This is a genomic window from Acinetobacter sp. FB, assembly GCF_056033405.1.
Genome location: NZ_CM148502.1, coordinates 1,557,132 through 1,613,947 on the forward strand (window position 1 = coordinate 1,557,132; position 56,816 = coordinate 1,613,947).

65 protein-coding genes and 1 pseudogene (2 of these 66 cut by a window edge) are annotated in these 56,816 nt (G+C 36.9%); 47 read left to right on the top strand and 19 right to left on the bottom strand.

Features of this window, described 5'->3' with window-relative positions; all coding sequences use genetic code 11:
- From rhlB to AC0JIQ_RS07170, 3 genes are all read left to right on the top strand, one after another.
- Positions 1-810: the 3' portion of an ATP-dependent RNA helicase RhlB gene (gene rhlB / locus AC0JIQ_RS07160; protein ID WP_004662412.1), read on the top strand. Its footprint begins 342 nt before the window's first position; the window shows 810 of its 1,152 coding nt (coding positions 343-1,152); the start codon falls outside the window, past its left edge; its stop codon occupies positions 808-810.
- A gap of 199 nt (positions 811-1,009) precedes the next feature.
- On the top strand, positions 1,010-2,047 hold the full coding sequence (fba, locus tag AC0JIQ_RS07165) for a class II fructose-bisphosphate aldolase (protein ID WP_004662410.1): 1,038 nt from the start codon (positions 1,010-1,012) through the stop codon (positions 2,045-2,047).
- A 359-nt stretch (positions 2,048-2,406) separates the two neighbouring features.
- A complete protein-coding gene (locus AC0JIQ_RS07170) occupies positions 2,407-2,706 on the top strand; it encodes a hypothetical protein (RefSeq protein ID WP_474203108.1) in 300 nt (99 codons plus the stop codon).
- A 143-nt stretch (positions 2,707-2,849) separates the two neighbouring features.
- Here AC0JIQ_RS07170 and AC0JIQ_RS07175 read toward each other — a convergent pair whose 3' ends face one another.
- Positions 2,850-4,163, bottom strand: a complete 1,314-nt coding sequence (locus AC0JIQ_RS07175; RefSeq protein WP_474203109.1) for a peptidylprolyl isomerase — start codon at positions 4,161-4,163, stop codon at positions 2,850-2,852.
- Entirely contained in the window at positions 4,163-6,628 is a 2,466-nt protein-coding gene (locus AC0JIQ_RS07180; protein WP_474203110.1) for an LPS-assembly protein LptD, read from the bottom strand. Before AC0JIQ_RS07180 ends, AC0JIQ_RS07175 begins: the two co-directional genes overlap by 1 nt.
- Before the next feature lie 118 nt (positions 6,629-6,746).
- Between AC0JIQ_RS07180 and AC0JIQ_RS07185 the strand changes: the two genes are divergently transcribed.
- The 27 genes from AC0JIQ_RS07185 (at position 6,747) to AC0JIQ_RS07315 (ending at position 28,139) form a co-directional block, all read left to right on the top strand.
- The gene (locus tag AC0JIQ_RS07185) at positions 6,747-7,760 is read left to right on the top strand and encodes an aminoglycoside phosphotransferase family protein (protein WP_474203111.1); all 1,014 of its coding nucleotides are present in this window, start codon (positions 6,747-6,749) and stop codon (positions 7,758-7,760) included.
- On the top strand, positions 7,760-8,449 hold the full coding sequence (murU, locus tag AC0JIQ_RS07190; RefSeq protein ID WP_474203112.1) for an N-acetylmuramate alpha-1-phosphate uridylyltransferase MurU: 690 nt from the start codon (positions 7,760-7,762) through the stop codon (positions 8,447-8,449). The genes AC0JIQ_RS07185 and murU overlap by 1 nt, the downstream gene beginning before the upstream one ends.
- 176 nt (positions 8,450-8,625) lie before the next feature.
- Positions 8,626-9,261: a 16S rRNA (guanine(527)-N(7))-methyltransferase RsmG gene (gene rsmG, locus AC0JIQ_RS07195; protein ID WP_005216480.1), complete on the top strand. Its 636-nt coding sequence runs from the start codon at positions 8,626-8,628 to the stop codon at positions 9,259-9,261.
- Between the two features lie 17 nt (positions 9,262-9,278).
- Positions 9,279-10,061, top strand: coding sequence for a ParA family protein (locus tag AC0JIQ_RS07200; RefSeq protein ID WP_005216479.1), 783 nt, complete (start codon positions 9,279-9,281; stop codon positions 10,059-10,061).
- Positions 10,058-10,945 (top strand): ParB/RepB/Spo0J family partition protein, encoded by an 888-nt coding sequence (locus tag AC0JIQ_RS07205; RefSeq protein WP_474203113.1) that lies wholly within the window; start codon positions 10,058-10,060, stop codon positions 10,943-10,945. Before AC0JIQ_RS07200 ends, AC0JIQ_RS07205 begins: the two co-directional genes overlap by 4 nt.
- Positions 10,946-10,992: 47 nt before the next feature.
- On the top strand, positions 10,993-11,622 hold the full coding sequence (locus AC0JIQ_RS07210; protein ID WP_474203114.1) for a MotA/TolQ/ExbB proton channel family protein: 630 nt from the start codon (positions 10,993-10,995) through the stop codon (positions 11,620-11,622).
- A 14-nt stretch (positions 11,623-11,636) separates the two neighbouring features.
- A complete protein-coding gene (locus AC0JIQ_RS07215) occupies positions 11,637-12,065 on the top strand; it encodes an ExbD/TolR family protein (RefSeq protein WP_474203115.1) in 429 nt (142 codons plus the stop codon).
- Entirely contained in the window at positions 12,062-13,789 is a 1,728-nt protein-coding gene (gene msbA / locus AC0JIQ_RS07220) for a lipid A export permease/ATP-binding protein MsbA (RefSeq protein WP_474203116.1), read from the top strand. Before AC0JIQ_RS07215 ends, msbA begins: the two co-directional genes overlap by 4 nt.
- A 2-nt stretch (positions 13,790-13,791) precedes the next feature.
- A complete protein-coding gene (lpxK, locus tag AC0JIQ_RS07225) occupies positions 13,792-14,799 on the top strand; it encodes a tetraacyldisaccharide 4'-kinase (protein WP_474203117.1) in 1,008 nt (335 codons plus the stop codon).
- Positions 14,800-14,808: 9 nt separating this feature from the next.
- Positions 14,809-15,570: a 3-deoxy-manno-octulosonate cytidylyltransferase gene (gene kdsB / locus AC0JIQ_RS07230; protein WP_269239544.1), complete on the top strand. Its 762-nt coding sequence runs from the start codon at positions 14,809-14,811 to the stop codon at positions 15,568-15,570.
- 2 nt (positions 15,571-15,572) lie between these two features.
- On the top strand, positions 15,573-16,556 hold the full coding sequence (locus AC0JIQ_RS07235) for a DNA polymerase III subunit delta' (protein WP_269239545.1): 984 nt from the start codon (positions 15,573-15,575) through the stop codon (positions 16,554-16,556).
- Between the two features lie 338 nt (positions 16,557-16,894).
- Positions 16,895-17,239 carry a PilZ domain-containing protein gene (locus AC0JIQ_RS07240; protein ID WP_004662384.1) on the top strand — a complete coding sequence of 115 codons (345 nt, stop codon included), beginning with the start codon at positions 16,895-16,897 and terminating at the stop codon, positions 17,237-17,239.
- 16 nt (positions 17,240-17,255) lie between these two features.
- Positions 17,256-18,029 carry a TatD family hydrolase gene (locus tag AC0JIQ_RS07245; protein WP_004662382.1) on the top strand — a complete coding sequence of 258 codons (774 nt, stop codon included), beginning with the start codon at positions 17,256-17,258 and terminating at the stop codon, positions 18,027-18,029.
- Positions 18,030-18,069: 40 nt separating this feature from the next.
- On the top strand, positions 18,070-18,681 hold the full coding sequence (locus tag AC0JIQ_RS07250) for a TetR/AcrR family transcriptional regulator (protein ID WP_474203235.1): 612 nt from the start codon (positions 18,070-18,072) through the stop codon (positions 18,679-18,681).
- Between the two features lie 8 nt (positions 18,682-18,689).
- Positions 18,690-19,241 (top strand): prepilin-type N-terminal cleavage/methylation domain-containing protein, encoded by a 552-nt coding sequence (locus AC0JIQ_RS07255; protein ID WP_005159908.1) that lies wholly within the window; start codon positions 18,690-18,692, stop codon positions 19,239-19,241.
- Positions 19,228-19,614: a type II secretion system minor pseudopilin GspI gene (gspI, locus tag AC0JIQ_RS07260; protein ID WP_004662377.1), complete on the top strand. Its 387-nt coding sequence runs from the start codon at positions 19,228-19,230 to the stop codon at positions 19,612-19,614. The genes AC0JIQ_RS07255 and gspI overlap by 14 nt, the downstream gene beginning before the upstream one ends.
- Complete coding sequence (gene gspJ, locus AC0JIQ_RS07265; protein WP_420002310.1) at positions 19,614-20,243, top strand: type II secretion system minor pseudopilin GspJ; 630 nt, start codon at positions 19,614-19,616, stop codon at positions 20,241-20,243. Before gspI ends, gspJ begins: the two co-directional genes overlap by 1 nt.
- Positions 20,240-21,196, top strand: coding sequence for a type II secretion system minor pseudopilin GspK (gene gspK / locus AC0JIQ_RS07270; RefSeq protein WP_474203118.1), 957 nt, complete (start codon positions 20,240-20,242; stop codon positions 21,194-21,196). Before gspJ ends, gspK begins: the two co-directional genes overlap by 4 nt.
- 110 nt (positions 21,197-21,306) lie before the next feature.
- Entirely contained in the window at positions 21,307-21,903 is a 597-nt protein-coding gene (locus AC0JIQ_RS07275) for a 6-pyruvoyl trahydropterin synthase family protein (RefSeq protein ID WP_004662372.1), read from the top strand.
- Between the two features lie 45 nt (positions 21,904-21,948).
- The gene (gene ung / locus AC0JIQ_RS07280) at positions 21,949-22,662 is read left to right on the top strand and encodes a uracil-DNA glycosylase (protein ID WP_050040245.1); all 714 of its coding nucleotides are present in this window, start codon (positions 21,949-21,951) and stop codon (positions 22,660-22,662) included.
- Positions 22,659-23,783, top strand: a complete 1,125-nt coding sequence (locus AC0JIQ_RS07285; protein ID WP_171066588.1) for an enoyl-CoA hydratase/isomerase family protein — start codon at positions 22,659-22,661, stop codon at positions 23,781-23,783. Before ung ends, AC0JIQ_RS07285 begins: the two co-directional genes overlap by 4 nt.
- A 5-nt stretch (positions 23,784-23,788) precedes the next feature.
- Positions 23,789-24,313 carry a tRNA adenosine(34) deaminase TadA gene (gene tadA, locus AC0JIQ_RS07290; protein ID WP_474203119.1) on the top strand — a complete coding sequence of 175 codons (525 nt, stop codon included), beginning with the start codon at positions 23,789-23,791 and terminating at the stop codon, positions 24,311-24,313.
- 66 nt (positions 24,314-24,379) lie between these two features.
- On the top strand, positions 24,380-24,820 hold the full coding sequence (locus AC0JIQ_RS07295; RefSeq protein WP_050039967.1) for an SRPBCC family protein: 441 nt from the start codon (positions 24,380-24,382) through the stop codon (positions 24,818-24,820).
- 9 nt (positions 24,821-24,829) lie between these two features.
- Positions 24,830-25,510: a (d)CMP kinase gene (gene cmk / locus AC0JIQ_RS07300; protein WP_474203120.1), complete on the top strand. Its 681-nt coding sequence runs from the start codon at positions 24,830-24,832 to the stop codon at positions 25,508-25,510.
- Positions 25,511-25,625: 115 nt separating this feature from the next.
- Positions 25,626-27,308 (top strand): 30S ribosomal protein S1, encoded by a 1,683-nt coding sequence (rpsA, locus tag AC0JIQ_RS07305; protein ID WP_005159935.1) that lies wholly within the window; start codon positions 25,626-25,628, stop codon positions 27,306-27,308.
- 156 nt (positions 27,309-27,464) lie between these two features.
- Positions 27,465-27,767 (top strand): integration host factor subunit beta, encoded by a 303-nt coding sequence (locus tag AC0JIQ_RS07310; RefSeq protein WP_005216452.1) that lies wholly within the window; start codon positions 27,465-27,467, stop codon positions 27,765-27,767.
- Between the two features lie 18 nt (positions 27,768-27,785).
- Positions 27,786-28,139, top strand: a complete 354-nt coding sequence (locus AC0JIQ_RS07315; protein ID WP_004662356.1) for a lipopolysaccharide assembly protein LapA domain-containing protein — start codon at positions 27,786-27,788, stop codon at positions 28,137-28,139.
- Between the two features lie 78 nt (positions 28,140-28,217).
- Here AC0JIQ_RS07315 and AC0JIQ_RS07320 read toward each other — a convergent pair whose 3' ends face one another.
- Positions 28,218-28,898: a hypothetical protein gene (locus AC0JIQ_RS07320; protein ID WP_474203121.1), complete on the bottom strand. Its 681-nt coding sequence runs from the start codon at positions 28,896-28,898 to the stop codon at positions 28,218-28,220.
- 185 nt (positions 28,899-29,083) lie between these two features.
- Here AC0JIQ_RS07320 and pyrF point away from each other — a divergent pair, with 185 nt between their 5' ends.
- Positions 29,084-29,764: an orotidine-5'-phosphate decarboxylase gene (pyrF, locus tag AC0JIQ_RS07325; protein ID WP_005159948.1), complete on the top strand. Its 681-nt coding sequence runs from the start codon at positions 29,084-29,086 to the stop codon at positions 29,762-29,764.
- 22 nt (positions 29,765-29,786) lie between these two features.
- Here the strand turns inward: pyrF and AC0JIQ_RS07330 are convergent, their stop codons facing one another.
- Positions 29,787-30,704, bottom strand: a complete 918-nt coding sequence (locus AC0JIQ_RS07330) for a LysO family transporter (protein ID WP_474203122.1) — start codon at positions 30,702-30,704, stop codon at positions 29,787-29,789.
- 47 nt (positions 30,705-30,751) lie between these two features.
- Entirely contained in the window at positions 30,752-32,266 is a 1,515-nt protein-coding gene (locus AC0JIQ_RS07335; protein ID WP_474203123.1) for a flavin-containing monooxygenase, read from the bottom strand.
- Positions 32,267-32,421: 155 nt separating this feature from the next.
- Here AC0JIQ_RS07335 and AC0JIQ_RS07340 point away from each other — a divergent pair, with 155 nt between their 5' ends.
- From AC0JIQ_RS07340 to AC0JIQ_RS07360, 5 genes are all read left to right on the top strand, one after another.
- A complete protein-coding gene (locus AC0JIQ_RS07340; protein ID WP_474203124.1) occupies positions 32,422-33,441 on the top strand; it encodes a helix-turn-helix domain-containing protein in 1,020 nt (339 codons plus the stop codon).
- A 120-nt stretch (positions 33,442-33,561) separates the two neighbouring features.
- Entirely contained in the window at positions 33,562-34,707 is a 1,146-nt protein-coding gene (gene zapE, locus AC0JIQ_RS07345) for a cell division protein ZapE (RefSeq protein ID WP_346509248.1), read from the top strand.
- Positions 34,708-34,992: 285 nt separating this feature from the next.
- Entirely contained in the window at positions 34,993-37,155 is a 2,163-nt protein-coding gene (locus AC0JIQ_RS07350; RefSeq protein WP_474203125.1) for a malate synthase G, read from the top strand.
- Positions 37,156-37,312: 157 nt separating this feature from the next.
- On the top strand, positions 37,313-37,933 hold the full coding sequence (locus AC0JIQ_RS07355; protein ID WP_474203126.1) for a 2OG-Fe(II) oxygenase: 621 nt from the start codon (positions 37,313-37,315) through the stop codon (positions 37,931-37,933).
- A gap of 74 nt (positions 37,934-38,007) precedes the next feature.
- Positions 38,008-38,676: an SOS response-associated peptidase family protein gene (locus AC0JIQ_RS07360; RefSeq protein WP_474203127.1), complete on the top strand. Its 669-nt coding sequence runs from the start codon at positions 38,008-38,010 to the stop codon at positions 38,674-38,676.
- Between the two features lie 45 nt (positions 38,677-38,721).
- Here AC0JIQ_RS07360 and AC0JIQ_RS07365 read toward each other — a convergent pair whose 3' ends face one another.
- Both AC0JIQ_RS07365 and AC0JIQ_RS07370 read right to left on the bottom strand, forming a co-directional pair.
- Positions 38,722-39,186 (bottom strand): MarR family winged helix-turn-helix transcriptional regulator, encoded by a 465-nt coding sequence (locus AC0JIQ_RS07365; protein WP_004662340.1) that lies wholly within the window; start codon positions 39,184-39,186, stop codon positions 38,722-38,724.
- A 700-nt stretch (positions 39,187-39,886) separates the two neighbouring features.
- Positions 39,887-40,744, bottom strand: coding sequence for an alpha/beta hydrolase family protein (locus AC0JIQ_RS07370; protein WP_474203128.1), 858 nt, complete (start codon positions 40,742-40,744; stop codon positions 39,887-39,889).
- 133 nt (positions 40,745-40,877) lie between these two features.
- On the opposite strand from AC0JIQ_RS07370, the gene AC0JIQ_RS07375 reads away from it, so the two are divergent.
- On the top strand, positions 40,878-41,333 hold the full coding sequence (locus AC0JIQ_RS07375) for a hypothetical protein (RefSeq protein ID WP_474203129.1): 456 nt from the start codon (positions 40,878-40,880) through the stop codon (positions 41,331-41,333).
- A gap of 32 nt (positions 41,334-41,365) precedes the next feature.
- On the opposite strand, the gene AC0JIQ_RS07380 is transcribed toward AC0JIQ_RS07375, so the two are convergent.
- A complete protein-coding gene (locus AC0JIQ_RS07380) occupies positions 41,366-41,608 on the bottom strand; it encodes a hypothetical protein (protein ID WP_005216429.1) in 243 nt (80 codons plus the stop codon).
- Positions 41,609-42,011: 403 nt separating this feature from the next.
- Positions 42,012-43,322 (bottom strand): branched-chain amino acid transport system II carrier protein, encoded by a 1,311-nt coding sequence (gene brnQ, locus AC0JIQ_RS07385; RefSeq protein ID WP_474203130.1) that lies wholly within the window; start codon positions 43,320-43,322, stop codon positions 42,012-42,014.
- 351 nt (positions 43,323-43,673) lie between these two features.
- Here brnQ and map point away from each other — a divergent pair, with 351 nt between their 5' ends.
- Entirely contained in the window at positions 43,674-44,468 is a 795-nt protein-coding gene (gene map, locus AC0JIQ_RS07390; protein ID WP_005216427.1) for a type I methionyl aminopeptidase, read from the top strand.
- 26 nt (positions 44,469-44,494) lie between these two features.
- Here the strand turns inward: map and AC0JIQ_RS07395 are convergent, their stop codons facing one another.
- Both AC0JIQ_RS07395 and AC0JIQ_RS07400 read right to left on the bottom strand, forming a co-directional pair.
- Positions 44,495-45,412, bottom strand: a complete 918-nt coding sequence (locus tag AC0JIQ_RS07395) for a LysR family transcriptional regulator (RefSeq protein WP_474203131.1) — start codon at positions 45,410-45,412, stop codon at positions 44,495-44,497.
- 54 nt (positions 45,413-45,466) lie between these two features.
- Positions 45,467-45,895: a guanosine-3',5'-bis(diphosphate) 3'-pyrophosphohydrolase gene (locus AC0JIQ_RS07400; protein WP_474203132.1), complete on the bottom strand. Its 429-nt coding sequence runs from the start codon at positions 45,893-45,895 to the stop codon at positions 45,467-45,469.
- Between the two features lie 80 nt (positions 45,896-45,975).
- On the opposite strand from AC0JIQ_RS07400, the gene AC0JIQ_RS07405 reads away from it, so the two are divergent.
- Positions 45,976-46,299, top strand: coding sequence for a hypothetical protein (locus AC0JIQ_RS07405; protein ID WP_288402059.1), 324 nt, complete (start codon positions 45,976-45,978; stop codon positions 46,297-46,299).
- Positions 46,300-46,350: 51 nt separating this feature from the next.
- Here the strand turns inward: AC0JIQ_RS07405 and grxD are convergent, their stop codons facing one another.
- Entirely contained in the window at positions 46,351-46,692 is a 342-nt protein-coding gene (gene grxD, locus AC0JIQ_RS07410) for a Grx4 family monothiol glutaredoxin (RefSeq protein ID WP_004662328.1), read from the bottom strand.
- Between the two features lie 163 nt (positions 46,693-46,855).
- Between grxD and AC0JIQ_RS07415 the strand changes: the two genes are divergently transcribed.
- A complete protein-coding gene (locus AC0JIQ_RS07415; RefSeq protein WP_474203133.1) occupies positions 46,856-48,070 on the top strand; it encodes an acetylornithine/succinylornithine family transaminase in 1,215 nt (404 codons plus the stop codon).
- Positions 48,071-48,128: 58 nt separating this feature from the next.
- Here AC0JIQ_RS07415 and AC0JIQ_RS07420 read toward each other — a convergent pair whose 3' ends face one another.
- From AC0JIQ_RS07420 to AC0JIQ_RS07430, 3 genes are all read right to left on the bottom strand, one after another.
- On the bottom strand, positions 48,129-48,560 hold the full coding sequence (locus tag AC0JIQ_RS07420; protein ID WP_004662324.1) for a CBS domain-containing protein: 432 nt from the start codon (positions 48,558-48,560) through the stop codon (positions 48,129-48,131).
- A gap of 139 nt (positions 48,561-48,699) precedes the next feature.
- Positions 48,700-49,071 (bottom strand): DUF2750 domain-containing protein, encoded by a 372-nt coding sequence (locus AC0JIQ_RS07425; RefSeq protein WP_474203134.1) that lies wholly within the window; start codon positions 49,069-49,071, stop codon positions 48,700-48,702.
- A gap of 310 nt (positions 49,072-49,381) precedes the next feature.
- The gene (locus tag AC0JIQ_RS07430; protein WP_004662320.1) at positions 49,382-49,615 is read right to left on the bottom strand and encodes an SEL1-like repeat protein; all 234 of its coding nucleotides are present in this window, start codon (positions 49,613-49,615) and stop codon (positions 49,382-49,384) included.
- A 233-nt stretch (positions 49,616-49,848) separates the two neighbouring features.
- Between AC0JIQ_RS07430 and AC0JIQ_RS07435 the strand changes: the two genes are divergently transcribed.
- The 7 genes and pseudogenes from AC0JIQ_RS07435 (at position 49,849) to AC0JIQ_RS07465 (ending at position 54,552) form a co-directional block, all read left to right on the top strand.
- Positions 49,849-50,208, top strand: a complete 360-nt coding sequence (locus AC0JIQ_RS07435) for a hypothetical protein (protein ID WP_004662318.1) — start codon at positions 49,849-49,851, stop codon at positions 50,206-50,208.
- A gap of 107 nt (positions 50,209-50,315) precedes the next feature.
- Entirely contained in the window at positions 50,316-50,645 is a 330-nt protein-coding gene (locus AC0JIQ_RS07440) for a hypothetical protein (RefSeq protein ID WP_474203135.1), read from the top strand.
- A gap of 120 nt (positions 50,646-50,765) precedes the next feature.
- The gene (gene ftsY / locus AC0JIQ_RS07445) at positions 50,766-51,884 is read left to right on the top strand and encodes a signal recognition particle-docking protein FtsY (RefSeq protein WP_474203136.1); all 1,119 of its coding nucleotides are present in this window, start codon (positions 50,766-50,768) and stop codon (positions 51,882-51,884) included.
- A gap of 175 nt (positions 51,885-52,059) precedes the next feature.
- Positions 52,060-52,656: a nitroreductase family protein gene (locus AC0JIQ_RS07450; RefSeq protein ID WP_004662314.1), complete on the top strand. Its 597-nt coding sequence runs from the start codon at positions 52,060-52,062 to the stop codon at positions 52,654-52,656.
- 223 nt (positions 52,657-52,879) lie between these two features.
- On the top strand, positions 52,880-53,557 hold the full coding sequence (locus AC0JIQ_RS07455) for a YccT family protein (RefSeq protein WP_474203137.1): 678 nt from the start codon (positions 52,880-52,882) through the stop codon (positions 53,555-53,557).
- 61 nt (positions 53,558-53,618) lie between these two features.
- Positions 53,619-54,131 (top strand): annotated as a pseudogene (locus AC0JIQ_RS07460) (GNAT family N-acetyltransferase).
- Positions 54,132-54,135: 4 nt separating this feature from the next.
- Positions 54,136-54,552 (top strand): hypothetical protein, encoded by a 417-nt coding sequence (locus AC0JIQ_RS07465; protein ID WP_474203138.1) that lies wholly within the window; start codon positions 54,136-54,138, stop codon positions 54,550-54,552.
- A gap of 127 nt (positions 54,553-54,679) precedes the next feature.
- Here the strand turns inward: AC0JIQ_RS07465 and AC0JIQ_RS07470 are convergent, their stop codons facing one another.
- The 4 genes in view from AC0JIQ_RS07470 to AC0JIQ_RS07485 are tightly spaced (at most 14 nt apart) and all read right to left on the bottom strand, a layout consistent with a single transcriptional unit that may run on beyond the window.
- Positions 54,680-54,976, bottom strand: coding sequence for a cyd operon YbgE family protein (locus tag AC0JIQ_RS07470; protein ID WP_005160016.1), 297 nt, complete (start codon positions 54,974-54,976; stop codon positions 54,680-54,682).
- 4 nt (positions 54,977-54,980) lie between these two features.
- Positions 54,981-55,082: a cytochrome bd-I oxidase subunit CydX gene (cydX, locus tag AC0JIQ_RS07475; RefSeq protein WP_002120988.1), complete on the bottom strand. Its 102-nt coding sequence runs from the start codon at positions 55,080-55,082 to the stop codon at positions 54,981-54,983.
- Between the two features lie 14 nt (positions 55,083-55,096).
- Positions 55,097-56,242 (bottom strand): cytochrome d ubiquinol oxidase subunit II, encoded by a 1,146-nt coding sequence (gene cydB / locus AC0JIQ_RS07480; RefSeq protein ID WP_004662310.1) that lies wholly within the window; start codon positions 56,240-56,242, stop codon positions 55,097-55,099.
- Positions 56,239-56,816 carry the 3' end of a cytochrome ubiquinol oxidase subunit I gene (locus AC0JIQ_RS07485; protein WP_004662309.1) on the bottom strand. Its footprint extends 1,000 nt past the window's final position, so 578 of the gene's 1,578 nt are visible here — the last part of the coding sequence; its start codon lies beyond the right edge, outside the window; its stop codon occupies positions 56,239-56,241. Before AC0JIQ_RS07485 ends, cydB begins: the two co-directional genes overlap by 4 nt.

Below are 56,816 nucleotides of genomic sequence, written 5' to 3' on the forward strand. Positions count from 1 at the left end.
GGTGTAGATTTTGATAAGCAAAAGAAAATGTTGGATAGTAATTTTGTTGATATTATCGTTGCAACGCCCGGTCGTTTAATTGATTTTGTTGAGCAAAAAGAAGTTTGGTTGGATAAGATTGAATTCCTTGTAATTGATGAAGCCGATCGTTTATTAGATATGGGTTTTATTCCATCGGTAAAACGGATTGTGCGTTATTCACCCTTCAAAGAACAACGTCAAACTTTAATGTTTTCTGCAACTTTTAGCTATGATGTACTTAATCTTGCTCGTCAATGGCTATTTGAACCTGTAACGGTTGAGATTGAGCCTGAGCAAAAAACCAATAATGATGTGGAGCAGCGCGTTTATGTGGTTGCGAAACAAGATAAGTATAAATTATTGCAAGAAATTTTGCGTGATGAACCAATTGATAAAGTTATGATTTTCGCAAATCGTCGAGATCAGGTTCGTCGTTTATATGATCACTTAAAGCGTGATGGTTATAAAGTCGGTATGTTATCTGGTGAAATCGCTCAGGATAAACGCCTGAAGATGCTCGACCAGTTCAAACAAGGTAAGCATAATATTATGATCGCAACAGACGTTGCTGGTCGTGGCATTCATGTTGATGGCGTATCGCACGTGGTGAATTTTACTTTGCCAGAGCAGTCTGATGATTATGTACATCGCATTGGTCGTACAGGTCGTGCTGGTGCTCAAGGTGTTAGTATCAGTTTCTTATCAGAAGATGATGCTTTCTATTTACCAGAAATTGAAAAAGCAATTGGTAAAAAGTTGCCTTTAACGCGTTTAGATGGGTATTGTTAAACCTAAACAAGATCTTCTGATATTTAGATAACATTTAAAAAGACTAAATTATTTCTTAATTTAGTCTTTTTTTATTTTAAAAGGCTTTCATTTGCTAAATTACACAAAAGATTCATGATTTTTTCGGAAATCCAGTGATTAGTTGCTGAATTGAAGTAAATCAACATGTAGAATATGGCGCATTACCTGGGAGGATATTATGGCACTCATCTCAATGCGCCAGCTCTTGGATCACGCTGCAGAACATAACTACGGCGTACCAGCGTTTAACGTAAACAATTTAGAACAAATGCGTGCAATTATGCTCGCTGCTGATGCAACGAATTCACCTGTTATTGTGCAAGCTTCGGCAGGTGCACGTAAATATGCAGGTGCACCTTTCTTACGTCATTTGATTTTGGCAGCTATTGAAGAATGGCCACATATTCCTGTGGTAATGCACCAAGATCACGGGACGAGTCCTGATGTTTGTCAACGTTCTATTCAATTGGGCTTTAGCTCAGTGATGATGGATGGTTCATTGGGTGCTGATGGTAAGACTCCAACATCATATGACTATAATGTTGATGTTACTCGCCGTGTTGTCGCAATGGCGCATGCGTGTGGTGTTTCGGTTGAAGGTGAGATTGGTTGCTTAGGTAGCCTAGAAACTGGTATGGCTGGTGAAGAAGATGGTGTTGGTGCTGAAGGTGTGCTGGATCATTCTCAATTACTCACTTCTGTTGAAGAAGCAACTCAATTTGTCGCTGATACGAATGTAGATGCTTTGGCAATTGCTGTTGGTACTTCACATGGTGCGTACAAGTTTACTCGTCCACCTACAGGCGATATCTTGGCAATTGATCGCATTAAAGAAATTCATGCTGCGTTACCAAATACGCATCTTGTAATGCATGGTTCAAGCTCTGTACCACAAGAGTGGTTGGCTGTGATTAACCAGTATGGTGGTGATATTAAGGAAACTTACGGTGTTCCTGTTGAGCAGCTGGTGGAAGCAATCAAACATGGCGTACGTAAGATTAATATTGATACCGATTTGCGTTTAGCATCTACAGGTGCGATGCGTCGTATGATGGCTGAAAAACCAAGCGAATTTGACCCGCGTAAATTCTTTGGTGAAACAGTTGAAGCGATGAAGCAAATCTGTGTAGATCGTTATAATTCATTTGGTACATCAGGTAATGCAGATAAGATCCGCCCAATTTCTTTAGAGAAAATGGTTGATCGTTACAAATAGTTTATTTGTGATGAATAAAAAACAGCATCTTTTGGTGCTGTTTTTTATTTCTTAGTGTGGAAAATAAAATATGTTGTAGTGTGCTAATATATTAACTGAATAATTTTTATAAATTAGATGTTTACCAGTTTTGTATTGTGTAGGCCATAAATTATATATGATACGAGATAATAGAGTATTGAATTATGTTTAAATCACTTTTAGCTCAAAAATTGACTGAATATAATGAGAAAGTAAAACGAATAGAGCATAATGAAATTATATCAAAACTTTAAAGTATTGACGAAGAAGAATTATTTTGGTGTGAAGATAAAGACAATGAAAGTTTAGCGGAAAGAATATTAGCAGCGAATAATGTGATGTTTCAAATCCCATCAGATAGGGGTGCTTATATTGTAGGTGGTGTCAATGAAATACATAAATATTTGGATATAAATGAAAAAGAATCAGTAAGTGTTTCGCTTAGACTTCCTAGTTATATTTTTACATCATGGTTTTCTATTGCAAGTATTTTAGACTTTTATAATTTTATATATAAATTTCTAGAGCATGAGAGTATTATTATTTTTGTTCTAAAATTACCTTCAGGACATTATGTTTTTGCAAACCCAGAATCGGAATTGATAATCTATACTGATAATAATTCTAGTGGTGGGTAGTTTATGTCACTTTCTGTTTTTTTTGTGACATGTACTTTATTGTATTACGATAAAGTGAGAACATATCTAATGTAAAATTTTATTAAATAAAAACTAATCATAAAAAATGCCAGCGAAGTCGCTGGCATTTTAATGTAATATACTTATTTTTGCTGTGCTTTTGAATCTAGGCTTGTATCTTTAATTTCAACATAAGCATTAGCCCGAAGTTCACGCATCCAACCGTCTACTTCAGTATCAAACAAACGCTCACCTAAAATTTGACGAGCCATACGTTCTTGCACTTCTTTGGTCATGTCTTGTTGGCGAGTATCAGTCACTTGTAAAATGTGCCAACCAAACTGACTTTGGAAAGGCTTACTGATTTGCCCAACAGGTGTTTCTTTCATGACTTGTTCAAACTCAGGCACCATAACACCAGGACTTACCCATCCTAAACTGCCACCATCACGTGCTGAACCAGTATCATTTGAATAGGTTGCAGCGAGGGTTGCAAAATCTTCTCCTGCTTTCGCACGATTATAAAGACTATCAATCATTTGTTTCGCACGATCTAAGCTGACAACTTCAGATGGTTGAATCAAAATATGTCGAGTTTTATATTGTGATACAAGTGCTTTTTGATCATTTTGTTTGCGTTCTAAAAGTTTTAAAACATGAACGCCATCGCGGACATTGATTAGTTCTGTGGTCTGACCAGTTTGTAATGGTGTTATGCGTGCTGCAAGTTCAGTAGGAATGTCTGATAGTGCTCTGAATCCCATATCAGCACCATCAACCTTGATTGCATTGGTTGCAAGCTTGGCACTAATCGCTTTAGGATCATCACTAGTTGCAAGTGCTTGTCTGACTTCTTGTGCAACTTTTTTAACTTCTTCGCTATTTTCACCAGAAATACGCATGTGAATCACATGGACTTGTGTGCCAAGTGCAGCTTGGCCTTCTGGTGAATTTAAAAAGTTTTCAACATCATGATCACTGATTTTAATACGAGACATGACTTGTTGTTGGCGTAAGCGACCAATTGCTAAATCTTCAGCAATCCTATTACGTAAATTTTCATAAGTATCTGGTGCAATCGCGTCCAATTTTTGTTGGAACGCTTCTAGTGTATTGACACCTGATTGATTTGCAATTTTTAAGACAGCAGCATTTAAACTTTTTTCATCAGCTTTGATGCCAAAACGTTTGACCTGTTCTAATTGGGCCTGACGGATAATGAGCTGATCAAGCACTTGCATTTGTAAATACTGTTGGGGTGGCACAGTTTTATTTTGTGCTTTTAACTGATGTTCTGTTTCTGCAATCCCTTGTTCTAAGTCACTTTTAAGAATGACACTACTATCAACTATTGCAACAACCTCATCCGTAGGTTGCGCAAAGCTTTGCATTGATGAAGAAATAAGTGTAGCGAGAACAGTCGCTTTAAAGATATGTTGGAAAGATTTTATCTTCATTAACGTTGTGTCCAAGATTGATTAATTTTGTTGAAACCTAAAACTCTATTTTCAAGAAGAGAGGCGAGCTTATTGTTGAGTGCACCTAGACCTTTAAGTGTAACCTCAGCCATAACAGCACGTTTTCTATGAACATCTGGTGAGTTCGGATCATCTAAATCATTGTAGTAAGATCTGCCATAAACTGAAATTGCCCAGCAGCAAGATTCATAATTCACACCAAGTAAGTATTCTCGCATTAAACTATTATCTAAGTCATATTGAGCGTGACCCATAATACGCCAATTATCTTTTATTGGTTGTATAAACGATGCAACAGCTTGGTCGTATGAACTTTGACGATCTGGAATATTGTTACGATAGAAATAACCTACATTGTATAAGTTGCCTTTTTCTCCAGCGTAGTAGGCTTGGAAATCACGTTGAGCATTGTCGCCATTTGACATCCATGCAGAATTTGCAGCGATTGTAAAGTTTTGATTCAATTGACTTGAAACACTTACAATTGGACCAGTACGGCGCTGTGTATCGAACTCATCTGGTTGTTGATTTAATGTTACACGTCGATCACTAAAATAATAGCTTTGCCCAATACTTGCTTTAACACGTTCTAAGCCCTCTGTATCTAATAAACTATAAGTTACACCCAGTGATAAGAAGTTATTATCATCTAAGCGGTCGTGTCCATAGAATCGATACGGGTTGAAAAGTTGATCGTAATTAATTGATGCTGTGGTGGAATCAAAGTTAGGATGATCATCTTGTTTTTTATAAGGAGAATAGGCATAAAACGCACGAGGGGAAATACTCTGCAAATATTTACCTTCTTTTTCGAAAGTAACGCCTGTTGCAAAACTAAATTGAGGTACCGCAACTGATTTTTCTAAATCATCTGATGTTGAAAGACCGCGACCCTCTTTAGAGTCTTGATCGTAAAAAGTATTAATGCTTCTAACAGATATTTCTGGAATAGCATAAAACCATGATGGAGTTAGGTAGTTATAGCGAACGGCAAATTGGTTATAAATACGTGTACCACTTGACTCTAATGCAGAACCATCATTGATCGATTTCTTAAAATAAGCAGTGTCATTATTAAACTCATATTGTAAGCCTTGAGGATTCCCGCCTACATAATTTAATAAAAACTGTGGAAGTCGTGCATAAGGCTTATCTGCATCTTTGATACTTTGATCTAGCGTTTGAAAGTCTTCAACCTTTAATTGGGCCTTAAGTCCAGGAATACCATTGCGATAATTAAGTTCCCATGCGCGACGTAAGTTAAGATCTGTTCGTGTGTTTGGGTTATTATTGAAGTCTGCGAAGTAATCTTTATCGGAAGCGTAGTTGTACTCTAAGTTAGTTGACCATTGGTTATTGATTTTCCAATCATGAAGAAAATGCAAATCACTTCGATCTTTATCTTCGTAATGGTTGTCGTTTGGTAAATATCCACCCCAAATACGTCCAGAACCAAAATTTTCAGTCATATAACGGAATTCGGCATCTAATTTTGCGCCGCGTTTGCTCATATAACTTGGTGTGAGTGTAAGATCATAATTTGGTGCAAGGTTAAGGTATACGGGTGCCGTCAGTTGGACGCCACCTTCGTTACTATAACCAAAATTTGGACTTAATAAACCAGTGGTACGACGGTCATCAATTGGAAAGTTGAAATACGGCACGGCTAAAACAGGCACGTCTTTTACATACAGTTTTGTTCCGCGAGTTACGCCACGACCAGTTGCTTGGTCAAGTTCAATTTGTTTAGCTTGGATTTTCCAAGCTGGTTTTTGTTCAGGAGGGCAAGCGGTATAACTTGCATCTTTTAATACAACTAGATTTTCATTCTGTCGTTTGATCTGACTTGCATGTCCGTGGGCATGTTGCTGTTCAGAAATATAAAAACTATTGTTCAAATCACCTGTTTGAGTTTTTAAATTATAATTTATTGCGTCACTTTGAGTGAGTAGGCCTGATTGAGCAAGCTGTACTCGACCTTGAGCGGAGGCGTGCGTCTGGGTTGAATCAATCGTAACTTGATCTGCACGAATTGTGCGACCTTCTTGATCAATCACGACATTACCTTGTAGAACAGAATCGCCAGTTGGGTTGTAATGCCCATAATCAGCGGTAATCACGGAGGTCGTTGTATTGGAATTGCTTGCCTTTGTTTCGGGATTAATTGGTGTGACCCATGTTCCCTGACAAAAAGAAGAGCTTAAATAACGATTGTCTCGTAATTGTGCCTCTGGTGCAGATTTGTCGACATAATATTGCTGAAAAAATTTTTCACCAGGATAACTGTCTTGATCTTGGTTTTTTTGGATGGTGGCTTTCAGCTGTTTATTGTCAAGCGTAGAGACAGCATCAGCTGGAGCTGCGAAACCTGATTGGATCGAGCCGCCACACAAGAGTGTCAAAATAGCTGTTGCTAAAGGATTAAATTTAAACTGATGTTTCATTGTCTCATTAACCAGTACGCTAATTCACAATTAATTATTGTCGCATCATAGAGAAAAAGTTGATAAGTGGCTACACTTAAGCTTTCAAAATCTCAGCTAGTTTTAGATTTTATCGCAAATGAATACACAACGTGAACAATTGATACAAACTTGGCTCCAAGCCACTCTCCAATCTGATCAATTCGAGATCAATTTTTTGGCTGGAGACGCAAGCTTTCGCCGGTATGCGCGAATTAAGTTACAAAACAAAACATATATGCTGATGGATGCGCCACCTGAAAAAGAAGATTGTGCACCATTTGTAAGTATTGATGAGTTTTTTGACAAAAATGGTGTGCGTGTTCCGCATATCGTTGCTAAAGACCTAACTTTGGGGTTGCTGTTATTGGAAGATTTTGGTGATGTTGTACTTTCAACGTTACTAACAGATGAAACTGTTGACCAATACTATGCACAAAGCTTTGAACAGTTGATTGAATTACAACAAATCGACGGTCTTGAACAACTGCCAGCATATTCTTATGAAAAATTAATGACAGAGATGCGTTTGCTGACAGAGTGGATGTTGCCTTCATTAGATATTCAGCCTACAGAGCAACAGTTAGAAACGATTGAACAAGCTTTTGACTTTTTAGCTGTTGAGGCGACACATCAGCCGCAAGTCATTGTGCATCGTGATTTTCATAGTCGTAACTTGATGAAAATAGAAAACGAGCAAGCATTAGGAGTGATCGACTTCCAAGATGCAGTCATTGGTGCAGATACCTATGATCTGATCTCGATTACACGTGATGCTTATGTACAATGGAATGCTGAGCGTGTCTACGAATGGTTTGAGGTGTTCTATAACTTATTACCAGCTGCAGCAAAAGAAAACCGTAGTTTCGAGCAATTCAAGCGAGATGCAGATTTGATGGCGATTCAACGCCATCTCAAAATTTTAGGTATCTTTGTTCGTCTGTTTGAGCGTGATGGTAAATTTGGGTACTTAAAAGATTTACCACGTGTAATGTGGTATTTGCTTGATGAAAGCCAAGGTTATGATGAGCTGAATGACTTTATGCAGTTTATTCGTGATGTGGTTATGCCTAAATTTATTGCGAAATATGGCGATTACGAGGTTGCAGCATAATGAAAGCGATGATTCTTGCTGCAGGGCTAGGGAATCGCATGCGTCCTCTAACCTTACATACACCAAAACCTTTGCTTGAAGTGGGTGGTAAACCACTAATTGTTTGGCATATTGAAAAGTTGCAAATGATTGGTGTTACAGAGATTGTCATTAATACCGCTTGGTTGGGTGAAAAACTGGCAACTACTTTAGGAGATGGCTCTAAATTCGGTGTGACGATTTTGTGGTCTCATGAAGGAGAAGGGCTTGAAACTGCAGGTGGTATTATCAATGCTTTACCGTTACTGGGTGATGAACCTTTTATTTTGGTGAATGGTGATGTTTGGACCACGATGGATTTTTCGTCATTGTTAAATGTCCATTTGGGAGATAAGCAAGCACACTTAGTATTGGTTGAAAATCCACCGCAGCACCAGAAAGGTGATTTTATCTTGTCTAATGATTTAGCTTATACTTTTGAGCAGGGACAAATAGGTGAAGCCTTAACTTATAGTGGTGTTGCAGTATTAGCCCCACAGATGTTTAATGGTTTGGAAAATGGTAAAAGACCTCTAGCGCCATTGTTAAAGCAAGCGATGCAACAACAACAAGTGTCAGCTGAAAAATTACAAGGGATTTGGGTGGATGTTGGCACACCTGAACGTTTGGAGCAGCTAGATCAACAAATTAAGCAAAATAAGTTTTCGTAATAGGTTATTGTCTTATTTACCTTAAATTTGTCTAAGGAAAGACAAAAAACTGAATAGATTGTGCAGTTTATCATGTTTGAAAATGTTTAACTGCATAATCGTTCAACAAGTCCTACTGTGCCTTGCATCAGAAATCGGTATACTGCACGGCAAGTTTATCGAGATGTCGCACTGTTATGCATCCTTTTTTTCAAGAATTAAAGCAAGGTAGTCAAGCGTTAGGTTTAAACCTAAGTGAGGAAGCGCTAACACTCTTATTGAAATATCAAGATGCTCTCGTGCTATGGAATAAAGCATATAACCTGACAGCAATTCGTGATCCGAAAGAAATGCTCGTTAAACATTTATTAGATAGCTTAAGTATTTTAAATGATTTGCCACAAGGACGTTTATTAGATGTTGGCACGGGTGGTGGAATGCCGGGCATGATCATCGCATTGTGCCAGCCAGAGCGTTCGTGTGTATTGTTAGATTCAAATGGAAAAAAAATTCGTTTTCTCAAGCAATTTATTGCCGATTTAAAATTGGATAATGTAATTGCAGTTCAAACACGTGTCGAAAATGAAGACAGTATTGATGAACTAGGTCAATTCGATGTGATTACTAGTCGTGCATTTGCATCATTAACTGATTTTGTAGATGCGGCGCAACCCTATATGCATGAGCAGAGTATTATTGCGGCAATGAAAGGTTTGGTTCCAACTGATGAAATGGAACAGATCAAAGAACAGTATTCATGCAAAGTGATCGAGTTGCGTGTGCCGCGACTAGATGAACAACGTCATTTACTTTTACTTCAACGAATTCAATAAAAATACTAAGGGTAATCATGGCTCAAATTATTGCGATTGCAAACCAAAAAGGTGGCGTGGGGAAAACCACAACAGCCGTTAATCTTGCTGCTTCTTTAGCAATCTTGAAAAAGCGCGTATTGTTGGTTGATATGGATTCTCAGGGTAATGCCACTATGGGGTCTGGTGTTCAGAAGAATGATCTTCTGTATTCAATTACGGATGTTTTACTTGGAGAAGTGCCAATTGAAACAGCAATTCAGAAAGCTGAGGTTGGTTATAAAGTTTTAGGTGCAAATCGTGAACTTGCTGGCGTTGAGCTAGCAATTGCCGAGCAAGAAGGGCGAGAGTTTATTCTCAAAAATGCGTTACAAGAAGTAGATTCAGCATTTGATTATATTATTGTAGATTGTGCACCAAGCCTGAGTTTGATTACTGTGAATGCTTTGGCTGCGGTCAATGGTGTAATTATTCCGATGCAGTGTGAATATTATGCTTTGGAAGGTTTGGCAGATTTGACACAAACAATTGATCGTATACAAAAAGCCCTGAATCCAAACTTGGAAATTGTAGGGGTGTTACGTACGATGTATGATGCTCGTAATGCTTTAACCCGTGATGTGTCTGCTGAGTTAGAGCAATATTTTGGTAAAAAGTTATACGAAACGGTGATCCCTCGGAATATTCGCTTGGCTGAAGCGCCAGCACATGGCTTACCAGTGATTTATTTCGAAAAAAGCTCAAAAGGCGCAGTTGCATATTTGAATTTAGCTGCAGAAATGTTGAAGAAAAGTAAAGTGAAAAAAGGAAGTGCTGTATGAGCATCAAAAAACGCGGATTGGCTAAAGGTCGTGGTTTAGATGCACTATTGGGTTCAATTCAAAAAGAGAAATTGCAACTTGAAGCACAGGCTTTGGATCATGGTCAACTCAAGCAAATTGATGTCAATTTACTGAAACGTGGCGAATATCAGCCACGCCGTTTTATTCAAGAACAAGATTTACAGGAACTTGCTTCATCAATTGAGAAGCATGGCGTAATGCAACCGATTGTGATTCGTCCAGTGGACGATGAACAACACCCCTACGAAATTATTGCGGGTGAGCGTCGTTGGCGTGCTGCCCAATTAGCAGGTTTGGCTGAAATTCCGGCAATTGTACGTGACTTAAATGACCAAGTCGCAATTGCATTGGCGTTAATTGAAAACATTCAGCGACAAGATCTCAATCCAATTGATCAAGCCGTGGCTTTGCAGCGTTTCCATGATGAATTTGGTTTAAGTCATCAAGAAATTGCGGATACAGTAGGTAAGGCTCGTACTACGGTGAGTAACTTATTGCGGTTATTAAGTTTGGCTGATCCAATTAAAGACTTAATGCAACAAGGTCAACTTGATATGGGGCATGCTCGCGCCATTCTGACCTTAAAAGCAAAAGAGCAAATGGATGTTGCTAAAATCGTAATTGAAAAAGCATTGTCAGTGCGTCAGACTGAACAGTTAGTACGTGAGTGGAGTGAACCAAAGCCTGAAAAGAAAAAGGTGCAGGTTTCTCCTGATATTGAACAATTGACTCAGAAACTATCGGAACGTTTTGGAGCAAATGTTAAAATTGACCATAACCAAAAAGGTAAAGGAAAAATGGTCATTCATTATCACTCATTGGATGAGTTGGATGGAATTTTAAATATTTGTTTACCTAACTAATATTTAAGGTGCGTCCTTTTATATTTTAAATATTATTGGGGAATAATATGTGGGAACTTGTGAAAGCGGGTGGTTGGTTAATGCTACCGCTTATTTTCTCATCAATTTTTACGGTTGCTATTACAATTGAGCGATATATTCGCTTAAGACGGTCACAAGTTTTACCTCAAGCATTACTGGTTCAAGGCTCAAATGTGGACAATGTTATTTCACATTTAGAGCAAGATGACGTTGTAAAAAGTCCGTTAGGTCGTATTTTAAAAGCTGGTTATGATCATCAAGATCAAGGTGAGCAGTTTGCGCGTGCACAAATGGAAGCAACAGCTTCCCAAGAAATCAGCTATCTAGAAAAAAATATTAACTTTTTAGGTACATTGAGCGCGATTGCACCCTTGCTTGGTTTGTTAGGAACAGTACTTGGTATTATTGAATCGTTTTTAGTGATTGATATCGGTTCTGCTGGAAATGCAAGTATGATGATGCCTGGTATTTCTAAAGCATTGATTACGACGGCTGTAGGTATGCTGATTGCGATTCCGGCAATGATTGCTTATCGTTATTTTCAACGTGTGGTACATGAATATATTGCTGAGTTAGAACAACAATCAACATTATTTCATGCTGCACTTTTCTACAAAAAAGTACCTCATGTGCAAGAACATCGCCGTGCAAGCTGAGCATAGGTGACATTATGAAATTTAAACGTTCTCAAGTTGAAGATATTCATATCAATTTGACGCCAATGATTGACTGTATGTTATTCATTTTGGTGTTTTTATTGTTATCTACGACATTTAGTCAACAAAGCCGTATAAATCTTACTTTACCAGATGCTCAAGGTGTCCCACCTAAACAATTCGATCACAAAATTGAAATCATGGTAGACTCCACGGGACATTATTCTGTGAATGGTCAAGCATTATCGACCAAAGATAGTGCCGATCTCAGTACTGCGATTAAACAAGCTGCACAGGATCGTCGTGATTTTATGTTTATTATTGCAGCTGATGCAAAAGCAAGACATGAAGATGTGATTCGTGTAATGGATGTAGCAGGTCAATTAGGCTTTGTTAACGTAAATATTAGCACCAAAGTTCCAACGAGAGGTTTTACTGAGTGAGTCAAGATTTTAAGGTTTACACACGCCTTTTAGCTTATTTAAAGTCTTACTGGGGCGTTGCCTTATTGGTTTTACTTGGTTTTGCTATCAATGCTATGACTGAAGTATCAGTTGCAAAGCTTTTGAAGTTTATTATTGATGCAATTCAAAATGGTAGTCGTGAAAATTTAAATTGGTTTCCGGCATTAATTGTTTTATTAATGTTTTTCCGCGGCGTTGGTTTATTTTTAGGTGGATATTTTACTGCTGTTATATCAAGGCGACTCGTTTTTAGTATTCGTCAAGAAGTTTATGCAAAGTTATTGAGGTTGCCTGCTCAATATTATCTTGATAATACTTCTGGGCATATTAGCGCAAAAATAATGTATAACGTGCAACAATTAACGGCAGCATCTTCTGAGTCTTTACAGACTTTGGTGAAGGATGGGTTAATTGTAATTGGATTATTGAGCTATCTTTTTTACACAAATTGGCGTTTAACACTATGTATTATTGTTTTTATGCCAGTGATCGGTGTGTTAGTTCGTATAGCTGCGAAACGTATGCGCAAACTCTCCATCCAAGTTCAAAATACTATGGGTGATGTGAATCATGTGGTTCAAGAAACAATTAATGGGAATTCTGTTGTAAAGAGTTTTACAGGTGAAGCATTTGAACAGCAACGTTTTTATAAGTCCTCTGAAGAGAATCTTCGGCGCGGTTTAAAAATGGTAATAGTGCAAAATATTAATAGTCCAATAGTCCAGTTAATTTTATCTTGTGCAATGGCTATAATATTATGGCTGGCTTTACGCCCTCAGGTTTTTGGTGATACTTCAGCTGGTGAGTTTGTGGCTTATATTACTGCAGCAGGTTTAATTTCAAAACCAGTGAAAAACTTGACGGATATTAATGAAAAGCTCCAACGTGGTTTAGCAGCAGCGCATTCGGTATTTGAACTACTTGATATGCCAGAAGAAATAAATAATGGTCAGCTTAAGCCAGTTTTGAAGGGTAATATTAAATTTGATCATGCGAATTTACGTTATACCGATGGTACGCATGCAATTAAGGACTTTTGTCTAGATATTAAAGCAGGTCAGACTATTGCTTTGGTTGGTCGATCTGGTGCAGGGAAAACCTCATTAGTAAATATGCTGCCGCGTTTTCAAGAATTAAGTGAAGGGCAAATTTATTTTGATGATATTCCTGTACAAGAGATAGAACTTTCTTATCTCCGCTCACAAATTGCGACAGTCAATCAACAGGTTGTGCTATTCAATCGTTCAGTGCGTGACAATATTGCTTATGGTCAGCTTCAAGACTCAAGTGATGAACAGGTTATTGCAGCTGCGAAAGCTGCTTTTGCGCATGACTTTATTATGAATTTGCCACAGGGTTACGACACAATACTTGGTGCGCAAGGTTTGAATCTTTCAGGCGGTCAGCGTCAACGTATTGCAATTGCCAGAGCAATCTTAAAAGACTCTCCAATCTTAATCTTGGATGAAGCAACCAGTGCACTTGATAATGAGTCTGAATACTTTATCCAACAAGCTTTTGATGAAGCAATGCAAGGTCGTACGACGATTGTGATTGCACACCGTTTATCTACAGTTGAAAATGCAGATCTTATTGTGGTAATGGACAAAGGACAAATTATCGAGCAGGGTACACATACTGAGTTGCTAGATAAACATGGCGTGTATTATCAATTGCATCAACGTAATTTTGAGGAAAATTAATAATGTCTATTGTGCAACACGTACAAGATGCTTGGAATAAAAAAGCGTCGTGGTTGATCGTGTTGCGTCCTTTATCATTATTGTATCGCTTAATTTTTGAAATAAATAAAACTTTATATAAGGTTGGTCTTAAGAAAAAATACACAGCTCCAATTCCTGTGATGATTATTGGTAATATCACGGTTGGAGGAAGTGGGAAAACACCTTTATTAATTCAGCTCGTTAAATATTTACAGCAACAAGGTGTTTGCGTTGGTGTAATTAGTCGAGGGTATGGTGGCAAAGGACCTTTTCCAGTTTTGGTTAATGCTTTGTCTGAGCCAGATCTTGCTGGTGATGAGCCGTGCTTAATCGTTCAATCTACTCATGTACCCATGGCGGTTGGGCCAAATCGTCAAGCATCAATTGAATTATTATTGAAATCTGAAAAACTCGATTTAATTATTAGCGATGATGGTTTGCAGCATTGGGCATTAGCACGTCAAATTGAATGGATTGTTCTAGATCAAAATCGTGGTTTGGGGAATGAAAAGTTGCTGCCTGAAGGGTATCTACGTGAGCCTAAATCACGCTTAAATAGAAGTACGGTCATTGAACATACTAAAATTGCTCAATCACAAAGGAATATGCATTTAGCGATTGGTCAGCCATATCTTTTAAATTTAAATACAGATTTAAATGTATTTGATCCAAACAAGTATTTTAATGTGGTTGTTGGTATTGGCTTCCCACAAAGATTTTATCAAACTCTAAATCAATTGAATGTGAAGCAATATCAAACACATGAGTTTGCTGATCATTATGATTATCAGATCGATGATCTCACCTTTAATAATCAAGATGCAATTATTACCACAGAAAAAGATGCGGTAAAGTTTAAGGTTCTATTGAAACAATACCCAGAATTTAATATTCCGATTTGGGTTGTGCCTGTTGAAGCGGTTTTATCTGCAGATTGTTATGATTTATTGAAACAACAATTGCAACAAGTTGGTATCCAATTTTCTTAGAGTTCTAACATGAAACATATTGTCATTCCTGCTCGTTTTGCGAGTTCGCGTTTACCTGCAAAACCACTTTTGCTTATTCATGGTCGCCCAATGATTTTACGTGTAGTAGATCAAGCGAAGAAAGTTGCAGGTTTTGATGATTTATGTGTTGCGACTGATGACGATCGTATTGCTGAAGTGTGTCGTTCGGAAGGAATTGATGTGGTTTTAACCAGCACTGATCATCCGTCAGGCACAGATCGCTTGAGTGAAGTTGCACGTCTAAAAGGTTGGGCAGAAAATGATATTATTGTCAATGTACAGGGTGATGAACCATTACTTCCTGCTCAATTGGTTCAACAAGTTACTCAGCTTTTAGTTGATCAACCGCATTGCTCAATGTCTACTTTATGCGAGCCTATTCACGCATTAGATGAATTCCAGCGTGACAGTATCGTCAAAGTCGTGATGAGTAATCGTAAAGAAGCATTATATTTTAGTCGAGCAACTATTCCTTATGATCGTGATGGTGCAAAATTACAGCAGCCAAAGTTGCATGATCGTGCTTTTCGTCATCTGGGTTTATATGCATATCGTGTGAAATTGTTGCAAGAATATGTGTCATGGGAACAAGGCGATCTTGAAAAATTAGAAAGTCTTGAACAATTACGCGTATTAGAAAATGGTCATCGTATTGCGATCGATATTGCTGAAGCCAATCTGCCTCCGGGTGTAGATACACAAGCTGATCTAGAGCGTTTAAATGCGCTACCAGTAAGTTTATTTGAATAATTATGATGAGTATGCAGTCAACAACCGTTTATCCTTGGCACAAGCAGACATGGGCGTTGTTGACAACGCGTTTTCCCGATATAGGTCATGGTTTACTTTTTTATGGTAAACATGGTTGCGCGAAACATCAATTTACTGAGCGGTTTGTGGCATGGGTCTTATGTTTAAACAAACAAGCCGAACAAGCTTGTGGTGAATGTACAAGTTGTCTTTGGTTGAAGTCTAATACACACCCTCGATATGTCCATATCACCACAGATGAAGAAAATAAAAAGCAAAATGCCAAGATAAAAATCGAAAAGATTCGTGATTTATTGCCATTTGTTCAGCAGACTGGTGATGGATGGCGAGTCGTTGTGATTGAGCCAGCAGAGGCTTTGAATATGGCATCCGCAAATGCATTGCTAAAGACTTTAGAGGAACCTGGAGAAAGGGTTATTCTGATTCTATTGGCTGATCATTATTTGAAATTACCAGCAACGATTCGAAGCCGTTTGCAGCATTTCGCTTTAGACCGTCTAGATACCCAAGATGCACAAAACTTTATTCAGCAGCAAATACCGAATATTTCAGCTGAACACATTGATTTGTTGCTTAATCTCGCAAATGGCATGCCATTGACTGCCGTTGAAATTAATCAGAGTGACTGGTTGCATAAAAGAGATCTATTCTTGAAAGATTGGTTTAAGTTGGTCGCAGAAAAGAATATGCCTTTAAGTTATTCAAGCAAGTGGTCGAAAGAGTTGAGTTTCTCTGAATTTATGACAATGTTTGAATATTTATTAGCTGATTTAGTCGCTATAAAATTAAATCAATCTTTGAGAAATAAAGACTTAGATTTAACACAGCTTGCACAGCTTTATGACTTGGAAAGCTTATTTCAAATTTATTCTGACCTGCAACAGAAAAAATTGATGGTTGAGCAAAATGTACAAACACAATTGGTACTAGATCAGTTGTTTATTCAATTGATGCATGTGGTTTAGATAGGGTATTAAAATCTTTTATGTTGATTGAATGCTTGATTTTGTAATATCCGAAAAGCATTTGCTTTCGTTATGGTGATCACTTCTGAAATCGTGATTCATCCAACGCTATATTTGTTTAAATAAAAACCATTTTTGTTTGTTTTCGAACAGTTTTCCTCAAACATTATTTGTTGTTTGTCGGATTGTTTCCTATAATCAAAAGAGCAGTAATTATAGTTTTTTAAATTGACGGTAGAAAATATTGAATTTGAGAGGCATGTAAATATGCTTAAAAATTTATTAATGCTATGAAAATATAGATATTTCAAGTTATTTGTATTTGACAGGGGAATGTTATGCAACCACAAATGATGGGCGGAATTATACAGGTCAATATTCCTGATAAAGCAACTTTGCAATCGAGTTATATGCCTTTTGTGCAAGGTGGCGGTCTATTTGTTTCCACGAAACAAGCTGTAAAAATGGGACAGGAAGTTTTTGTTTTAGCGACTTTACCAGAGCAGTCACAAAAAATTCCACTAACGGGTAAGGTGATTTGGATTTCGCATAAACAAACACATTTTAAACCACAAGGTTTTGCAATTCAGCTTGCTGGTGAAAAAGGTGTTTATTACAAAAATGAAGCTGAGAAATTATTGGCTGGTTCAAAAGCTATGGATCGCCCAAGTTTTACAATGTAAGTAATAGGAAATAAGCGTGTTTGTTGATACCCATTGTCATTTAACGATGTTAGATCTGAGTCCCTATAATGGGGATCTAGATCAGGCGCTTGAGCAAGCTCGTCTTGCAGGTGTTTCAAAATTTATGGGGATTTCAGTTGATCTTGACGATCATATAAAATTAGCTGAAATAGCTTCTCGCCATAATGATGTGGGTTATTCTGTAGGTGTTCATCCATGCGAGGATGATCATATTATGGCGCGGGCAACAACAGACTACCTTGTAGAGCTAGCTCAGTCTGATAAGGTATGGGCATTAGGTGAAACAGGTTTAGATTATTATCACAGTACAGATTTTATTGCAGAACAGAAACGATGTTTTGCCCGTCATATTCATGCATCAAAAATTGTAAAAAAACCTGTGGTTGTGCATACACGGTCGGCTAAACACGATACTGTCGATATTATAAAAGCAGAGCAGTCCACACATGGTATTTTGCATTGTTTCACCGAAGACTGGGAAACAGCTAAGGCTGTTTTAGATTGTGGTTACTATATTTCTTTTTCTGGTATTGTTTCATTCAAAAATGCACAAGAATTACGTGATGTAGCTAAACAAGTGCCGCTTGATCGGTTATTAATTGAAACGGATAGTCCATATTTAGCACCTATGCCTTATCGGGGTAAAACGAATGAGCCTAAATATGTGCCTTATGTTGCAAAGGCGTTAGCGGATGTATATCAGAAATCAGTAGAAGAAATAGGTATGATTACCACACAGAATTTTGAGAATCTTCTTCATTTGAAGTAAACGGTTTAGTTGTATTAGCAAAGAGAGTTATCACGTGAAAATGGATCGCCAAGCTCAGTTTAGAGCACGAGAAGCCTTAATTTTTCAGATCGCTGAGCAACTCCTATTAGAAAATGGTGAAGCAGGCATGACTTTGGACGCTTTAGCGGCGGAATTAGATCTTGCTAAAGGCACATTGTATAAGCACTTTCAGAGCAAAGATGAATTGTATATGTTGCTGATTATTCGTAATGAACGAATGCTGCTTGAAATGATTCAGGATACAGAGAAAGCTTTCCCTGAGCATTTAGCTTTTTTCATGCTGCATCATTTACATCATCCAGAACGTACTGCTTTATTTCATCAAATTGAAGAGCGCCTCTCTACGACTGGTCAAGGTGTTCAGTTATTATTTAGTGAATTGTATAAAGTTCGTCGTCAACGTTTACGCATTATCATTCGTATGACAGAAAGTTATTTATTAGATATAAATAGCTCGATGACAACGCGTGATTATTTGGCTTCGATTTGGTCTCTGACTTATGGTGCAGCAGTTATTCTGAATTCGAGCTTCTATCAGCGTTATTTAGGTTCACGTGATAGCTTACGTGTGGCTTATATTGATCAAGCTTTAGGTTTGCCAAAACAAATTGAATATTTAGCGAATGGCTGATAAATAAAATGAAATCACCACATAGATTACAACAAGGTTTTACCCTCATTGAGATCATGGTGGTGATTGTAATTATGACGATTATGACATCTTTGGTTGTTCTGAATATTGGTGGTGTGGACCAGCGTCGAGCGATGCAAGCCAGAGAAATGTTTATACTTGATTTAAAAAAGATTAATAAAGAATCAACGGATCAAGCTAAAGTTTTTGCCCTAAATACTCAAAATGCGACTGACGTTGCACCATTCCGCTATAATTTGTTTGAATATCATGATCAGAGCCATGAGCAAATTCAGCAAGCTGATCGGACTTGGCAGCCATACAAAGAGTTTAAACTTCGAGAGCTTCCGACTAGCGTGTCCTTTAGTATTCAAACTTTAAATGCTGAAGAATATCGAAAAGCGAGAAATGAGGACTTATTGGGTGGTAAAGCACCGCAACTCATATGGTTTGGTAATGGTGAAGTTAAGCCTGTCCGTATTCAATTTTATTATGAACAACAGCCAATTGGACATGAGTTTGAAATAGATCATTTGGGTAAAATAAATGAAGAAGATTAAAGCATTTACCCTGTTGGAAGTAATGGTTGCGTTAGCGATATTTGCTGTTGCTGCAATCGCATTAACAAAAATTGCCATGCAATATACACAATCTACATCGAGTGCGATTTTGCGAACAAAAGCACAGTTCGTTGCAATGAATGAAGTTGCAATGATGGAAATGAATCAAGAATGGTTAGATGGAACGCAATCGAAACAGGTGACTTCTCAAGGCGAGACTTGGCAGATTGATAAAAAAGCACAGGCTACAATTAGTCCAAAAATACAACGTATCGAATTACAAGTAAGTTTATTTAATACTGAGCAAGGTAAAGTTGAAGCGGGCATCACCAATATGGTGTTTTTTAATTATCCAGCAAAAGCTAAAACATGATGAAAATTAAAAAGGGTTTTACCCTTGTTGAATTGCTGGTTGCAATTGCTATTTTTGCCGTACTTTCAATGCTTGGTTGGAAAGTTTTTGATTATTTATTAAAAGTCAAAGATCGTAATGCAGAGCATGAAACACATTTATTTGCGTTACAAGATGCCTATCAGCAGATTCTAAGAGATAGTCTCCAAATTATTCCATTAACGGCAAATGATGGTCGACAATTACAAGCCGCTTTGGTGCTAAATGATCGTGGTTTTATGTTTAGCAAAGCAGGAGTGTCCGATCCGTTGAAACAAGGTTTGTCACCTTATGAGCGCATTGAATATCGCTACGATTCAACACAGAAAAAAGTTTATCGACTCAAATATTCAAATCTAAATATTCCAAATCGAGTACAACCCATCTCAAGTACCTTATTAGAAAACGTAGATCAATTTAAAGTAATCGTCATGAATCCACAGGAACTGACACAATGGCCTGAAAATATTGGTGATCCTAATAATATTAATGAGTTAAAAAAATTACCATTGGGCTTAAAAATACAGCTTAGTGTTGCAGGTACGGATTACGAGTGGATTTATAGTCTACTGAATGCAAATCAATTGTTGGGAAATAACTCACCACCATGAAAAACTATTCATCTCAGCGTGGCGTAGCTTTATTAACGATTTTAGTCATGGTTGCTTTAGCAACGATTTTGGCTGCAACAATTGCAAAACGACAAACCAATAACGCTGAAAATACGGGCTATTTGATGCGTCAGGATCAATCGTTATTGTACGCAAAAAGTGCAGAAGCTTTTTTTTCAGAGTTACTCATTCAAGATAGCGATAATGGTAGTAGCATTGACCATTTACAGGAAAACTGGGCAAAACCGATGCCACCATTTCCTGTAGAAGATGGATCAGTCTCAGGAAAACTACTAGATGAGTCAGGAAAGTTTAATCTAAATAATTTGGTTAAGGATGATGGCAATCAAGTTGATGATTCTGCTCGACGTTGGTTTGAAAAGTTATTGCAACGCGTAGGTCTACCTGCTGAACTCAGTCAAGCTGTGATCGATTGGCAAGATACAAATGATGAAGTGACTGGCGCGATGGGTGCGGAGAGTAGCTATTATCAAGGACTGGATCCTGCATATTTAACGCCGAATACCAAGTTTCATAGTATAGAAGAATTAAAACTTGTACGAGGTTTTGAAGGCAAAAACTACGATTTGATCAAACCTTATGTCACGGCATTACCTGAACAGACTAAGGTGAATATGAATACAGCACCTGCATTACTATTAGCCAGTATTGATTCTAAAGTAGATGTCAAAGCTCTCGAACAACAATTGAAAGTCAAGGAAACTGAGTTAACACATTTTAATAATGTAGATGATTTATGGAAATTAAGTGCTTTTTCTGGGATTGATGAACAGAGTAAAACCGATGCTGCATCTTTATTAGATAGTAAGTCAAATTATTTTACGGCTCAAATTGAAGTGATGCTAAGTGAGCGTAAGCGTCAATTTACGAGCTTAATGATGAGAAAAGATAAACAAGTGATTGTGTATTCAAGAAGTCTTGCACCATTCTAGTCTTTGTATAGATTGGATTATTGAATAGTCACAAGGCTTAAAATCAATCCCACCGATGATTTTTTTGCTTTATAATAAAATTTGTTTGCAGATATAGATCAGCTTGGTGCATGTTAATTCGTAAATTATTTAAGTTTGAAAATGCTCATATTGTACGTAATTGTACATCAGATCGCTGTAAGCGTTCGATTCACGGGCATAGTTATAAGGTTGAATTACTGTTAAAAGCCTCAAGATTAGATCATGGGCAAATGGTCTATGATTTTGGTTTATTAAAAGGTGTGATTAAAGAGCTTTTTGACAGTTTTGATCACGCAATTTGTTATTGGCAAAAAGATGATCCTGAATATATTCAAGCGTGTAAAACTTTTAGTGCACGTTGGGTTGCCTTGCCAGTTTCACCATCAGCTGAACAGTTTTCAAGGATTTTCTTTTATCTAGCGCAACAGGTGCTCGCTTCAACCACAACACAGAATGGTGAAGGTGATGTTGAGGTCTATTCAGTGATCGTGCATGAAACTGATACAGGTTACGCACAAAGTTTTCTAGAAGATATTGAAAATGAGCAAATGGGTTTACTTAGCCTAGACCAAATTATTTTTTCAGAGCAAGTACAAGTCGAGTGGAGTGATCCTCAAATGTATGAAAATCTGAAAAACGGAATTAAATTCCAAAATCCAAATGTAGAGTTACAAGTTAACATTTAAGTCAGCAAGATTTAAATGTTAGAATCGTTATTTCAAGGAATGTTGATGCAATTTACTGAACAACAGCAGGAAAAACTTAATAAAGTTCAGTTGGATGAGTCATGGAAAATCTCTTTATCAGAATTTCTACTCAGTCAGAAAATGGATCATTTAAGAGAGTTTCTACAGCAACAGATCCTTGCTCAGAAAACAATTTATCCGCCTAGCAAGCAAATTTTCAATGCATTGAATACAACCCCGTTACAGGATGTAAAGGTCGTGATATTGGGTCAAGATCCATATCATGGTCCTAATCAAGCCAATGGTCTAAGCTTTTCTGTACAAAGAGGGGTTGCATTACCACCATCTTTGCGTAATATTTTTCATGAATTACATACTGATCTCACAGTGCCGATTTCACGTCATGGGGATTTAAGTAAATGGGCTGCTCAAGGGGTATTGCTGTTGAACAGTGTACTCACTGTTGAAGCAGGGCAGCCAACTTCTCATCAAAAACAAGGCTGGGAAGAATTTACTGATGCTGTAATTGATGTGTTAAATGAACAGCGTGAGCATGTTGTGTTTATCTTATGGGGTGCTTATGCACAACGTAAAGGACAGCGCATTGATCGAAATAAACATCTAGTGTTAACAGCAGCTCATCCATCACCACTTGCTGCAAACCGAGGTGGTTTTTTTGGCTGTAAAGTATTTTCTAAAACAAATCATTATTTGAAACAACATGGCATTGAGCCAATAGACTGGCAACTGGACGCATAATGACTTCTCCCGATTTAAATAGTTATCACCCAGATTTAATTATCGAAAACGCTAAAAATGGTTGGCGTATTGTTCGTTTAAACAGACCAAAATCTTTGCATGCACTTGATGAGTCAATTGTGAGTGCTTTATTGAAAGTATTTGAATATTTTCATGAAGATGACAGTGTTAAAGCAATTTGGTTTGATTCAACCACACCAAAAGCATTTTGCGCGGGTGGTGATGTTCGTAAACTTCGTCAACTTGTCATTAATAATGAAGTAGATACCGCAAACAAGTTCTTTGAACAAGAATATGCGCTTGATTTATTGCTTCATAACTATGCTAAGCCAATCGTGGTTTGGGGTGAAGGTTATGTTATGGGTGGTGGTTTAGGCCTATTCATGGCTGCGCCATTTCGTCTGGTCACACCTTATTCACGTCTTGCAATGCCTGAAATCAATATTGGTCTCTATCCTGATGTAGGCGGGAGTCGTTTCCTTGCTGATCGTGGTCAAATTGGGTTGTTTACAGGTTTAACGGGTTCAATCATGACCTCAGCCGGTGCTTTTAGCATCGGTTGGGCAACTCATATTTGTGAAGCACAGCGAGATAATGTTCTTCAAAAAGTTTTGAATGTGGATTGGAATCACTATCCTGCGGGTGCTTTCCGTGCAATCGATGATACTTTAAATAGTTTACATCGCCCTGTGGCATCAGGTCCGTTACAAAATTCAATCGATGTGATTCATAGCGTATGTCGTGGTCAAAGTTTTGAGTATGACTATCAAGCGATTATTGGTTTGAGTGATGCAAGTAGTGATTGGTTACGTCAGGCAAGTGAAAATCTGCAAAAAGGTTCTCCAAGTACTGCTGCGATTACATGGTTGCTATGGCAATGGGGTAAGCAAGGGCATGCTTGGGATGAAGTTTTTGCATTAGAATCACAAATCTCTGATTGGAAAATTCGTCATCCAGATTTTGTTGAGGGTGTCCGTGCACGTTTAGTTGATAAAGACTTATCACCAGAATGGAAAGCAGCGGAAAAGATTACATTAAAAGATATTTTATCTGATTGTGCTCCGGTAACTACGATTGATAGTTGGAATGCTTTATTAAGACAATATGGTGTTATTGCTTAAAATCGATGAGTATTGACGTCACAATTTCAGAAAACTTTAATGATGAATATTGGATGCAGCTTGCTTATGAGCAAGCTGCACTAGCTGCTTCGCAGGGAGAAATTCCTGTTGGAGCGGTGATAGTGAGTCAAGAGAAAGTTATTGGTGCTGGTTATAATGCACCAATTAAACAATCTGATCCTACCGCTCACGCTGAAATTCAAGCTTTACGTGCAGCCTGTCAATTATTGAATAACTATCGTTTACCAGATGATGCCATATTATATGTGACGCTTGAACCTTGTACGATGTGTGTTGGTGCGCTCATTCATGCTCGTATCAAAAAAGTAGTGTTTGCTACAACAGAGCCTAAGGCTGGTTCGTTGGTCAGTGCTCGACAATTATTAGAAAATGGCTATTACAATCATAAATTCGTATTTGAACAAGGTTGTATGCAAGCTGAATGTTCATTGCAATTAAGCGAATTTTTTAAACAAAGACGAGAAGAAAAAAAGAAAACTCGGCTATTAAAAACGTCCTTAAATGATTAAAAATGTCTCATTAGTTGTGGCAAACTATGCCTCCAAAGATTTTAGCTAAATCAAAAAGGCAAAGTTATGCGTAACGCAATCACCATACAAAAAGAATTCAACGCACCAATTTCTGAAGTTTTTGAGTTGTTGTCAAAACACGCAACCTACAATAAAGCATTTGCGCCATTACAAGTTGTACGTGTAAAAGACTCAGCAGATCCTCAACGTCCAGATGGTGTTGGTTCTATTCGTCGTATGGGTTTTGGACCAGTGAAGCCTCTTCAAGAAGAAATTACTTTGTTGGAAGAGAATAAGCGTATTGAATACAAATTGATTAATAATCCATTGGTGAAACATCATTTAGGGCAAATCGATTTTCGAGAAATTACCCCATATATTACCTTGGTTACTTATAAGATTGAATTTACAGCAAAAGCGCCTTTTGTAAGTAAATTAGTTCTTGCACAACTCAAAGCAGCGATTACACTAGGTTTTTCAAAATTAGCGAAGTCAGTTGCTTCATAAGAGACGGGAATGACAGTTCATATTATTACGATTGATGGTCCTAGTGGTTCTGGTAAAGGGACCTTGGCAGCCAAAATAGCTGCTTATTATGGTTTTAATCTATTAGACTCTGGTGCTTTATATCGTTTACTCGGGCTGTCATTATTTCAACGTGGCTTACTTGATCAAATCGACTCTAATTTAGGTCAATGCGTTGAATGTGCGACGAATTTAGATATTGAATTTAAAACGACTGAGGCTGCGACCCTTGTTTTACTAGAAGGTGTAGATGTCACGAATACCATTCGTACTGAACAGGTTGGAGAATATGCCTCTAAAGTTGCAACTGTTCCTGAATTAAGAAAAGCATTATTTGCGCGCCAACGTGCATTTATTCAAGCTCCTGGTTTGGTAGCTGATGGACGAGATATGGCAACATCAATTTTTCCTGAAGCTCAAGCTAAAATATACTTAACAGCATCGGCTGAATCTCGTGCAGAGCGACGTGTAAAACAGTTGCAGGGTATGGGGCTTGATGCTAAAATAAGCGGCATTTTATCTAACATACAGGCTAGAGATAAAAGAGATATGGAGCGAGCTGTTGCTCCGCTCAAGCCAGCTGAAGACGCGTATATCATTGATAGTTCTACAATAGGCATCAATGAAGTTTTTCAGTTAATGGTGAACTATATCGATAGCCGTATTCAATAGATAGACCATTTTATTTTCAGTTGAAGCATTGCTTGATCAGATTTTTTGGACAATGTAACAACTTAACTAAACCGGCCTTGTCTGATCCAAGACCGCGGACTTTATCAGGTATATCATGACCGAATCTTTTGCAGCCCTCTTTGAAGAAAGTGAATTAAACCTCAACGTTGAAAAGGGTGCAGTCATCCAAGGTACTGTTGTTAGTATCGATTCTGACTGGGTTACTGTTGACACTGGCCTTAAATCTGAAGGCGTAGTTGACCGTGCTGAATTTTTAAATGAACAACGTGAACTTGAAGTTCAAGTTGGCGATACTGTTGATGTAGTTGTTGAAGCGCTTGACAACGGTATGGGTCAAACAGTTTTATCACGTGAAAAAGCGAAACGTGCTGAAACTTGGACTAAACTTGAGAAAATCTTTGAAGACGGCGAAATCGTTACTGGTGTTATCTCTGGTAAGGTTAAAGGCGGTTTCACTGTTGACATCGGTCCTGTACGTGCATTCTTACCAGGTTCTTTAGTTGACACTCGTCCTATCCGTGACACAACTCACCTTGAAGGTAAAGAGTTAGAGTTCAAAGTAATCAAACTTGATGCTAAACGTAACAACGTTGTTGTATCTCGTCGTGCAGTTATGGAAGCTGAATCTTCAGCTGACCGTGAAGCATTACTTGCTCAACTTGAAGAAGGTCAAACAGTTACCGGTACTATCAAGAACCTTACTGATTACGGCGCGTTCGTTGATCTTGGCGGTATTGATGGTCTTCTACATATCACAGATATGGCTTGGAAGCGTATCAAGCACCCTTCAGAAGTTGTTGAAGTTGGTCAAGAAGTTACTGTTAAAGTACTTAAGTTTGACCGCGAGCGTAACCGCGTATCTTTAGGTCTTAAGCAATTAGGCGAAGATCCATGGTTAGCGATCATGAGCCGTTACCCTAAAGGTTCTATCGTTAAAGCACGTGTAACTAACTTAACTGACTACGGTTGCTTCGCTGAAATCGCTGAAGGCGTTGAAGGCTTAGTACACGTTTCAGAAATGGACCACACAAACAAAAACATCCACCCATCTAAAGTTGTTCAGATCGGTGACGAAGTTGATGTTATGGTTCTTGAAGTTGACGAAGAACGTCGTCGTATTTCATTGGGTATCAAACAAACTCGTGCTAACCCATGGGAAGAGTTTGCTAAAGCAAATGAAAAAGGCGAAAAAGTTTCTGGTACCATCAAGTCAATCACTGATTTCGGTATCTTCATCGGTTTATCTGGTGGTATCGACGGTTTAGTACATTTATCTGACATTTCTTGGAACGAACAAGGCGAAGAAGCTATCCGTCGTTACAAGAAAGGTGACACAGTTGAAGCAGTTATCTTATCTGTAGACGCTGAAGGTAACCGTATCAGCCTTGGTATCAAGCAATTAAACAGCGATCCATTCAATGATTTCTTAGCTGCGAACGAGCGCGGTGCTTTAGTTAAAGGTACTGTGACTGCTGTTGATGCTAAAGGTGCTACAGTTAAATTAGCTGATGACATCGAAGCAACGCTTAAAGCTTCTGAAATCAACCGTGACCGCGTTGAAGATGCGACTAAATTCTTAGAAGTTGGTCAAGAAGTTGAAGCGAAGATCATCAACGTTGATCGTAAATCTCGCTCTATCAACTTGTCTATCAAAGCGAAAGACGAAGCTGAAGAGAAAGAAGCTGTGAACAATGCTCGTCAAGCAGCAGCAGCTCAAGTTTCAGAAGCTAATGGTCCTAAGACTATTGGTGATTTGATTAAAGCTCAAATGAAGTAATTTGTTAAAAGGTACATTTCTTGTAACAGAGATGTACCTTTTTATACAAAAATACTGCAAACGGTAGCGTAGTATCGATGTACTGCGCTACCGTTTTGTATTTAAACAGGTTATTATTAAAATATTGAAAAGTAGCAATAATTAAAGAGGTCATCGATGACTACTGAAGCACTTAACAAATCTGATTTGATTGAACGGATTGCCCTTAAAAACCCTCATTTGGCAGAACCGTTGGTTGAAGATGCCGTTAAAATTATGATTGATCAAATGATTGAAGCACTTTCGAGTGGTGATCGTATTGAGATTCGTGGTTTTGGCAGTTTTGCATTACATCATCGTGAGCCACGTTTAGGGCGCAATCCTAAAACTGGTAAATCAGTTGATGTTGCAGCAAAAGCTGTCCCACATTTCAAACCGGGTAAAGCACTCCGTGATGCAGTAAACGAGACTGTTGATTAATAAAAAATTGAGGTGTTTATGCGTTATATCTTAATTGCATTACTTGTTGCTCTATTTGGTTATTCGCTTGCCCTAGTTTTACAAAATCCAGCAGAATTAGAAGTAAACCTATTGTTTACTCAAGTTCCTGCAATGCGTTTAGGTTTATTGCTTTTATTGACATTGGCATTAGGTGTCGTTGTCGGTTTACTTCTAGGTGTTCAAGTATTTCGAGTTTTCCAAACGAATTGGGAAATTAAACGATTACGTAAAGATATTGACCACCTCAGAAAAGAGCAGATCCAACTTGCTCAGCAAGCAGCCGCAGAAGCTGCTGCAAGCGTAAGACATGAAAAAACTGTTTTAGATGTTTATCCGAATGATAAGATCTAATAGTTGAATTGCTATTTAGTATTGAAAAGGGCTATTTCACAATTGAAGTAGCCCTTTTAGTTTTTGATTAAAAAATACTTAATTAATTTTAATTTCATTTTTCAAGTTCAATTCAAGCTGATCCATAAATTGATTAAAAGCATTAAAACTTTTTTCTACTACGATCAATGCAGTTTCATTCATTTCTCGCGTTATAGGCATATTTTCAAAGATGTTTTCTTCATCGCATATAGTATGTCCAGTTTCTTGCTTTAAATGAGTTTCACTACAGAACTTTAATTCTAAATCAGTAGTTTTGGTAATTTCATTCAATACATTAAAAACTACATTTCCTGTAGACTCCATGACTTCAATCGCTACATATCTTATAAGTGCCGTCTGATTCGAGACCAAGCCTATTAATTCGTAAGATAGTTTACGGCTAGGTGACATGTCATCACACCAAATAAATCTAAGGGTGTTGGTAAGTTCTTGTTTATTGTTTAAATCGAGCGTTTCTAGGTCATGCAAATACCAAGGCCAATGATTAGCATCTTCTTTACAGTGAACATTGATTGCTTCTTCATATTTATTCTGTGGAAAATTAAAGGGCAGTACATATTTATTTAAATCCGCAAAGCTCATTATAAAGTGAGCAAGATTGGGCAAGAATTTTAAGCGTTGTTGTATGGGTATTTCTTGATTTTTCAGAATCTTAAAAAAATGATGGTGACTAAATTGATGCCTTTTTATGCCTATTGCAGTTTTAATCGTTTTCATTTTTAACCTTATTCGTTTTTAATTTATTTTAAGATTAAAATTTAATCAAATTTTACTATTTGGTATGTTTTAGTTTTGTTGTTGCAACTTAAATGTAAGAAGTAAAAATGTGTTGAATGAAATTTTACACTTAAATTGAAACCTATTTATAATAGCGACTTTGAATCAACTGGGAAGAAACGCTCTTGAGTATCATTGTTGCACTAGATGCAAAAAGCGAATATGACGCTTTAACGATTGTGGATCAGCTTGATCCTGCTTTATGTCGTGTCAAAGTGGGCAAGGAACTTTTTACTCATGAAGGTCCAAGCGTTGTTAAAACTTTACAAGATAAAGGTTTTGAAGTTTTTCTTGATTTAAAATTTCATGATATTCCTAACACAACTGCTCAAGCTGTTTGTGCTGCGGCAGATCTAGGTGTGTGGATGGTTAATGTTCATGCTTCTGGCGGTCGAAAAATGATGGAAACTTGTGTTGAAAGACTCAAAGCAGGCAATTATCAAACACAACTTATTGCAGTTACTGTGTTAACTTCTATGGGGCGTGAAGATCTACGTGATATTGGTTTAGACATCGAGCCAGTAGAGCATGTCAAACGTTTAGCTAAATTGACTCAAGAAAGTGGTTTGGATGGCGTAGTTTGCTCAGCACAAGAAGCTAAGATTCTTCGTGAAATGTTGAATGCTGATTTTGCATTAGTTACTCCAGGCATTCGTCCAGAAGGTTCAAATGCAGATGACCAAAAACGTATCGTTACGCCTAAACAAGCTATGCTTGATGGTTCGACGCATTTAGTGATTGGTCGCCCGATTACAAAGGCTGAACGTCCAACAGAAATGTTGAAGTCAATTTTGGCGTCTATCTAAGTTTATTTAGTTTATAAATACCTTAGAACTTGAGATTTAAGAATAGGCTGATTAATAAAGGCGCTAGAAGCGATAAAATTAATCCGCTCATCATTGCATGTGGTACGTAATGCGTGCCACATGATTGTTTAACCATCGCAAGAGTGACATCCATTGAGGTTGCTCCAGCACTTGAAATCGCTGAACGTGGAAAACGCCAACCGAGGCAGTACATAAGGAGAATAGCGAAAATCTCTCTGAAGAGGTCGGTTAATAAGGCAATTCCACCAAGTCGTGCTGAGTGTAATTCTGTGAATAGAATGCCAGACATTGAGTACCATCCATATCCCTGAGCTAAAGCCATTATTTCATTTAAGTTAAAGTGGTTAGATAAGATTAAATAATTCACGATTGCTGCTAAGCATGAACCTACAAAGGCTGCAGCGGGGACCAATAGTACTTTCCAACTTAACCAACTACGATCAAATTGCGTAAAAGCAAGCTCAATGCCAATCAAAAAAATAAATATGAGTAATAAATACCAACTATTAAATGCAATTTGTAGGTCAGATTGAGTGACTAGTATTCCAAGTAAAATCCCCAACCCTAATGCTAGAAATGCTTTAGCGATATTCTTGAGTGCATTGATAAAGAGGTGTAATGAAATTTTTCCTTGTACACTTTGACGATCAATCAGTTTATAAGTAATTAGACAGATAAAGAAAGAACCAACTGATGTAGTAAATGCAATCAATAATGCAGGTGGTAATATTGCTGCTGGATCTGAGATATGATTCAAAGCTTGAGTCAGTTCAAATGCAACACTTATTAATAATAAATAAGAAAAATAGGGTAAAATTTTAAATACAAATTGTGTAATTCGTTGTGATAGTTTTGGGGCGAGAAAATAGCCTAAGCTTATTGCGATAAAAATTTGGAAGATAAGAAGAAAAGATTCCATAAAAAAAGCAGGTTACCAATAACCTGCTTATTATGAAGAATTATTGATTAAGCTGCATTGTTTTTTGCATTTGTTGCTGTATGAATAAAATTATAGTCAGCGACATTTACTTTACGTGTTTCTAACCAATATTTCCAAGTATATGTTGGCCATAATGAGAAGTTTTTACCATCAGCTGATTGATACCAACTACTGCATCCACCTGCTTGCCAAACTGTTCCTTTGAGTTGTTCCTGCACACGATCATTAAATTGATCTTGTACCTGTTGTTTAATCTCAACAGCTTGAGAACCTGTTTTATCTACGGTTTGAATCAATTGCAAAATATAATTCACCTGAGATTCAATCATAAAAATAACAGAGTTATGACCTAAAATCGTATTTGGACCTAATAATTGGAATAGGTTAGGGAAGTTTTTCGTACTAATACCATAGTAGCTTTCCGCACCATCTTTCCAAGCTTGCTTAAGTTCGATTCCATTACGACCAACGCAATCGAAATGCTTTAAGTAAATACGTGGGTCAGTAATGAATCCTGTACCATAAATCAAACAGTCAATTTGGCGTTCTTTACCGTCTTTGGTAATAATGCCGTTAGCTGTAATTTCCTGAACGCCATCAGTAATTAATTCAACATTTTTACGGTTGAACGTTGGGAAGTACTTATTTGAAATCAAAATACGCTTACAACCCATAACGAAGTCTGGTGTAAGTTTTTTAGCGAGTTCTTTGTCTTTTACTTGAAAGTGGATAAATGCTTCGGCAAGCTTTTGACCATATTTCATGATCTGTGGTTGTACGATAGGTACTACACGTGATTCGTTGGTCCAATACAAACGAGTACGATGAATTTGACGATAAATATTTGAAGCTTTAAATAAAGATTTGCTTAATTGTGAATATTTACGTTCATCACGTGGAATCACCCATGCCGCAGTACGTTGGAATACATAAAGCTGTTTCACTTCTTGTGCAATCTCGGGAATATATTGAATTGCACTACCACCAGTACCAATAGAGGCAACAGATTTGCCTTCTAAGCTGTATTGATGATCCCATTGTGAAGAATGGAAGACTTTACCTTTAAACTTTTCAATTCCTTTTAAATGAGGAATTTGCGGAACGTGTAGGGGACCAGAAGCAAAAATAACAAATTGAGCTTCAATGGATGGTTGATCTTTAAAATCTAATAACCAAACATTACGATTTTCGTCAAACTCAGCATGAGTAACTTCATGATTGAATTTGCAATAATCTTTTAATTTATACTGCTGAGTAATATCTTGAATATATTCAAAAATTTCATCAGCTTCAGCGTAACGTTTTGACCAATCTGTTTTGGGAGCAAACGAAAGTGAATACATATGTGATTGAACATCACAGGCTGCACCTGGGTATTGATTTTCACGCCATGTGCCACCAACGTCATTGGTTTTTTCTAAAATTACAAAATCATTCATTTGACTTTGTAATAGTCGAATAGACATTGCTAAACCACCAAAACCTGCACCAATAATTGCAACTTTAGTTTTTTGAATAGCATTTTGGGATACATCACGCATAGTCCACGCCCTACACATCTAAATTTTATGCAAGTTTAAAGGTTTTGTAGAGATTAAATATGATTGTATAGACGCAAAACTTGATCATTTCGGCAATTCATTTATTTGTATCTTTATAGTACAACGTTAAAGTTTTGGGAATTGCATTTGGAATTATGAAGAGATCTATCCTCGGATTGATGTATTTAATTCAAGGCATGCGTCATGTGGGCATTGATGTAGATGCTCGTTTAGCAGACATGGGAATACAAGCCGAAGCTTTAGATCCGAGTTCAATTATTCCAGATGAAATAGAATGGGATATTTTACAGTATATTAGTCAAGATATTTCTCCTGAACAAGGCTTAGTCATTGGTCAACATTATGCGCTTGCAGGGTATGGCCCATTCTTGATGCTACTTGTTACAAGCGATACTTTACATAAAGCTCTGTTAAATGGTGTGCGATTTCAGCAATTGACGCACTTATTTGGTTCATTACAACTAAATATTAAAAAAGATTTCATTCATTTGCATTATCAACCAATTGATTTAAATACGCATTTAGGATTATTTCGCGCTCAATGTGAAATCTCAGGTACTTATAAGTTCTTACAGGATATCTTTAAGATGATGGGGCTTGAAATCCCTAATATCCGTATTGAATTACCTTTTAAAACACCAAAAGAATTAGAATTAATAGGGGCTTATCAAGATTATTATGGTCAGGATGTAAAATTTGAATGTCAGCATGCCTCTTTTATTCTAGAAAATACTGATATTTTAAATATAAAAATACCATCTGCTGATGCTCTTACCTACCGTGTTTATGAAGATAAATGCTTGCAAGACTTAGAAAAATTGGAAAGAAGCACTCAGGAAAAGCTGACGATTGTTGAATATGTGGAAGGATATTTAGAGATGCAGAATGGCGTCATGCCCACCATGTTTGAAACAGCCTGTGCTTTAAATATCCCAGAAAGAACCTTGAGGCATAAATTGCAGCAAATGCAAACAAGTTATAAGGAAATACGCGAAAGGCTGATTAAGCAGAAAGCATTAAAGTTTATTGAAAATAGTGCGTATTCAATTGAGCAAGTTGCGGAAATGTTAGGTTATTCTGAACCTGCTGCATTTAATCATGCGTTTAAACGATGGTTTGGTCAAAGTCCAAGACAATATAATCGTAATCATTAAAATGATTAAAAAATGGTACATTATGATGTTTAAACTCCATGATAATTAAGCCTAAAATCTAATGCCTTTGGACTTAATGTTCGATATAATTTTCACCAATTAAAATTGTAATAACACCTTATGTTAAATTCTAAACCAGACTCACATAGCACTTCATTTATGCCGACCTCACCTGCGGAGCGTTATGCTCAAGCAATCGAATCAGGTCAATTCATGCCAGATGAAGCTCAAGCTCAGGCAGTGCAAGAGTTAGATCGAGTATGGAAAGAGTTGCTTACTCGTTATAAAGCCTCAAAGAAAGCGTTTAGACGTTTCCGTCGTCAAACCTATCCAAAAGGGGTATATATGTGGGGTGGTGTAGGGCGTGGGAAAACATGGTTGATGGATCAATTTTATGAATCAGTTCCATTTCGCCGCAAAACACGCATGCATTTTCACCATTTTATGCAACATGTCCATAAAGAGTTGAATAAGCTTTCTGGTCAACGTAATCCTTTGGATTCTGTTGCAGATCAAATTTATAAAAATGCGGTTGTTATTTGTTTTGATGAATTCTTTGTATCAAATGTCACTGATGCAATGATTTTAAGTGATTTGTTCCAAAAACTATTTGAACGTGGAATTACACTTATTGCGACCTCTAACATTGCACCAGAAGGTCTCTATAAAAATGGTATTCATCGTGACCGTTTTATGCCAACAATTGAATTGGTTCAGAAAAACTGTACGGTTCTGAATGTAGATGCTGGTGTTGATTATCGTTTGCGTGTTTTGAAGCAGGCTCAATTATTCAAACATCCATTAAGTAATGACGCTCAGGCATGGATGTATGAACGTTTTCAGGCGCTCACACACACACAAACGCTCTCTAATACACCTATCATGATTAACAATCGTATTGTAGAAACGCTTGGGCATACAGAAGATGTATTGTGGTGTGAATTCTCTGAGTTATGTTTTAAACCACGTAGTCCAGCTGACTTCATTGAAATTGCTAATATTTACAACACGGTACTGGTAAGTAACGTGCCGCATTTAACTGATTTTCTCTCAGAAGGAACCCGTCGCTTTATTTATTTAGTTGATGAGTTTTATGATCGTGGCGTGAAATTACTTTTAACTTCAGAAGACTCAATTATTGATCTTTATGAAGGTGAGAAATTAGCATTTGAAATTGAACGGACACGTTCACGTTTATTAGAAATGCAATCCGATGATTATCTGCATTCAGAGCATCGTCAAATTCAGGTTTCAAAAACTTCATAAATTATAAAGGCATTCTCAGGAATGCCTTTTTTATAAATTCATATAGAGAAAGCTTTATTCTTAATTGAATTTTGTTATAACTAAATGAGTTTTAAAAAGCGAGTATGTCGCAGAATAGAAGTAGTTAGATCAAAACTTGGTTTTGGTGTTTATAAAAATTATATTTGTCAATACTTAAACTAAGAAAATGCTTACTATTTAGCAATGTGATATTACTATTCAGGCTAGTATAAATCGGTATACTAGGTTTCTTGTTATAAAAAGTTAGCATCATCAGGAAAGACAATGACTGTACGTATTCAACAAGGCAAGCTAGCGATTGCTAAAGAACTTTACGATTTCATCGAAAATGAAGCTTTACCAGGCTCTGGTTTAGACAGTGAAACTTACTGGAAAAATTTCGAGCAAGTCGTTGTCGATCTTAGCCCAAAGAATAAAGCACTATTAGCTAAGCGTGATGAAATTCAAGCTAAGATTGATGAATGGCATCGTAATAATGAATTTGAGTTAAATGCGTATAAAGCATTTTTAACTGAGATTGGTTACTTAGTACCAGAAGTTGCTGATTTCCAAGTAACGACTGAAAATGTAGACGAAGAAATTGCATTATTAGCTGGTCCTCAGCTTGTTGTACCAGTACGTAACGCACGCTATTGCTTAAATGCTGCGAATGCACGTTGGGGTTCATTATACGATGCACTTTACGGTACAGATGTAATTTCTGAAGAAAATGGTGCAGAGAAAGGTAAAGGGTACAACCCAGTCCGTGGCGATAAGGTAATTGCTTTCGCTAAAGATTTCCTTAATCAAACATTCCCACTTGCTCAAGGCTCTCATGCTGATGCAACTAAATATGCAGTTGATCACAATCGTTTAGTTGTAACTTTAAAAGATGGTTCAACAACTTCTTTGGCTCATGAAGCTCAATTTGTTGGCTTTAGTGGCGATGCTGCAAATCCAACTGAAATCGTTTTATTAAATAATGGTTTGCACGTTATTATCGATATCGATGCAAATAGTCCAATCGGTAAAACTGATGCGGCTGGCGTTAAAGATTTAACTTTAGAAGCTGCTATTACAACGATCCAAGATTTAGAAGACTCAGTTGCAGCTGTTGATGCAGAAGAGAAAGTTGAAGGCTATCGTAACTGGTTAGGTTTAATGAAGGGTGACTTGCAAGAGTCAATCGAGAAAAATGGTAAAACCATTACTCGTGCATTAAACAAAGATCGTACAGTTCAGAACTTAATTGGCGGTACTACAACGCTACATGGTCGTTCATTAATGCTTCTTCGTAACGTTGGTCATTTAATGACTAACCCTGCGATCCTTGTAGAAGGTCAAGAAGTATTTGAAGGTATTATGGATGCATTAGTTACTCCATTACTTACAATTGCAGATATTCGTGGTGAAAACGAAAATAAGAACTCTCGTAAAGGTTCTATGTATATCGTTAAACCAAAAATGCATGGTCCAGAAGAAGTTGCATTTGCAGTTGAATTATTTGAGCGTGCAGAACAAGCACTTGGTTTACCTGCAAAAACACTCAAAATAGGTATCATGGATGAAGAACGTCGTACTTCAGTTAATTTGAAAAACTGTATTGCTGCTGCAAAAGACCGTACGATTTTCATTAACACTGGTTTCATGGATCGTACGGGTGATGAAATCCATACTTCTATGGAAGCAGCACCAATGGTACGTAAAGAAGCTGTTAAAGCTCAGAAATGGATTGCTTCTTACGAAAATCGTAACGTTGCAATTGGTTTGGCTTGTGGTTTACAAGGTAAAGCGCAAATTGGTAAAGGCATGTGGCCAAAACCAGATAGCATGAAAGATATGTTGGCGACTAAGACAGCTCATCCAAATGCGGGTGCTTCTTGTGCATGGGTTCCATCACCAACAGGTGCTGTACTTCACGCAATGCATTATCATCAAATTAATGTAAAAGCACGTCAAGACGAATTGGCTGCTGAAGATATGTTGACTTTAGATGATTTGTTAACGCCTCCTTTTGCACCAGAAACAAACTGGAGTGCTGAAGAGTTGAATAACGAACTTGAAAATAACTGTCAAGGTATCTTGGGTTATGTTGTACGTTGGGTTGATCTAGGCGTAGGTTGTTCTAAAGTTCCAGACATTAACAACGTTGGTTTAATGGAAGATCGTGCAACTTTACGTATTTCTTCTCAGCATGTTGCAAACTGGTTGCGTCACGGTATCGTAACGAAAGAACAAGTTGAAGAAGTGCTTAAACGTATGGCTGTGATTGTTGATCAGCAAAATGCCAATGATCCACTTTACACGCCAATGGCACCAAATTTTGATGGTATTGCATTCCAAGCTGCTGCTGATTTGATCTTCAAAGGCGCTGAGCAACCATCTGGTTATACAGAGCCATTGTTACACGCTGCACGTTTAAAACTTAAAGGTTATACAGGTGACTAATTTCATCTAAAATAAAAAGCCTCCTCGGAGGCTTTTTATTTCTTTAATATTAGTTAAAAGTAATGTGATAAGGCTGATCTAAAATAGGATTACGCATCATATTGCTTAATTTTTTGCTATAATTCTTGTAGTTTGATCATTTAGTAGAATCATAACGATGTCACAAATTTTAAAATTAGATGCTTTAAAACAAGCCCAAGTTTCGACTTCGCCATATCCTTATTTTATAGTTGAAAATTCGATTATCGATAGTGAAGTAAAGGCTGTAATCCAAGACTTCCCAAAAATTGAACAAGGGGGCAGTTATAATCTTGAAGATGTTGAAATTAAACCTAATTTTGATCGCTTTTTAAAATCATTGGATACCAAAGAATTCCGCCAAATTCTTACAGATAAATTTGACGTCGATGTGATGGAGCATCCTATGATGATCACTTTACGTGGTTACTCACGTCAAAAAGATGGTCGGATTCATTCGGACTCTAAAACTAAGTTATTGACTATCTTAATTTATTTAAATGAATCATGGGATGCACCGACAGGTCGTTTACGCATCTTAAATGACGAAAAAAATATGGATGACTATGTTGAAGAGATTAATGCTGGTCCTGGTACATTAGTTGCCTTTAAAGTGACAGATAATGGTTGGCATGGATATGTACCATATGAAGGTCAACGCCAATCGATTCAAATTAACTTTTTAACTAGCGATAAAGCTAATGCAAAACATCGTTTTGTGCATGGTTTAAGTGCAAAAATGAAAAAAATATTTGGATGATTTTTGCAAATTAAAAAAGGAGGTTTCTACCTCCTTTTTTTAATTTTGTTGAAATGGTGAGGGTTAAATAAACGATGTGTGCTAACTACAAACCAATAACATTAGAACAATTAAAGCAACTAGAGCTTCCGCTTGTTCCTTTTGACTATACTGATGAGGTTTATCCAAGTTATAAAACACCATTATTATTTAAATCTGAACATGGATTGGAGTGGCGAGAAGTATTATTTGGTTTAGTGCCGAAATGGGCAGAGGATATTAACAGCTCTAAACGTGCTTACAATGCTAGACATGAGACCATTTTTGAGAAACCAAGCTTTCAGGAGGCAGCTTATAAATGCAAGTTCGGTGTAATTCCGGTCACTGAGTTTTATGAAAGTAAATATATTGAAAATAAACCTCAACGATGGGGTGTACGGCGTAAAGATGGCAGAGCCTTTTTTATTGCTGCACTTTATGAAATTTGTAAAATCAATAATCAAATTATTCGTTCAGCAGCAATGCTCACAATGGACGCGGTCGACCATCCGATGATGAAAGAATTTCATGAACCTGGCGATATAAAAAGATCAGTTGTCATCATTCCCCATGATCGTCTTGATGATTGGCTGAGTTTAAAACAACCACATCAAATGATTCAATTTATGCAAGGGTTTCCAGTCGAAGAGTATGAATGTTCACATGTACCTAAGGCAAAAATAGTAAAACAAACACCTCAGTTAAATATGTTTGATCTTTTCTAAATAAAAAAGGTTTCTAACAAGAAACCTTTTTATATATTTTATTAATCAACGAGCAAGATTTTTAAACATATGTTTTAAAATTTCCATCGTCTTTTCGATTTGCAACGGCGTTAATCCATCAAATGATTGCTCTAATATTACAGAGGTTAGATCATTAATTTTAGTAATCATTTCTGTACCCTTATCGGTAAGATAAACGCGGGTAATACGACCATCTTCTTTACATGAATAAGTTTCAATATATCCCTCGTCTTTAAGGCGATATACGATCTTGGTGGTTGTAGACATTTTAGAAATCACCATGTCTGAAAGTTCAGACACGCTTGCATGTGGTTTGACATTCAATGCAATTAAAATACGACGGCGAGAGTTGTCTAAACCATACTTCTTAAGTACGTTATCGATATTTTGAACGTACTGTGCATTTACTTGAGAAATCCAGAAATAAGGAAAGTCTTCTAAGTTAAATGTTTCTGATGTAGGTAAAAAACGCGCATATTTTTTAGGCATTAAGTTATTTCCTATGCTTGTTACACAGAGTTGTTAGATGCAACTCCTAGATTCCATGAAATGTCTACAATTTATACGCTAGAAAAATGATTAAATCTAATTTTTCTAACATTCCATTTATAACAAATCTTCCTAAAAATGGTTGTATAACCATCTTTGCTTAGGATAGGGGTATCATCATGTAAACTACATAAAACTGTTATTAATGATGGTCTTACCTATCCATCTTACCCCAATTGTATTTCTACAGTGTTGCATTGTAGCTTATTTGTAGAACAAATGTATTGTAGAAAATAAATACAAATTATGACGTGACTTTTTTCTAAAAGATTCTGTCTAAAATGTCATATAGTTTTAAAATTATTACATTTGTAAAATAAAATAATTGAAAAAATAAATTAAATACATATATTTGAATTTAACATTTGGTTAAAAATTAAAATTCATAGTGCTGCTAAAAAAGTTGAATAAATACATTCTTTATCACATTTAATCACTATTAGTTAACTAATTTGCTTAAAAAGAATACAAATGTAGTTTTATTATTTAATTTTATATTGTTAAAAAATAATTCATTGTAAAAAACTTCTACTTAGTTATGTTATTTATAGTTTGTGTAAGTAATTGTAAATTAAAAAGGCGCATCTAAATAGGATTACAAATTTAGATGCGCAAAAGGGTAAAGCTGTGAGTTTAGGGATTACATTGTCAATTCTTTTTCTAATACGGGCCATAATTTCTGATGTGATTTTTTGAACATCAGCATATGTCCAATTTGTTTGTAACCATATTGTTGCGGTTTTAATTCAATCAAATTGGTTTTAGCATTAGGATAGAGTCTGAGTAAATCTTTAACATTTGCCTGTGTTGCGATTTCATCATCACTTGCCCAAATTGATATAATCGGACAGACAATCTCTTGGTGATAATCATCAAAAATACTTTTACCAATTGCATTCATGACATATCCAGGTTGACTACAAAATTCAGCCCATTGTTTTGCTACATTTTTAGGTAAATTTTCACCCATACCAATAAATTTTGTTGCGCCGTATCCTTTAATAGCATTGGATACTGGAAAAATGACATTAAACATTAATGGAGCAAGAAGTTTAGTTTTTCCTTTTAAGCCTTTTACATGACCTGTTGAACCAGCGATTGCGACAACTTTAGCAACTTTTTTATAGTCAGGATTGATTCCAAGTAATTGACCACCGGCACTATGTCCCAAAATAATCACTTGTTCAGCTTGAGCGCGGTTTAAGAGGGTTTCGATGGCTGCTGGAATATCCAATAAACCCCAATCATTAATACTGGCATTCGAATTTTTAAGTGCCCCATGTAAAGATTGACCTATTCCTCTAAAGTCAAAACTTAAGACCTTATAGCCTTGTTGGTTTAACCATTCAGCAAATGAGTGATAAAAACCTTTGGTAATACCTGTTGCTGGACAAATTAGAATCGGAAACGGTTTAGTGGCATCGCTTGCTGGATAATACTGTGCTGCAAGCTGGTAACTATCTTTACAACTGATCCAAAATGATTCAAATGTAGTCATTTGAGAAATACTCTTGTCTGGACATATTTCCAGTTTATACAAGTTCTAAAAAGAAACCCGTTTAAAAAATGACTTAAAAGTCAAATTTTATGTAATATAGCTCTTTTTGGAAAAACCATTTGGGGAAAATGGAATGTTAATTTTAACAAGTGCAACCAAATTGGCGATCATTTTTAGTGGAGTATTTCTTTGGGTAGGGATGCTAACTGGCGTTTGGAAGTATTATCAAATTAGAAATACAGAGCTTGCACGCGCACATTATTATGTCGATATTGCACATCGCAGTAGTTTGCTTTATGCCGCTGCAAGTTTAATCTTGGCTGCATTAAGTTATTTTACAAGTTTATCGGATAGTTTGAGTCTATTTTGCGTTGTGGCGAATTTATTCTTTTTCTCAATGTCGATTTTGGTCTATATCATTCATGGAATGTTAAAAGATACAACGAATCAGTTTAAGCAACCGCATAAGTTGGGGCAGTGGTCGATTCCAAGATGGTGTATGACATTTTTAATGTTGAATTTAATAATAGTCGAATTAGGTGCTACGGCAATATTATTATTAGGAACAATCTTAAAATTTACCATTTAGAAAAATGGATGATTACTCATCCATTTCTTTTATTAAAAATTCTTTTGGCGTTCAGCACTTATCTGTCGAAACTTTCGATCAATAATCCCCCACGTACAAAAGGCTAAAGACACGATTAAAGCGTATGCAAAATATTCAGGTTTTAAGTTACCCTTAATAGTGCCTTGCAATAACAGCGTCGCCATTAAGGCAAGTGTCGTAATTGCATATACGATTGAATCATTGGTCTTTAGAGTGTCAATGAAGACTTGCTTGTTGAAATGTAATGAGAACATCTCCATCCCTCCTTGAGTAGTGATGACAAAACCTAATCGTTTTTGTCAGAATTAAGATTAAAGTTGTACTTTGATTTTTTCAGTATTTCAATAGCTAATTTGACTGTTTTTTAAATAAATTTATGAATGTATTGATTTCTATGTGGATTGAATATTTTTTGAGTGTATTAAGGTTATTTTTATTATGAATAGTAGTGCGGATTTTTTACAATTTGAAAAAATTGCTAAAAAAGATGCCTTTATGATTTAGTTAAAGTACAGTCTGAATAATACGGGTAGAGGTAGATATAAATAAGATAAAAAATAATTTGTCGTAAACAAAAAATGTAAGTTGGATAAAAGAACATTTTTTGTATAGCTAAAATTATGTTTGGGTAAAACATCATTTTAACGACAAATCATTTTAATTTTGAGAAGCAGTATTGCTAGAGAATCGATCTACAGCAATTGCGATAATGAGTACAACCAATGACGGCAATAACCAAGCAAGGTTCTGTTCATTCAACGGTAAATTATTAATGAATTTAGGGAGTTGTTCAGAGAATCCAGCCGCTTTGAGTGCTTCGATAATGCCAAAAAGAAAAGCAACAGCAGTAACAGAGCTCACGACAGTTGAAGGTTTATTCCAATATTTCCAGAAGAAACTCATCATAATCACAACAATCGCTGGTGGATAAATTGCACTTAACACTGGAACAGAGAACGCAATTAGTTTTGTTAAACCTAAATTAGAAATTAATAATGAAAATCCAATTAAGATAAACACTAATAATTTATACGGTAAGCCTGTTAATTCAGTGAAGTATTCTGCACATGCACAGGTAAGGCCAATTGCAGTTACCATACAGGCTAGAAAAATCAAACCAGCTAAAAACAACGAACCTAGGTCACCGAAAGCGTGTTGTACATAAGCATGCAGAATCACAGCACCATTCGCCGCATTCGCCGCAACTTCATGGCTACCTAATCCAAGTTTAAATAGACTGATATATACTAGCGTTAAACCTACGCCAGCAATTAAACTCGCGATAATCGCATATTTGGTGATCAGCTTTGAATCTGTCACTCCACGAGACTGAATCGCTTGAATAATCACAATACCGAATACTAAGGCGCCCAAAGTATCCATCGTTAAATAGCCGTTTACGAAGCCTTCAGAAACAGGGCTAGTTACATATTTATGGATCGGTGGAGAAATATAGCCAGTAGGGATAAGGATTGCTGCAATACCAAGAACCGCTAGAGCAGCAATTTTTAAAGGAGCTAAGACGTGACCTACTGTATCTAACAATTTATTCGGATAAAGAGAAATTGCAGTGACAAGTGTGAAATAAATAACACTATAAATCAGTAGACTGCTATTTGATGTACCAAAATATGGAGCAAATCCGATTTCATAAGAAACAGTTGCAGTACGTGGTGTAGCAAATAATGGCCCAACAGACAAATAACAAACAATCGTGAGGAGTAGGCTAAAAAAGCGTCCAAGTGGTGAGCTGATAATTTCAATAGAGCCTTGCATACGAGACAAAGCCATAATGGTAATTACAGGTAGACCGACTGCGGTAATTAAGAATCCAAAAGCAGCGAGCCAAACATGCTCACCTGCTTGTTGTGCAACGATAGGGGGGAAAATAATATTGCCAGCACCGATGAAGAGTGCAAAGGTCAGGAAACCGAGAGCAATAATATCTCCTGTACGAAGATGGTTCATAAAAGGGAGGTATAAAATAAAAGTGCGAATTCTAGAACAAATTTGTAGTCATTTGAAACTAATTTTATGTGAAATTTGGTTTATTTTTGTCTAATAAGAACTGATTAAAATCATATAATTAGCATTGGTAAACTTAATCTATTGAAAAGATTTTAAAAGTAAAAAATATAGCTCTTTATACTTTTTTACTATGATGCTGATTGAAATTAAATGTAAAATAAAAGCAACCGTTCAATCTTAAAACGATTGAAGATTTCTGTACGACAGCGTACAACTGTTGAAATACGAGATGCAGTACAAAAATGAATCTGCATGTTGCATTAACCTATATTTAAATAAGGAAAATCTCGAATGAGAGCTTCTACTGTGACGATTAAATCTGAGCAAGATATTGAGAAATTACGTATCTCAGGACGTTTAGCGGCACAAGTATTAGAAATGATTGGTGATTATATTAAGCCCGGTGTTTCAACTGAATATTTAGACGATATTTGCAACGACTATATCGTAAATACTTTGCAGGTGATTCCAGCTAATGTGGGCTATCACGGTTTTACCAAGACGACATGTATCTCAGTCAATGAAGAAGTCTGCCATGCAATTCCTTCTGCAAAGAAAATTTTGCAAGAAGGCGATATATTAAATATTGATGTTGCAGTTATCAAAGATGGTTATTTTGGGGATACTAGCCGCATGTATTTTGTGGGTGAGCCGAGTCCAGAAGCCAAGAAACTGGTGGAAACAACTTATGAAGCCATGCTTGCAGGGATTCATACGGTAAAACCAGGTGCGACACTCGGCGATATTGGTTATGCAATTCAATCTGTTGCGCAACGTGAAGGTTATAGTATCGTCCGAGAATATTGCGGTCATGGTATTGGTCGTATCTATCATGAACAGCCGAATATTTTGCATTATGGTCAAAAAGGACAGGGTATGACCTTGAAAAAGGGTATGGTATTTACGATTGAACCGATGGTGAATGCTGGTAAACGACATGTGAAAGAACTGAATGACGGATGGACTGTGGTGACACAAGATAAATCCTTATCAGCGCAATGGGAACATATGGTTGTTGTTACTGATGATGGTTTTGAGTTGTTAACGCCTTGGCCAAATGGAACAGGACACTATCCAGCGGTGTAATGTATTTAAAAAAGAGCTTGAATGATTCAAGCTCTTTTTTTATTCGGTGATTCTGTTAATTGTTCTACTAAATAATCTATAAAGACTCTTACAGCGGGTAATAGACCTCTACGTGACGGATAAACGGCATGGAAAATACCATGTGGGGCAGTCCATTCAGGTAAAACTTTGACCAATTGCCCTGATTTTGTGAAATCTTGAGCAATACTATCTGGTAATAAAGCAATTCCACAATTTTGACTTGCCAATTCTGCGAGCATCAACAAATTCGAACCCATAATGACAGGATTCACTTTAATTTTCTTTTGTTGATTGTCAGGTCCAAATAATAAAAAGTTTTGATCTAGATGTTCTTCGGACATACTGATAATACGATGCTCGGATAATTGTTCTGGCGTTGTTAAATGACCGAATTCATTTAAATAAGCTTGACTAGCAAATAGACGTTGCTCAATTGCTGTAAACTGTCGCAAAACTAAATTAGGATCATCGTCTAGCTTAGAGCGAACACGTAAGGCGAGGTCAACTCCTTCGTTGATTACATCAATTCTGCGATTGCTTACCATCATTTGAACCCGAACTTCAGGGTACTTCTTTAAAAAGCTCGGTAATATTTTCGCCATTTGATTTTGTGCAATATCAACTGGAACACTGACTTTAATTACACCGCGTGGTTCGCTGCTTAAGTGATTGACAACATCATGTGCAGCTTGAGCTGCATTCATCATTACTTGAGCGTGACGATAAACATCCATGCCAATATCGGTAACGGCAAAGTGTCGTGAACTACGTTGAATTAAGCGTACACCCAGCTGTTCTTCGAGATTGTAAACTCTGCGACTTAATTTGGATTTAGGAATATCAGTTGCTCTTTCAGCCGCACTAAAACCACCATGTTCGACAACAAGGGCAAAGCAATAAAAATCATCTAAATCCGTTAGCATTACGCTATAAACTCCAGCTTTTGTGATTAGGGTGAATCATTATAAAAGAGATTATTAAACATTTTGGAATAATAATAAATCTCGAACCTTTTGGTATTCTTTCAAACGCTCAAAATCTTTGATGGTTGGTGATTGAATGCGAGATAAGTCCATATTGTCATTGATATCTGCTAATTTAACAACATGTGCGATTGGATTTTGTCGCGCTCGTTGAGCTGCTTCTAGACGAGTTTCTCCTTGTTTTTTAGTAAGCGCGACGATTGCGTCAATGATATGCTCTCGAAAACCGAATTGGTATAAATCTTCAATCGTTGTTTCTGTATCTTCTAAAATATCATGTAAAACGGCCACAATTTTATGTTCAATTGTAGGAACATTTAACATGACTCTTAATGAATGCAATATATAAGGGGCATTTGCTTTATCTACTTGTCCTTCATGTTGTTTTGCTGCTAGTGAAATCGCTTGTTCAAGTGTTGCCATAATTTAAATCCCTGTTATTCGGATAGATTCACAGATCGTATTCTTTTAAACTAAATCCAAATTTTCTATGCTTTAAAATTATGTCATACCAACTTATAAACGTTATCGATGCGACTCAAAACATTGTATGTCCATATTGTCATCAAGCTGTTTTAGATTGGGAACAGGAACAGTATATTCAGCCGTGTGAGCATACATTATTCATGGCAATGGATTTAGGTTTTGAATTTATTGCTGATCGTTTTGAAGAAGCTCTACCACAGTCTGTTGATGAAATTCATGAAGATTCAAGTATGAATATTTATAAGACCATCACTCAGGCGAACTATCCAAATCTACAAATTTACAAAGCAGATTTAGGGGTAGAAGGTATGTTTCGATATGTTGGCTTTAGCTTAAACTAAAACTCATTGTAATAAAAAAGCCAATCATTTGATTGGCTTTCATTTTTTAGCTTATGCTTCAGGAGCAGGGCTATACTGTTCAACTAATGGCTTTAACTCACCATTTTGGAACATTTCAAGCATGATATCGCTACCACCAATGAGCTCGCCGTTTACCCATAATTGTGGGAAAGTAGGCCAGTTAGCAATTTGAGGTAATGTTGTACGAATATCTTGATTTTCCAAGATATTTACATAGGCAAATGGGCGACCAATTTGGCTAAGTGCTTCAACTGCACGCGCAGAAAAACCACATTGCGGAAATTGTGGAGTGCCTTTCATGTAAAGTAAAACAGGGTGTTTCGCAATTTGATCACGAATTAACGCTACTGTATCACGCGCTTGTTCCGTCATAGATAGATCCTCAACTAATCTTCGTAAATTATATACTGAAAAACAGTTTTGCGGCTATTGCTAAAGATTTTTCTTATATAAATGTGAGTTTGAGCTTTCAATCTACTCAAGTTTTTGCTTATATAACTTTTTTCACCACAACTAATGATAGATTGAGTTTGTTATGACTAATATCACTCTTGCTCCTGTGCAACCTGATCAACCATCACATCTTATGGCAACTTATGGTCGCCAAGCGATCAGCTTTGTACGAGGACGAGGGGCGTATTTATATACAGCGGATGGTACGGAATATTTGGATGCCTTAACAGGTATTGCTGTTTGTGGTTTAGGGCATGCACACCCAGTGATTGCAGAAGCGATTGCGGAGCAAGCTGCAACTTTAGTGCATACCAGTAACTTATTCGAAATTCCTTGGCAAACTGCTGCAGCTCAAAAACTTGCACAAGTTTCTGGAATGGAAGAGATTTTCTTCTCAAACAGTGGCGCTGAGTCAAATGAAGGTGCGATCAAAATTGCACGTAAATTTGGTTCTAAACAAGGCATTAGCAATCCTAAAATTATTGTTGCTGAACAATCTTTTCACGGTCGTACTTTGGCGACCTTATCTGCGACAGGCAATAAAAAAGTTCAAGAAGGTTTTGCACCTTTGGTTGAAGGCTTTATTCGTGTGCCATTTGGTGATGTTGAAGCGATTCAAGAGGCAGCTATCAATCATCCAGATATCGTTGCAATCTTGATTGAACCAATTCAAGGTGAAGGTGGTGTCAATACAGCACCGCAGGGTTTTAGTTACCTTGAGGAAGTTCGTGCTTTATGTAATCAGCATAATTGGTTAATGATGCTTGATGAAATTCAAACAGGGAATGGACGTACAGGTAAATACTTTGCTTATCAAAATACGAACATTATTCCTGATGTCATGACCACTGCGAAGGGTTTAGGAAATGGTTTCCCTGTTGGTGCAGTAATGACACAGGGTAAAGCGGTAGGCTTACTCGGTGCAGGCAGCCATGGTTCAACATATGGCGGTACAGTACTTGGCTCACGTGTGGTTTACACTGTACTTGATACGCTTGAAAATGAAAATGCCGTTGAAAATGCAGCCGTAGTTGGAGCTTATATTGTTGATCAACTACGAGCTCAATTGATTGATCAAAATGTACAGGTGCGTGGCTTTGGTATGATGATTGGTGTTCAATTACCAAAAGATTGTGCTGAACTAGTTGGTATTGCACGAGATGAATATAAGTTGATTATTAATGTAACGGCAGGTTCAGTGGTACGTTTATTACCACCATTAAACATGACTCAAGCTCAAGCTGATGAATTGTTGAAGCGTCTTGTACCTGCAATTCAAGGCTTTTTAGCAGCGTAATGACGTATTAGTCGTGCAAAAAAAGGGCAATTTCAATTGCCCTTTTTTGTTGAGGCGATTAGCCTGAAATATATTGTTGAAGTTGTTCGATAAGAACGCGTTGATCTTCCATTGCAGCTTTGACTAAGTCACCAATTGAAATAAAGCCAACAAGTTTTTCTTTATCTAAAACAGGTAAGTGACGCAAATGGCGATCGGTCATTAATTGCAAGCATTCTTCAACTGTATTGTTTAAACCAACGGTGATGACTTTAGATGTCATAATATCTGACACAGGTGTCGTATTTGATGAACGCTCCATCAACGTCACTTTACGTGTGTAGTCACGTTCCGAGAAAATCCCAACTAGTTTTTCATCTTCTGCAACGACTAAAGCTCCCACGCCTTTATCTGCCATAATTTTGATTGCTTCAAGTACAGTCGCATTTGGTGAAATTGTAAAAATTGATTGTACAGCTTTATTCTTGATGACTTGGGCAACGATTGTCATTGTTTATCTACCTCTGTTGTATTTTCATTTTCATTTAACTTAACGATATTTTTTTTAATTGCAAAGCCCTAAATGCGCAACAATGATAACTTTCTCTTGTGAATGTCTAAAAAGTCATCATGATTGGTGGGCAAATCTATTACGTCATAACTGGTTCTGGCATAAAAAAGAAATGCTGCATTTGTTGTGTCGAAAGCTTGAATTTGCGATGCGAAGAATTAAATAGAGCAGGCTCTACTTGTAAACGCGTTAAGGTTGGTAACAGTGATTCATGAAAATCTTTTGGTGTAATTTTACGTGGTTTATAATTTTTCCAATTTGATTTTGCATAACGGTGTGCTTGTACGCCATTTAACCAAAATGGGAATACATGACCATCGTGATCGGACTTGATTGCCCAACCTTGATGATATAAACCCCAAAGTACACCACAATACATCATTGTTTTTAGAATTGAAATTTTAATCATCAACTCGCGTGATACTGGTTGGAAATTATTAAAACGATACATGTTCGTAAACTAATTTTATTTAAACTCATGTTTAATTATAAGAAATTTATATGGCATTTATGTTTAAACAATTGATCTAAATCGTAAGCAAATATTCTTTTGGGTCAAAATATCATCTTGATTATTCAATCTTTGCATCAGATAAAAGCAGCTCAGAAAGACTTTAGAAATAATGTTTTTATTAAAGTTAACACTACCTTAGTAAATCAAAGCTAAAGCTATGATGCGGCGCAAGTTAGATCGTCGGGGAGAGATTGATGTTGTACATTTTATGAAGGTATTAAAAAAACGCCACCTGAGTGACGTTTTCTTATGCTTGCATTGTTGCTAACTTTTGCCAATATTGAGCTTTCAAAGAATCACGTTCTACTCGAAAACCTTGATAATACAGTTCCGCTAAAAATAATGCTGCTTTACCGTGACCTGCTTGAGCTACTTGTTCAAGCTCTTTCACTGCATCTAGAAAGTTTTTTTGCGATTGAATTGTATTTACTGCATTGGCATACACATGCTCTAGTTCATGTTGTGTAAAATGCTGAATCATATATAACTCCTTATTTTAATTATGATTACTTCAAATTCTATTCAAAGATACTTTACTTTGAACTTAAGTCACTATAACTCTGAATTATGAAATAATTATGACAACATTACTTGAATTGTCAAATATATTGCGTGTCATTATGTAATTTCTAAGCTTACACTATTAAACACTTCTCGCAAATATTTTTAAGTAAAATCAAAGTGAAAATAATAGAAATAGATAAGGAGAATAATATGTCAAATGTAATTGATGGCTTCAGCTTTGATGTACCACCAGCAGAAAGCCAAATTATTGCTTTAGCTCATCATCATCGTAAATTACTCGATGAGGCAATCTTTCATCAGGAGATTCACTTAGGTGACTATTGTTTAGCACAGCGTAAAAGAGTTTACGATTTCGCAAGTCATTTAAGCCCTGAACAAAAAGATCGGTTTTATGATATTTACAATGGCGAGTTGAAACGTATTGCTGATGATGATGATTTACATCCAGCTGATGCTGAAAGTGGTGTTGGTATGTTTGCTATATTTTTGACACTCGTAATTATTGCATTCATTTTATATTTCGCCTTTGTCCGTTCGCTGATGAGTTGATTAATATCATATGTGCGTTCAATAAACTTACTAGCGGTGAATTATTGAACGCTACACTTGTCCTAAGCGAGCTAGACACATACACTACATCTAATTCGAGGTAGATTATGCTGTCTATTATATCTAAACATAAAGTTCTACAATCCAAATTGGGGTTGAAAATTGACCAATTTTATAATGCTTTGGTCAGTATCATTATTTTGTCTATTTTTATCCTTGCATTTTATGCATTGAAACGTCCTGTCAATCCTTTGCAATATCAACAAGTGCGTCAGTTTTCACAGCAGGCCAGTCATCCTAAAACACAACAAATGGCAGTACATATACTGGAAAATTCTCAGATTCGCCGTGAAGATTATTTAAAGCTTTTGAACGCTTATCAATTTGAATCTAGTCGAATCAAAGAGTACCCAGCGATGGCACAAGAAGATGAGTAAGTTTTAATCGACTCATTTCTATTTATAAATGAACAGTTTGCCTTAGTCAGGAAAAAGAAATCAATTTGTGCTAGACTGACCATCTTTTAAAAAAGCTGCTTTTTTTCTCAAGGAATCGACATGCAACAGCAATCGAATATGCAAAATAAATTCTTGATAAATGCCGATATCGGAGATGACGATGTCACATTACCAAGTTTACCTGCTGTCGATGTTCCCATTATTGAGCCAGTAGCTAAAAATACTGTTAAAACGCCATCACCTGTAGTTGTGGAAGAAACCTCTGTCCCTGCTGTTACAGAAGAAGCCAAGTCAACGGGTTTCTTTGGTCGTATGAAGGATGGTTTGACTAAAACGCGCCGTAGCTTTACGGATGGTATGGTCAATATCTTAATTGGTGGCAAAGAAATTGATGATGAGTTATTAGAAGAAGTTGAAGAACAGCTACTCATCGCCGACATTGGTGTCGATGCGACCAAAACTATTATCGCGAATCTTACTGAAAGAACTGCGCGTGGAGATTTAATTTATTCGCATGCGCTCTACAAAGCATTACAAGAAGAGTTGGTTGCATTACTTGCGCCACGTGTCAAACCATTACATATCGATCCAAATAAATCGCCTTATGTGATTTTAATGGTGGGTGTAAATGGCGTAGGTAAAACGACGACCATTGGTAAATTGGCTAAACGTTTACAAGGTGAAGGTAAAAAAGTCATGCTTGCGGCGGGTGATACTTTCCGTGCTGCAGCGACTGAGCAACTACAAATTTGGGGTGAACGTAACGATATTCCAGTTGTCGCTCAGGGGCATGGTGCTGACAGCGCGTCGGTTATCTTTGATGCTTTTGAAAGTGCGCGTGCAAAGGGTATTGATGTTCTTATCGCAGATACAGCAGGCCGTTTGCAAAATAAATCAAATCTTATGGAAGAGTTGAAAAAAGTTAAACGTGTGATGCAGAAGATTGATGCAACTGCACCGCATGAAATTATGTTAATTGTAGATGCGGGGACAGGCCAAAATGCAATTAACCAAGTGCAACTGTTTGATGAAGCTGTTGGCTTAACGGGTATTACGATTACTAAACTTGATGGTACAGCGAAAGGTGGTGTGTTATTTAATATCGCGAGCCGTACCCATGTGCCAATTCGTTATATTGGTGTCGGTGAAAAGATTGATGATTTACGCCCATTCTCAGCAAAATCATTTGTTGCAGCATTATTTGAAACTGATAAGTAATTAGTTTATGTTAAAAGGACTCCACTCAATGTGGAGTTTTTTTATAGTTCAAAAACAGCATTGTTTCAAAAATAAAACGATCTGTCATATTTTTTAGACTATTCCTAAAAAATGTATCGTTATACACTACCTTCAATCCAAGATAACGCCTTAAAGGTATAGTAGGAATAACAACATGAGTAACTTTCTAAATAGCATTAAATCACGTCGTACCATTTATGCAATTGGTAAAAATCTTACAGTTGATCAAGCAACGATAGAAGAAACAATTCGCGAAGCAGTAAAACAAAGCCCATCATCATTCAACTCACAAACTTCACGTGTTGTAACTTTATATGGTGAATCACACCATAAATTTTGGGAAATTGTTCGCGAAACTTTACGTAAAATGGTTCCAGCAGAAGCATTTGCAAATACTAGCGCGAAAATTGATAGTTTCTCAGCAGGTTTTGGCACAGCGTTATTTTATGAAGATCAAGATGTTGTAAAAGGTTTACAAGAGCAATTCGCATTGTATGCGGATAACTTCCCAGTTTGGTCTGAACATTCAAGTGCAATTGCACAGTTCGCAACATGGACTGCATTATCTGAAATTGGTGTTGGTGCATCATTACAGCACTATAATCCAATCGTGGATGCCGAAGTGGCTGAAACTTTTGATATTCCATCAAACTGGAAACTACGTGCACAGTTAGTATTCGGTTCTATTGAAGCTGCAGCTGGTGAAAAAACCTATATGGATGATGCTGCACGTTTCAAAACTTTTAACTAAGTAAATATACGTATCATTAAAAAGAGCACTCAATGTGCTCTTTTTTTATTTAAGGGTTTGTATTCGCCAAAAGAACTATGGCGCTTAGCATTAGAATTGATGTATATATCTTAAAAAAGCCAAATTGTTGGAATAGACAGTTTTGTTTTATGTCATAAAATGGTCATAATCGCAGAGCATAGTGCTTACGATTTCATAAATTGTTTATATCGAGAAGAGTCTAATGTCTTTAAGAGTTGGTGTTGCTGCTTTCGGGTTATTATTGAGTAGTTCAGTTTTTTCAGCAGTCACAATCACTGCACCTGAAGAAATCGTGATTCTTGCGGTAAATGGTCAAGAAGTAAATAATGGTTTAATTCCTTCAAAGAAAAATAACTATCAGGTTGATCCCGGGAACTTAACGGTAAATGTTCGTTATCGTGAATATTTTGAACACTTAAATGGTGAACACGATATTGTGAAATCTGGTGTAGTAACAATTCAAACAGCAGATCTAAAAGATAATCAAACTTATAATTTGGCACTGGTAAATGCTCCAAAAGACTTTAGTGAAGCAAAAAAATTTGCTGAACAGCCTACGGTTGCTTTATATGATCAAAGCAAAAAACTTGTAGTACAGCAAACAGGTGCAAATAATGAAGCTCAACCGTGGTTTTCAGGTAACAGTTTGCTAGTTCGTACTTTAGATTTAACGCAAAAAAACAAAAATAATGTCGTGAATCAACCTGCACCCGTATATGCAGCTTCGACAACAAATGTAGCACCTGTTGCTGTAACAGCAACAACGGCAGTATCGGGCAATATAAAAACCACAGATCAGCAACTAGTAGAGTTGTGGCAAAAAGCATCGAAAGCTGAGCGTCAAAAATTTATGGCGTGGTTAGCAGGGCAAACGAACTAATTGCTCCACTGTAAAAGAACCGATGTTATCATCGGTTTTTTATTGAGCGTATAAAATAGAAATGTCTTTAAACATTAGAAATGCAAAAATTGATGATGTAGCGCAATTGGTTGAATTAATCAATTTGGCTTATCGGGCTCAATCTGAGCGAAGTTGGACCACTGAAAAAGCATTTGTAGATGGAACACGCATTACCAATGAGCAATTGAGTGAAGACTTGAGCCGATCAAATTTTAAACTGTTTGTTGGCGAGAATGAACAAGGTTTGTTAGTTGCTTGTATTGGACTCAGTCTTGATCATAACTCTGTTGAAATTGGAACTTTTGCGATTGATTCATCGGTTCAAAACTTAGGATATAGCAAACAAATGCTCAATTATGTTGAAGCATATGTTGCACAGAGTTGTTTGGAAGTTCGAGATTTAATTATGTATGTCTTGGATGTTCGCTCTGAGTTAATCGCATATTATTAGCGTCGTGGTTATCAGATTACAGGTCATATAGAGCCTTATCCTGTAAATGCAAATGTAGGTCAGCCGTTGGTGCCAATTCAGTTAATTGAAATGAAAAAGTAATTCAATGAAAAACGTAAAAAATAGAATAAAATATATCGTCATTTTCACTTTTGGTATTTTATTCATCGCTTATTATTTTTTATGGTTAGGTCAAAGAGACTTTTATCAATTAGCTAATATGGATGAGGTAGAAAAGGGTTGCTATCGCTATGAATCCGATGAAGGATTAAAAAATATAGCACGTCACGAGATTATTCGTTTGTACGGAAAAGATGCCTTAAATGAACAAAGAAAACTTTATGTTTATCATATCAAGTACACAAATGAAATTGCGGTAGGTGGTAGACCATATGGGTTTTTAAAAGCTTTTTATCTTTATTTCTTTGCTAATAACTATCTTACGCCATTGACGGTTATTCTAGTTAATAATTCAAATAGTATGTGTATATCTGTCCAATCCGCTTTATACCAAAAAAACTAGAAATATTTTCAATAGCCGGAATCATAGAAATTTTATTCATAATTTGTTATTACTTTGTAATGACAATATCCCTGTAACGTAAAAAAGAGGAAGCCATGCTTCCTCTTTATATTTGATTTGTTAAAGATTAATTACCAATCCAAATATAATAGCCTAAAATCATCAGAGGCCATGCAATATAAGGACTAAATAACCATTTCCATAACCAAAATCTTGGTATAAACCCAACACCATGAATAAAACCGCCAGAAATACCGACCATGACGAGCATCAGCATACTGTGGTTGTAGTGACCATTGGCATCTAACATTAATGATGGGTGTACCAATAAAATAGCAGCAAGTGGCAATGCCAACAAAAACGAAACGGTCATTGCAAGCACTTGAGCTTTACTATTCTTCGGTGTTGTCATTGCTTCAGCCATTTTATTATTCCTCATCTAAATCTTGATGGTGTTCGATATAGAGCGCACTGAGTACACCTGCGAAGCATGCCATCAAAATGCCTAGAATCCATGCAAAATACCACATTTCACATCTCCTCATTAGTACAAACTATGTGAATTTTCTTCAATGTGTTTGTTAGTGATGACACCCCACATTTTGTAATAAGACCAAGAGGTATAGATCAAAATGAGAGGAACAAAAATACAAGCAGCAACAGTCATTACACCAAGAGTTTTGTGACTAGAAACAGCATCCCACATAGTTAAACTTGATGTTGGATCGATACTTGATGGCAATAAGAATGGGAATAATGCAAAACCAGCAGTTAAGATCGCACCCACAATCATCAGACTCGTACCTGTAAAACTTGCAGCTGCCTTACGTTTTCCAGCACTAAGAATAACCAATAATGCACCTAGGATTGCAACAATTGGTGCAGCCATAGTAATTGGATAGGTTGAGTAGTTATTCAACCAACCATGGTTTGCATTAGTTACAACTTCTTTTGCAAGTGGGTTTAATGCAGCATTAGTATTAACAGCAGTAGCATAACTATAGCCTGAGATATTTCCAAAGAATAACCAAGCGCCAGCCGCTAAGAAACATACAAGGAATGCGATTGCCATAATTTGAGTTGCTTTAGCCGAACGGTTATGTAAATCACCATCAGTACGAAGCATTAACCATGCACCACCGTGAGCAGATAACATTGACAAACTCACGATACCGCAAATCAGCGCAAATGGATTCAATAATGCAAAGAAGCTGCCTGTGTATTGTGAACGTAAGGTATCGTCTAAGCTAAATGGTACGCCCAAAAATAAGTTACCAAATGCAACACCGAATACTAGTGCCGGCACAGCACCACCAATGCATAAACCCCAATCCCAAGAAGTACGCCATTGAGTATTTTCTAATTTAGAACGGTAGTCAAATCCAACAGGTCTGAGGAATAGCGCAAATAGAACGAGTAGTAATGCCCAATACATGCCAGAGAAAGCGACAGCATAAACCATTGGCCATGCAGCAAAAAGTGCACCACCAGCGGTAATAAACCAAACTTGGTTACCATCCCAGTGTGGTGCAATCGTATTGATTGCAGCACGTCTTTCAGAATCAGTTTTACCTACAAATGGCATCAGCGCCATTGAGCCCATATCAAAACCATCAGTGAGGGCAAAGCCAATCAGTAATACACCAACCAATACCCACCAAATAATTTTTAGGAGTTCATATTCGATCATGATTGAGCCTCCCCAGTTTTTGCAGCTAGTTTTTCAAAATGATATTTACCAGTGTGCAATGAACTTGGACCTAAACGAGCAAATTTGATCATTAAGTACATTTCAATAATGAGAAGTACTGTATAGAACGCAGCAAGTGCAATAATTGATCCCCATACATCACCTGTACTAACACTTGATGCAGAGAGGTGTGTAGGCAAGATTTCACCAATAGACCACGGTTGACGACCGCCTTCAGCTACATACCAACCTGTTTGAGCTGCAATCCAAGGAAGAGGAAGCGCAAATAGAGCGTATTTAAGTAACCAAGGTTTGTTCTCTGCATTGCGTTTTGCAACAGCCCAAGTTGCTAGGATGAATAGCAATAACATGAGGAAGCCAGAAGCAACCATCGCACGGAAAGAGAAGAACAATGCAGCTACGTTTGGAATTGTATCTTTAGTTGCCGCTTTAATATGATCCTCAGTTGCATCAACAACATTTGGAGAATATTTTTTCAATAACAGACCATAACCTAAGTCTTTTTGATTTTTCGCAAATGAAGCCATAAGTTCAGGTGAGCGATCACCAGCAC

Bases quoted from the DNA above. Each gene is read 5' to 3' on its own strand.
- fba (WP_004662410.1), top strand. From the start codon at position 1,010: ATGGCACTCATCTCAATGCGCCAGCTCTTGGATCACGCTGCAGAACAT.
- AC0JIQ_RS07170 (WP_474203108.1), top strand. From the start codon at position 2,407: ATGTTTCAAATCCCATCAGATAGGGGTGCTTATATTGTAGGTGGTGTC.
- AC0JIQ_RS07175 (WP_474203109.1), bottom strand. From the start codon at position 4,163: ATGAAGATAAAATCTTTCCAACATATCTTTAAAGCGACTGTTCTCGCT.
- AC0JIQ_RS07180 (WP_474203110.1), bottom strand. From the start codon at position 6,628: ATGAAACATCAGTTTAAATTTAATCCTTTAGCAACAGCTATTTTGACA.
- AC0JIQ_RS07185 (WP_474203111.1), top strand. From the start codon at position 6,747: ATGAATACACAACGTGAACAATTGATACAAACTTGGCTCCAAGCCACT.
- murU (WP_474203112.1), top strand. From the start codon at position 7,760: ATGAAAGCGATGATTCTTGCTGCAGGGCTAGGGAATCGCATGCGTCCT.
- rsmG (WP_005216480.1), top strand. From the start codon at position 8,626: ATGCATCCTTTTTTTCAAGAATTAAAGCAAGGTAGTCAAGCGTTAGGT.
- AC0JIQ_RS07200 (WP_005216479.1), top strand. From the start codon at position 9,279: ATGGCTCAAATTATTGCGATTGCAAACCAAAAAGGTGGCGTGGGGAAA.
- AC0JIQ_RS07205 (WP_474203113.1), top strand. From the start codon at position 10,058: ATGAGCATCAAAAAACGCGGATTGGCTAAAGGTCGTGGTTTAGATGCA.
- AC0JIQ_RS07210 (WP_474203114.1), top strand. From the start codon at position 10,993: ATGTGGGAACTTGTGAAAGCGGGTGGTTGGTTAATGCTACCGCTTATT.
- AC0JIQ_RS07215 (WP_474203115.1), top strand. From the start codon at position 11,637: ATGAAATTTAAACGTTCTCAAGTTGAAGATATTCATATCAATTTGACG.
- lpxK (WP_474203117.1), top strand. From the start codon at position 13,792: ATGTCTATTGTGCAACACGTACAAGATGCTTGGAATAAAAAAGCGTCG.
- kdsB (WP_269239544.1), top strand. From the start codon at position 14,809: ATGAAACATATTGTCATTCCTGCTCGTTTTGCGAGTTCGCGTTTACCT.
- AC0JIQ_RS07235 (WP_269239545.1), top strand. From the start codon at position 15,573: ATGATGAGTATGCAGTCAACAACCGTTTATCCTTGGCACAAGCAGACA.
- AC0JIQ_RS07240 (WP_004662384.1), top strand. From the start codon at position 16,895: ATGCAACCACAAATGATGGGCGGAATTATACAGGTCAATATTCCTGAT.
- AC0JIQ_RS07250 (WP_474203235.1), top strand. From the start codon at position 18,070: ATGGATCGCCAAGCTCAGTTTAGAGCACGAGAAGCCTTAATTTTTCAG.
- AC0JIQ_RS07255 (WP_005159908.1), top strand. From the start codon at position 18,690: ATGAAATCACCACATAGATTACAACAAGGTTTTACCCTCATTGAGATC.
- gspI (WP_004662377.1), top strand. From the start codon at position 19,228: ATGAAGAAGATTAAAGCATTTACCCTGTTGGAAGTAATGGTTGCGTTA.
- gspJ (WP_420002310.1), top strand. From the start codon at position 19,614: ATGAAAATTAAAAAGGGTTTTACCCTTGTTGAATTGCTGGTTGCAATT.
- gspK (WP_474203118.1), top strand. From the start codon at position 20,240: ATGAAAAACTATTCATCTCAGCGTGGCGTAGCTTTATTAACGATTTTA.
- AC0JIQ_RS07275 (WP_004662372.1), top strand. From the start codon at position 21,307: ATGTTAATTCGTAAATTATTTAAGTTTGAAAATGCTCATATTGTACGT.
- ung (WP_050040245.1), top strand. From the start codon at position 21,949: ATGCAATTTACTGAACAACAGCAGGAAAAACTTAATAAAGTTCAGTTG.
- tadA (WP_474203119.1), top strand. From the start codon at position 23,789: ATGAGTATTGACGTCACAATTTCAGAAAACTTTAATGATGAATATTGG.
- AC0JIQ_RS07295 (WP_050039967.1), top strand. From the start codon at position 24,380: ATGCGTAACGCAATCACCATACAAAAAGAATTCAACGCACCAATTTCT.
- cmk (WP_474203120.1), top strand. From the start codon at position 24,830: ATGACAGTTCATATTATTACGATTGATGGTCCTAGTGGTTCTGGTAAA.
- rpsA (WP_005159935.1), top strand. From the start codon at position 25,626: ATGACCGAATCTTTTGCAGCCCTCTTTGAAGAAAGTGAATTAAACCTC.
- AC0JIQ_RS07310 (WP_005216452.1), top strand. From the start codon at position 27,465: ATGACTACTGAAGCACTTAACAAATCTGATTTGATTGAACGGATTGCC.
- AC0JIQ_RS07315 (WP_004662356.1), top strand. From the start codon at position 27,786: ATGCGTTATATCTTAATTGCATTACTTGTTGCTCTATTTGGTTATTCG.
- AC0JIQ_RS07320 (WP_474203121.1), bottom strand. From the start codon at position 28,898: ATGAAAACGATTAAAACTGCAATAGGCATAAAAAGGCATCAATTTAGT.
- AC0JIQ_RS07330 (WP_474203122.1), bottom strand. From the start codon at position 30,704: ATGGAATCTTTTCTTCTTATCTTCCAAATTTTTATCGCAATAAGCTTA.
- AC0JIQ_RS07335 (WP_474203123.1), bottom strand. From the start codon at position 32,266: ATGCGTGATGTATCCCAAAATGCTATTCAAAAAACTAAAGTTGCAATT.
- AC0JIQ_RS07340 (WP_474203124.1), top strand. From the start codon at position 32,422: ATGAAGAGATCTATCCTCGGATTGATGTATTTAATTCAAGGCATGCGT.
- zapE (WP_346509248.1), top strand. From the start codon at position 33,562: ATGTTAAATTCTAAACCAGACTCACATAGCACTTCATTTATGCCGACC.
- AC0JIQ_RS07350 (WP_474203125.1), top strand. From the start codon at position 34,993: ATGACTGTACGTATTCAACAAGGCAAGCTAGCGATTGCTAAAGAACTT.
- AC0JIQ_RS07355 (WP_474203126.1), top strand. From the start codon at position 37,313: ATGTCACAAATTTTAAAATTAGATGCTTTAAAACAAGCCCAAGTTTCG.
- AC0JIQ_RS07360 (WP_474203127.1), top strand. From the start codon at position 38,008: ATGTGTGCTAACTACAAACCAATAACATTAGAACAATTAAAGCAACTA.
- AC0JIQ_RS07365 (WP_004662340.1), bottom strand. From the start codon at position 39,186: ATGCCTAAAAAATATGCGCGTTTTTTACCTACATCAGAAACATTTAAC.
- AC0JIQ_RS07370 (WP_474203128.1), bottom strand. From the start codon at position 40,744: ATGACTACATTTGAATCATTTTGGATCAGTTGTAAAGATAGTTACCAG.
- AC0JIQ_RS07375 (WP_474203129.1), top strand. From the start codon at position 40,878: ATGTTAATTTTAACAAGTGCAACCAAATTGGCGATCATTTTTAGTGGA.
- AC0JIQ_RS07380 (WP_005216429.1), bottom strand. From the start codon at position 41,608: ATGTTCTCATTACATTTCAACAAGCAAGTCTTCATTGACACTCTAAAG.
- brnQ (WP_474203130.1), bottom strand. From the start codon at position 43,322: ATGAACCATCTTCGTACAGGAGATATTATTGCTCTCGGTTTCCTGACC.
- map (WP_005216427.1), top strand. From the start codon at position 43,674: ATGAGAGCTTCTACTGTGACGATTAAATCTGAGCAAGATATTGAGAAA.
- AC0JIQ_RS07395 (WP_474203131.1), bottom strand. From the start codon at position 45,412: ATGCTAACGGATTTAGATGATTTTTATTGCTTTGCCCTTGTTGTCGAA.
- AC0JIQ_RS07400 (WP_474203132.1), bottom strand. From the start codon at position 45,895: ATGGCAACACTTGAACAAGCGATTTCACTAGCAGCAAAACAACATGAA.
- AC0JIQ_RS07405 (WP_288402059.1), top strand. From the start codon at position 45,976: ATGTCATACCAACTTATAAACGTTATCGATGCGACTCAAAACATTGTA.
- grxD (WP_004662328.1), bottom strand. From the start codon at position 46,692: ATGACGGAACAAGCGCGTGATACAGTAGCGTTAATTCGTGATCAAATT.
- AC0JIQ_RS07415 (WP_474203133.1), top strand. From the start codon at position 46,856: ATGACTAATATCACTCTTGCTCCTGTGCAACCTGATCAACCATCACAT.
- AC0JIQ_RS07420 (WP_004662324.1), bottom strand. From the start codon at position 48,560: ATGACAATCGTTGCCCAAGTCATCAAGAATAAAGCTGTACAATCAATT.
- AC0JIQ_RS07425 (WP_474203134.1), bottom strand. From the start codon at position 49,071: ATGTATCGTTTTAATAATTTCCAACCAGTATCACGCGAGTTGATGATT.
- AC0JIQ_RS07430 (WP_004662320.1), bottom strand. From the start codon at position 49,615: ATGATTCAGCATTTTACACAACATGAACTAGAGCATGTGTATGCCAAT.
- AC0JIQ_RS07435 (WP_004662318.1), top strand. From the start codon at position 49,849: ATGTCAAATGTAATTGATGGCTTCAGCTTTGATGTACCACCAGCAGAA.
- AC0JIQ_RS07440 (WP_474203135.1), top strand. From the start codon at position 50,316: ATGCTGTCTATTATATCTAAACATAAAGTTCTACAATCCAAATTGGGG.
- ftsY (WP_474203136.1), top strand. From the start codon at position 50,766: ATGCAACAGCAATCGAATATGCAAAATAAATTCTTGATAAATGCCGAT.
- AC0JIQ_RS07450 (WP_004662314.1), top strand. From the start codon at position 52,060: ATGAGTAACTTTCTAAATAGCATTAAATCACGTCGTACCATTTATGCA.
- AC0JIQ_RS07455 (WP_474203137.1), top strand. From the start codon at position 52,880: ATGTCTTTAAGAGTTGGTGTTGCTGCTTTCGGGTTATTATTGAGTAGT.
- AC0JIQ_RS07465 (WP_474203138.1), top strand. From the start codon at position 54,136: ATGAAAAACGTAAAAAATAGAATAAAATATATCGTCATTTTCACTTTT.
- AC0JIQ_RS07470 (WP_005160016.1), bottom strand. From the start codon at position 54,976: ATGGCTGAAGCAATGACAACACCGAAGAATAGTAAAGCTCAAGTGCTT.
- cydX (WP_002120988.1), bottom strand. From the start codon at position 55,082: ATGTGGTATTTTGCATGGATTCTAGGCATTTTGATGGCATGCTTCGCA.
- cydB (WP_004662310.1), bottom strand. From the start codon at position 56,242: ATGATCGAATATGAACTCCTAAAAATTATTTGGTGGGTATTGGTTGGT.